The sequence below is a fragment of the Leptospira barantonii genome, from assembly GCF_002811925.1.
Taxonomy (GTDB): Bacteria; Spirochaetota; Leptospiria; order Leptospirales; family Leptospiraceae; genus Leptospira; species Leptospira barantonii.
The window spans coordinates 50,001-107,671 of record NZ_NPDS01000005.1; the positions used below are offsets into that span (position 1 = coordinate 50,001).

The 57,671-nt window shown below is 43.3% G+C and carries 57 protein-coding genes and 2 tRNA genes (2 of these 59 cut by a window edge); 29 read left to right on the forward strand and 30 right to left on the reverse strand.

The window, feature by feature from the left end:
- From CH367_RS12000 to prmC, 6 genes are all read left to right on the forward strand, one after another.
- Positions 1-300, forward strand: partial view of an LIC_10271 family cell wall hydrolase gene (locus tag CH367_RS12000; RefSeq protein WP_100762758.1) — the 3' end only. It extends 399 nt beyond the left edge of the window; the window shows 300 of its 699 coding nt (coding positions 400-699); its start codon lies beyond the left edge, outside the window; its stop codon occupies positions 298-300.
- Between the two features lie 12 nt (positions 301-312).
- Positions 313-1,563, forward strand: coding sequence for an amidohydrolase family protein (locus tag CH367_RS12005; protein WP_100762759.1), 1,251 nt, complete (start codon positions 313-315; stop codon positions 1,561-1,563).
- A gap of 8 nt (positions 1,564-1,571) precedes the next feature.
- Entirely contained in the window at positions 1,572-2,624 is a 1,053-nt protein-coding gene (locus CH367_RS12010) for a tetratricopeptide repeat protein (RefSeq protein WP_100762760.1), read from the forward strand.
- On the forward strand, positions 2,624-3,289 hold the full coding sequence (locus CH367_RS12015) for a Crp/Fnr family transcriptional regulator (protein WP_010572764.1): 666 nt from the start codon (positions 2,624-2,626) through the stop codon (positions 3,287-3,289). Before CH367_RS12010 ends, CH367_RS12015 begins: the two co-directional genes overlap by 1 nt.
- Before the next feature lie 2 nt (positions 3,290-3,291).
- Positions 3,292-3,365, forward strand: a tRNA-Arg gene (locus tag CH367_RS12020).
- A gap of 59 nt (positions 3,366-3,424) precedes the next feature.
- Entirely contained in the window at positions 3,425-4,288 is an 864-nt protein-coding gene (prmC, locus tag CH367_RS12025) for a peptide chain release factor N(5)-glutamine methyltransferase (RefSeq protein WP_100762761.1), read from the forward strand.
- Positions 4,289-4,391: 103 nt separating this feature from the next.
- On the opposite strand, the gene CH367_RS12030 is transcribed toward prmC, so the two are convergent.
- The 9 genes from CH367_RS12030 to rpsT all read right to left on the reverse strand — a co-directional run bounded on the left by CH367_RS12030 (position 4,392) and on the right by rpsT (position 13,627).
- On the reverse strand, positions 4,392-4,736 hold the full coding sequence (locus CH367_RS12030; RefSeq protein ID WP_002619748.1) for a P-II family nitrogen regulator: 345 nt from the start codon (positions 4,734-4,736) through the stop codon (positions 4,392-4,394).
- Positions 4,737-4,771: 35 nt separating this feature from the next.
- Positions 4,772-6,064: an ammonium transporter gene (locus CH367_RS12035; protein ID WP_100762762.1), complete on the reverse strand. Its 1,293-nt coding sequence runs from the start codon at positions 6,062-6,064 to the stop codon at positions 4,772-4,774.
- Between the two features lie 281 nt (positions 6,065-6,345).
- The gene (locus CH367_RS20825) at positions 6,346-7,278 is read right to left on the reverse strand and encodes an LA_0442/LA_0875 N-terminal domain-containing protein (RefSeq protein WP_165783281.1); all 933 of its coding nucleotides are present in this window, start codon (positions 7,276-7,278) and stop codon (positions 6,346-6,348) included.
- Positions 7,279-7,338: 60 nt separating this feature from the next.
- Positions 7,339-8,949, reverse strand: coding sequence for a carboxyl transferase domain-containing protein (locus CH367_RS12045; RefSeq protein WP_100762764.1), 1,611 nt, complete (start codon positions 8,947-8,949; stop codon positions 7,339-7,341).
- A gap of 16 nt (positions 8,950-8,965) precedes the next feature.
- Complete coding sequence (locus CH367_RS12050; RefSeq protein WP_100762765.1) at positions 8,966-10,012, reverse strand: GlmU family protein; 1,047 nt, start codon at positions 10,010-10,012, stop codon at positions 8,966-8,968.
- 3 nt (positions 10,013-10,015) lie between these two features.
- Positions 10,016-11,848 (reverse strand): glutamine--fructose-6-phosphate transaminase (isomerizing), encoded by a 1,833-nt coding sequence (gene glmS, locus CH367_RS12055; protein ID WP_100762766.1) that lies wholly within the window; start codon positions 11,846-11,848, stop codon positions 10,016-10,018.
- Between the two features lie 2 nt (positions 11,849-11,850).
- The gene (glmM, locus tag CH367_RS12060) at positions 11,851-13,233 is read right to left on the reverse strand and encodes a phosphoglucosamine mutase (protein WP_100762767.1); all 1,383 of its coding nucleotides are present in this window, start codon (positions 13,231-13,233) and stop codon (positions 11,851-11,853) included.
- Between the two features lie 33 nt (positions 13,234-13,266).
- Positions 13,267-13,339: transfer RNA gene (locus CH367_RS12065), tRNA-Val, on the reverse strand.
- 18 nt (positions 13,340-13,357) lie between these two features.
- Entirely contained in the window at positions 13,358-13,627 is a 270-nt protein-coding gene (rpsT, locus tag CH367_RS12070) for a 30S ribosomal protein S20 (protein WP_100762768.1), read from the reverse strand.
- Positions 13,628-13,804: 177 nt separating this feature from the next.
- On the opposite strand from rpsT, the gene CH367_RS12075 reads away from it, so the two are divergent.
- Genes CH367_RS12075 through CH367_RS12090 form a run of 4 tightly spaced genes read left to right on the forward strand, consistent with a single transcriptional unit; the run spans position 13,805 to position 16,743 of the window.
- A complete protein-coding gene (locus CH367_RS12075) occupies positions 13,805-14,149 on the forward strand; it encodes a hypothetical protein (protein ID WP_100762769.1) in 345 nt (114 codons plus the stop codon).
- Complete coding sequence (locus CH367_RS12080; protein WP_100762770.1) at positions 14,143-15,240, forward strand: LIC_10450 family protein; 1,098 nt, start codon at positions 14,143-14,145, stop codon at positions 15,238-15,240. Before CH367_RS12075 ends, CH367_RS12080 begins: the two co-directional genes overlap by 7 nt.
- 12 nt (positions 15,241-15,252) lie before the next feature.
- Complete coding sequence (locus CH367_RS12085) at positions 15,253-16,044, forward strand: hypothetical protein (RefSeq protein WP_100762771.1); 792 nt, start codon at positions 15,253-15,255, stop codon at positions 16,042-16,044.
- Between the two features lie 3 nt (positions 16,045-16,047).
- Positions 16,048-16,743, forward strand: coding sequence for a glycosyltransferase family 2 protein (locus CH367_RS12090; RefSeq protein WP_100762772.1), 696 nt, complete (start codon positions 16,048-16,050; stop codon positions 16,741-16,743).
- 106 nt (positions 16,744-16,849) lie between these two features.
- Here the strand turns inward: CH367_RS12090 and CH367_RS12095 are convergent, their stop codons facing one another.
- The 13 genes from CH367_RS12095 to CH367_RS12160 form a co-directional block, all read right to left on the reverse strand.
- Positions 16,850-17,941: a hypothetical protein gene (locus tag CH367_RS12095; protein WP_100762773.1), complete on the reverse strand. Its 1,092-nt coding sequence runs from the start codon at positions 17,939-17,941 to the stop codon at positions 16,850-16,852.
- 94 nt (positions 17,942-18,035) lie between these two features.
- The gene (locus tag CH367_RS12100; RefSeq protein WP_100762774.1) at positions 18,036-18,812 is read right to left on the reverse strand and encodes a GNAT family N-acetyltransferase; all 777 of its coding nucleotides are present in this window, start codon (positions 18,810-18,812) and stop codon (positions 18,036-18,038) included.
- A 305-nt stretch (positions 18,813-19,117) separates the two neighbouring features.
- Positions 19,118-19,480, reverse strand: coding sequence for a PilZ domain-containing protein (locus tag CH367_RS12105; protein WP_100762775.1), 363 nt, complete (start codon positions 19,478-19,480; stop codon positions 19,118-19,120).
- A gap of 348 nt (positions 19,481-19,828) precedes the next feature.
- Positions 19,829-20,626 carry a histone deacetylase gene (locus tag CH367_RS12110; RefSeq protein ID WP_100762776.1) on the reverse strand — a complete coding sequence of 266 codons (798 nt, stop codon included), beginning with the start codon at positions 20,624-20,626 and terminating at the stop codon, positions 19,829-19,831.
- 138 nt (positions 20,627-20,764) lie between these two features.
- Positions 20,765-21,616 (reverse strand): alpha/beta fold hydrolase, encoded by an 852-nt coding sequence (locus CH367_RS12115; RefSeq protein ID WP_100762777.1) that lies wholly within the window; start codon positions 21,614-21,616, stop codon positions 20,765-20,767.
- Between the two features lie 20 nt (positions 21,617-21,636).
- Entirely contained in the window at positions 21,637-22,800 is a 1,164-nt protein-coding gene (locus CH367_RS12120; RefSeq protein ID WP_100762778.1) for a LamG-like jellyroll fold domain-containing protein, read from the reverse strand.
- 127 nt (positions 22,801-22,927) lie between these two features.
- A complete protein-coding gene (locus CH367_RS12125; protein ID WP_100762779.1) occupies positions 22,928-24,922 on the reverse strand; it encodes a methyl-accepting chemotaxis protein in 1,995 nt (664 codons plus the stop codon).
- 273 nt (positions 24,923-25,195) lie between these two features.
- The gene (locus tag CH367_RS12135; protein WP_100762781.1) at positions 25,196-26,140 is read right to left on the reverse strand and encodes an aldo/keto reductase; all 945 of its coding nucleotides are present in this window, start codon (positions 26,138-26,140) and stop codon (positions 25,196-25,198) included.
- 72 nt (positions 26,141-26,212) lie between these two features.
- Positions 26,213-27,121 (reverse strand): OmpA family protein, encoded by a 909-nt coding sequence (locus tag CH367_RS12140; protein ID WP_100762782.1) that lies wholly within the window; start codon positions 27,119-27,121, stop codon positions 26,213-26,215.
- Complete coding sequence (locus tag CH367_RS12145; protein WP_125226126.1) at positions 27,112-27,432, reverse strand: Bor/Iss family lipoprotein; 321 nt, start codon at positions 27,430-27,432, stop codon at positions 27,112-27,114. The genes CH367_RS12140 and CH367_RS12145 overlap by 10 nt, the downstream gene beginning before the upstream one ends.
- Positions 27,433-27,440: 8 nt before the next feature.
- Positions 27,441-28,229, reverse strand: a complete 789-nt coding sequence (locus CH367_RS12150; protein WP_100762784.1) for a DUF1554 domain-containing protein — start codon at positions 28,227-28,229, stop codon at positions 27,441-27,443.
- Positions 28,230-28,377: 148 nt separating this feature from the next.
- The gene (polA, locus tag CH367_RS12155) at positions 28,378-31,140 is read right to left on the reverse strand and encodes a DNA polymerase I (RefSeq protein ID WP_100762785.1); all 2,763 of its coding nucleotides are present in this window, start codon (positions 31,138-31,140) and stop codon (positions 28,378-28,380) included.
- Positions 31,137-32,243, reverse strand: coding sequence for a glycosyltransferase (locus CH367_RS12160; protein WP_100762786.1), 1,107 nt, complete (start codon positions 32,241-32,243; stop codon positions 31,137-31,139). Before CH367_RS12160 ends, polA begins: the two co-directional genes overlap by 4 nt.
- Before the next feature lie 122 nt (positions 32,244-32,365).
- Here CH367_RS12160 and CH367_RS12165 point away from each other — a divergent pair, with 122 nt between their 5' ends.
- From CH367_RS12165 to CH367_RS12210, 10 genes are all read left to right on the forward strand, one after another.
- On the forward strand, positions 32,366-33,142 hold the full coding sequence (locus tag CH367_RS12165) for a class II glutamine amidotransferase (RefSeq protein ID WP_100762787.1): 777 nt from the start codon (positions 32,366-32,368) through the stop codon (positions 33,140-33,142).
- A gap of 78 nt (positions 33,143-33,220) precedes the next feature.
- Positions 33,221-34,642, forward strand: a complete 1,422-nt coding sequence (locus CH367_RS12170; protein WP_100762788.1) for an MDR/zinc-dependent alcohol dehydrogenase-like family protein — start codon at positions 33,221-33,223, stop codon at positions 34,640-34,642.
- Entirely contained in the window at positions 34,635-37,094 is a 2,460-nt protein-coding gene (locus CH367_RS12175; RefSeq protein WP_100762789.1) for a hypothetical protein, read from the forward strand. The genes CH367_RS12170 and CH367_RS12175 overlap by 8 nt, the downstream gene beginning before the upstream one ends.
- A complete protein-coding gene (locus tag CH367_RS12180) occupies positions 37,095-37,703 on the forward strand; it encodes a hypothetical protein (RefSeq protein ID WP_100762790.1) in 609 nt (202 codons plus the stop codon).
- Positions 37,703-38,215, forward strand: coding sequence for a hypothetical protein (locus CH367_RS12185; RefSeq protein ID WP_100762791.1), 513 nt, complete (start codon positions 37,703-37,705; stop codon positions 38,213-38,215). The genes CH367_RS12180 and CH367_RS12185 overlap by 1 nt, the downstream gene beginning before the upstream one ends.
- Positions 38,212-39,168, forward strand: a complete 957-nt coding sequence (locus tag CH367_RS12190) for a CE1 family esterase (RefSeq protein ID WP_100762792.1) — start codon at positions 38,212-38,214, stop codon at positions 39,166-39,168. The genes CH367_RS12185 and CH367_RS12190 overlap by 4 nt, the downstream gene beginning before the upstream one ends.
- Before the next feature lie 59 nt (positions 39,169-39,227).
- The gene (locus CH367_RS12195) at positions 39,228-39,821 is read left to right on the forward strand and encodes a 2-hydroxychromene-2-carboxylate isomerase (RefSeq protein WP_100762793.1); all 594 of its coding nucleotides are present in this window, start codon (positions 39,228-39,230) and stop codon (positions 39,819-39,821) included.
- Between the two features lie 103 nt (positions 39,822-39,924).
- Positions 39,925-41,094 (forward strand): hypothetical protein, encoded by a 1,170-nt coding sequence (locus tag CH367_RS12200; protein WP_100762794.1) that lies wholly within the window; start codon positions 39,925-39,927, stop codon positions 41,092-41,094.
- 73 nt (positions 41,095-41,167) lie between these two features.
- Positions 41,168-41,584: a YfeK family protein gene (locus CH367_RS12205; protein ID WP_100762795.1), complete on the forward strand. Its 417-nt coding sequence runs from the start codon at positions 41,168-41,170 to the stop codon at positions 41,582-41,584.
- A 90-nt stretch (positions 41,585-41,674) separates the two neighbouring features.
- Positions 41,675-42,949 (forward strand): glycosyltransferase family 4 protein, encoded by a 1,275-nt coding sequence (locus CH367_RS12210; RefSeq protein ID WP_100762796.1) that lies wholly within the window; start codon positions 41,675-41,677, stop codon positions 42,947-42,949.
- Here CH367_RS12210 and CH367_RS12215 read toward each other — a convergent pair.
- Positions 42,920-43,357 carry a CBS domain-containing protein gene (locus tag CH367_RS12215; RefSeq protein WP_100762797.1) on the reverse strand — a complete coding sequence of 146 codons (438 nt, stop codon included), beginning with the start codon at positions 43,355-43,357 and terminating at the stop codon, positions 42,920-42,922. The two genes, CH367_RS12210 and CH367_RS12215, sit on opposite strands and share 30 nt — an antisense overlap.
- A gap of 392 nt (positions 43,358-43,749) precedes the next feature.
- Between CH367_RS12215 and CH367_RS12220 the strand changes: the two genes are divergently transcribed.
- Positions 43,750-44,106: a DoxX family protein gene (locus CH367_RS12220; protein WP_100762798.1), complete on the forward strand. Its 357-nt coding sequence runs from the start codon at positions 43,750-43,752 to the stop codon at positions 44,104-44,106.
- A 32-nt stretch (positions 44,107-44,138) separates the two neighbouring features.
- Here CH367_RS12220 and CH367_RS12225 read toward each other — a convergent pair whose 3' ends face one another.
- Positions 44,139-44,813: an OmpA/MotB family protein gene (locus tag CH367_RS12225; RefSeq protein WP_100762799.1), complete on the reverse strand. Its 675-nt coding sequence runs from the start codon at positions 44,811-44,813 to the stop codon at positions 44,139-44,141.
- 130 nt (positions 44,814-44,943) lie between these two features.
- On the opposite strand from CH367_RS12225, the gene CH367_RS12230 reads away from it, so the two are divergent.
- The 4 genes from CH367_RS12230 (at position 44,944) to CH367_RS12245 (ending at position 48,005) form a co-directional block, all read left to right on the forward strand.
- Positions 44,944-45,621, forward strand: a complete 678-nt coding sequence (locus tag CH367_RS12230) for a hypothetical protein (protein ID WP_100762800.1) — start codon at positions 44,944-44,946, stop codon at positions 45,619-45,621.
- A 91-nt stretch (positions 45,622-45,712) separates the two neighbouring features.
- Positions 45,713-46,306: a TetR/AcrR family transcriptional regulator gene (locus CH367_RS12235; protein ID WP_100762801.1), complete on the forward strand. Its 594-nt coding sequence runs from the start codon at positions 45,713-45,715 to the stop codon at positions 46,304-46,306.
- A gap of 93 nt (positions 46,307-46,399) precedes the next feature.
- Positions 46,400-46,900: a DUF1564 family protein gene (locus CH367_RS21165; RefSeq protein WP_100762802.1), complete on the forward strand. Its 501-nt coding sequence runs from the start codon at positions 46,400-46,402 to the stop codon at positions 46,898-46,900.
- Positions 46,901-47,021: 121 nt separating this feature from the next.
- Positions 47,022-48,005 (forward strand): sensor domain-containing diguanylate cyclase, encoded by a 984-nt coding sequence (locus CH367_RS12245; RefSeq protein ID WP_100762803.1) that lies wholly within the window; start codon positions 47,022-47,024, stop codon positions 48,003-48,005.
- Positions 48,006-48,048: 43 nt separating this feature from the next.
- On the opposite strand, the gene murB is transcribed toward CH367_RS12245, so the two are convergent.
- Positions 48,049-49,005 carry a UDP-N-acetylmuramate dehydrogenase gene (murB, locus tag CH367_RS12250; RefSeq protein ID WP_100762804.1) on the reverse strand — a complete coding sequence of 319 codons (957 nt, stop codon included), beginning with the start codon at positions 49,003-49,005 and terminating at the stop codon, positions 48,049-48,051.
- A gap of 98 nt (positions 49,006-49,103) precedes the next feature.
- Between murB and CH367_RS21065 the strand changes: the two genes are divergently transcribed.
- The gene (locus tag CH367_RS21065; RefSeq protein ID WP_000465702.1) at positions 49,104-49,229 is read left to right on the forward strand and encodes a hypothetical protein; all 126 of its coding nucleotides are present in this window, start codon (positions 49,104-49,106) and stop codon (positions 49,227-49,229) included.
- 63 nt (positions 49,230-49,292) lie between these two features.
- On the opposite strand, the gene CH367_RS12255 is transcribed toward CH367_RS21065, so the two are convergent.
- The 5 genes from CH367_RS12255 to CH367_RS12275 all read right to left on the reverse strand — a co-directional run bounded on the left by CH367_RS12255 (position 49,293) and on the right by CH367_RS12275 (position 55,723).
- Positions 49,293-49,979, reverse strand: coding sequence for a phosphopantothenoylcysteine decarboxylase domain-containing protein (locus CH367_RS12255; protein WP_100762805.1), 687 nt, complete (start codon positions 49,977-49,979; stop codon positions 49,293-49,295).
- 16 nt (positions 49,980-49,995) lie between these two features.
- Positions 49,996-50,538, reverse strand: coding sequence for a phosphopantothenoylcysteine decarboxylase (locus tag CH367_RS12260; protein ID WP_100762806.1), 543 nt, complete (start codon positions 50,536-50,538; stop codon positions 49,996-49,998).
- A gap of 15 nt (positions 50,539-50,553) precedes the next feature.
- Complete coding sequence (locus tag CH367_RS12265; protein ID WP_100762807.1) at positions 50,554-51,888, reverse strand: hemolysin family protein; 1,335 nt, start codon at positions 51,886-51,888, stop codon at positions 50,554-50,556.
- Between the two features lie 235 nt (positions 51,889-52,123).
- Positions 52,124-54,709 carry a tetratricopeptide repeat protein gene (locus CH367_RS12270; protein WP_100762808.1) on the reverse strand — a complete coding sequence of 862 codons (2,586 nt, stop codon included), beginning with the start codon at positions 54,707-54,709 and terminating at the stop codon, positions 52,124-52,126.
- 6 nt (positions 54,710-54,715) lie between these two features.
- Positions 54,716-55,723 (reverse strand): NAD(P)H-dependent glycerol-3-phosphate dehydrogenase, encoded by a 1,008-nt coding sequence (locus tag CH367_RS12275; RefSeq protein ID WP_100762809.1) that lies wholly within the window; start codon positions 55,721-55,723, stop codon positions 54,716-54,718.
- Positions 55,724-55,851: 128 nt separating this feature from the next.
- Here CH367_RS12275 and CH367_RS12280 point away from each other — a divergent pair, with 128 nt between their 5' ends.
- The 3 genes from CH367_RS12280 to CH367_RS12290 form a co-directional block, all read left to right on the forward strand.
- Positions 55,852-56,541 carry a hypothetical protein gene (locus tag CH367_RS12280; protein ID WP_100762810.1) on the forward strand — a complete coding sequence of 230 codons (690 nt, stop codon included), beginning with the start codon at positions 55,852-55,854 and terminating at the stop codon, positions 56,539-56,541.
- Positions 56,542-56,654: 113 nt separating this feature from the next.
- Positions 56,655-57,656, forward strand: a complete 1,002-nt coding sequence (locus tag CH367_RS12285) for a metallophosphoesterase family protein (RefSeq protein ID WP_100762811.1) — start codon at positions 56,655-56,657, stop codon at positions 57,654-57,656.
- Positions 57,657-57,658: 2 nt separating this feature from the next.
- On the forward strand, positions 57,659-57,671 hold the start of the coding sequence (locus CH367_RS12290) for a hypothetical protein (RefSeq protein ID WP_100762812.1). Its footprint extends 665 nt past the window's final position; 13 of the gene's 678 nt are visible here — the first part of the coding sequence; the start codon lies at positions 57,659-57,661; the stop codon falls past the right edge of the window.

The following is a 57,671-nucleotide window of genomic DNA, read 5'->3' on the forward strand; positions in this document are numbered from 1 at the left end:
TTCGCTCCTCATAAGGGAGTTTTATTCAAAGCCTCCAGACACGACGAAGTTCGTCCGGCTTCTCCCGGAAAGGTTCTCATCGTGGACGAGATGGAAGGATATAAGAAATACGTAATATTAGAACATAAGAATGGATATTCGACCGTATACGCCAACCTGAAAAACGTAAACGTAAACGAAGGCGACACTGTGGATTCTTCCAAGGTTTTGGGTTCGTTGGAATCCGGAAAAGGACTCTACTTCCAGCTAAATCGCGGGAGCACGGCGATCGACCCGGGTTTACAAACGCGATCGGAATAGAACATAAGAAATATGGAATACGAACTCGTCAACGCCTGCATTGTAACCAAGGATCAATGGATCCCGAACGGAAGTATCGTGGTCAAAGACGGCGTCATCGCGTCCGTAAACGCGGGTGGACCTCCTTCCGGAAAAAGAATCCGATTGAATCTCAACGGGCTTTACGTTTATCCCGGTTTGATCAACGCGCACGATCATCTTTTGAGTACGTATCTTCCCAGAGTCGCTCCGAGCAAACCTTACTTAAACTGGCTTCCTTGGGACAACGATCTGAAATCCTCAATCGTATTTTCGGAAAGACAACAACTCGATCCGGAACAACTTTATCTTTTAGGTTCTTATAAAAATCTGATATCGGGCGTTACATCGGTTCAGGATCATATTCCTCATTTCGTTCAAGATCCGTTCGTCGAAACGATGCCCGTGAGAATTCTCAACAAATACTCGTTATCACACAGCATCTGCACGTATTCCTTGAATTGGGGAGAAGGACCCAAAGAAGAATATGCAAAAGCTCTAAAGAACGATTCTCCTTACATCACTCGAATCGCGGAAGGATTCGATTCCGAATCGAGGGATTCTTTGAGAACCCTTCATAAGTTAGGATGTCTCGGTGAACATACGGTTCTCGTACACGGAGTCGTTTTATCCGAATCGGACATCGCTTTGATCGCGGAAAAAAAGGCTCATTTGATTTGGTGCCCCGAGGCGAATCAATTTTTATACGAAAGAACCGCCGATATACGAGACGTATTGAAACACGGAATCAACGTCAGCCTCGGAACGGATTCGAGCATCTGCGGATCTCTCAATCTTTTGGAGGAAATTCGCGGAGCCAGAAAATTTTACCAAACCGAATACGGAGAGGATCTTTCTCCCAAAACACTTTTCGAAATGGTTACGTCTAATCCTGCAAAAGCGCTTAGAATCGAAAAACAACTCGGAAGCATCGAAGCCGGAAAAATCGCGGATTTAGTGATCCTTACCCGAAATTCCGAAGATCCGCATATCAACCTCTGCGAATCCGATTTGAATAGCGTTCGTCTCGTGATCCGGGACGGAGTTCCCGTCTACGGAGATGTAAGCTTAGAATCTTTTTTTGAAGAATCCGGAGCCGCTGTGGAAAAAATTCGCATCGACAATGCCGATAAATATTTAGTTGCATCTCCCGGAAAACTCCTGGAGTCGCTTGTCATCTCCCTTGGCTACAAAAAGGATTTGGCATTTTTCCCCGCACAGAAAGAATTTGATAACTTTGAGTAGGTAATCCATTGGCCGGTCCGATCATCAGAAATTATAAAGGCGGATCCATCATATATTTTGAGAAGGATAAAGCCGAGGATATTTACGTCCTAAGGAACGGTCGCGTCATCCTTACATTTCCTGCGGTGGATACCGGACAAGAGGTAAAGGAAGACGTTCGTATCGGAGAATTCTTCGGCGTCAAATCCGCTCTCGGAAAATACCCTAGAGAAGAGACCGCCCAAGTTATAGGTAGCGCGACGGTTCTCGTTTTTAAACCGAACGAGTTTGAACAATTCGTCGCGGAAAAAACCCACCTCATTCTCAAGATGATGAAGGTGTTTTCGAGCCAACTCAGACAGGTTCACAAGAAACTCAAAGAAATTTTAGGCCAATCCGATACGCGGAATCCCTCGTTCGAGTTGATGAACGTCGCGGAAGTTTTTTACAAAAACAACAACCTTCCCCACGCAGTGTACGCGTTTGAAAAATATTTACAAAATTACCCGGGAACCACGTACACAGGACGTGCGACCGAACTTCTCGAACTCGCGAGAAGAGGAAGTCCGTTTCCTTTGAACATGCCTCCGTTGGTTTACGAAGGCGGAAGCAGGGTTACTCAAGAAACTCTTCAGAACATCATGAAACCTGCGGTAGAAAAATCCACGATTACTGCGGGTGTTGATAACTCCATCACTTCGCTTTACAATCGCGCTCACACTCTTGTGAACGTCGGAAAACACGGGGAAGCGATGGTGATCTACAAGGATCTACTCAACCGGACCGATTTCAAATTCGATTCCGAAAAGAAGCTGGTGGAGAATTCCCTCTTTCAACTCGGCGTATGTCTTTTGAAACAAAACGATCTCGACAACGCGAATTCTTCCTTTTCGACTTATATCAAAAAATATCCGTCGGGAGAATCGATCAAAGAATCTCTCTTTCATCTCGCGGAAATCTCCGAACTCCAAGGGGATCGTCAAAGAGCGAGAATGTTGTACGGTAAGGTCGCGCTTCTGCCGCCGGAAAAGGACAGCATCTCTCAAAAGTCCAGACTGAAGGCTAAGGAGATGAGCACCTGATGGATCTGATGCTTGAATCCATGTTTTCCAAATTCGGTAAAACGTATGAACCGAACCAAATCATCTTCTGTGAAAACGAACCCGGAAACGACTTTTACCTGATTCAATCCGGGAAAGTAAAGATCGTAAAAACCGTTCCGAATCCGACCAAAAAGGAAGACTATCTCATCAAGACCCTGGATATTCTCGAGCAAGGGGATATTTTCGGAGAGATGGCGATCTTGGAAGAACAACCCAGATCCGCGACGGCTATCGCAATTTCGGAAGTGAAGGTGTTGAATTTCAACCGCGCGAACTTCGAACTTTTGATGACGAAGAACCCGATGTTGGCTTTGAAAATTCTCACCATCTTTTCGGTTCGGATCAACGACGCCAAAAGAAGACTTTTGATTCTTCTTATGGACGATATCCAAGGAAAGGTCGCGGACGTTTTCTTGATGCTCTACGAAAAGATGCACGCACACAGCGATTTCAAAGAGATCGTCTTGAACGTTTCCCAACACGACGTCGCAGAATGGTGCGCGCAACCCGTGGGAGAAGTTCAGAAGGTTCTCAACACTCTTTCCAAGAGCGGAAAAATCGAACTTTACGAAGACAAAATTGTTATACACAATATCGCCGACTTCCAGAGAATAGTCTCACAAAAACGGAAACCGAATTCTTAAAAGCTCCCGTAGCTCAGGTGGACAGAGCAGAAGTTTCCTAAACTTTTGGTCGGAGGTTCGAATCCTCTCGGGGGCAATGCCCGCCGAAGGATAACCTTGTCGCTTGCATGAAAAGAATCGTAACCGATCCAAGCCATGCAACAACATCCAGATTCCATTCTCTCCTTACTGAAAAAATCAGAAGAATTCTTAAAGAAAAAAGAAATTTCAAGCGCGAGACTCGACGCTGAAATTCTATTAGCCGACCTACTCGAACTACAAAGGGTAAAACTCTACGTAAACTTCGAACGGCTTTTGACCGAAACGGAAAAGAACGCATACAGAGAAAGAATCGTGGATCGTTCCAAAAACAAACCCACGGCCTATATCATCGGACAAAAGGCCTTCTACAATTCCGTGTTTTTCGTAAATGAAAACGTTCTGATCCCGAGACCCGAAACCGAGGAACTCGTGGAAAAAATCCTTTCGGATTTTAAGGAGAATGGAAACGAACAAAACGTTTTGGATCTTTGTACCGGAAGCGGTTGTATCGGAATCAGCCTCAAACTCGCCCGCAAAGATTGGATTTTAACGTTAAGCGACATTTCAAAAGACGCCCTTGGAATCGCGGAGAAAAACGCAGATAAAATTTTAGGCGAAGAAAACAATATTCAACTTTTGGAAAGTGATTTATTCAAATCCATTCCCGACGATCTCAAATTCGACGTGATCGCGACCAACCCGCCGTATATTCCCATGACGGATAAGGAATCGATGATGAAGGACGTAATCGACTACGAACCGCATCTCGCGTTATTTTTGGAAAACCCGAAAGAATTCTTAACTACGCTGATCGAGGGCGCACGCGCTCGTCTCAACGAAGGCGGAAAATTCTACATGGAAACCCTTCCTTCTTTGGCGGAAGAACTCGTTTCCGATTCGATTGTAAAAGGTTGGAAGGAAGGAAAGGTGGAAAAGGACCTTTCCGGGAAAAACAGATTCGTCGTTTTAACGAAGTAAAAGAAAAAGCCGGGTTTTGATTCCCGGCTTTTTTCGTTTCAAGTTCAGAAAGAATCGATTCGAAACGAATTCGGTTTAACGCGAATCCGTTTTCGAAGAAAAATCAAATCGCCGAACTTCCTCTTTCGCCCGTTCTGATACGGATCACGTCTTCGAGAGGCGTGATGAAAATTTTTCCGTCTCCGATTTTTCCGTCTCCGGTTTTTGCGGCTTTGAGAATCGCATCAACGGTAGGTTTAACGAACTCGTCGTTAACCGCGATTTCAAGACGAACCTTTCTCAGAAGATTCACTTGATATTCGTGTCCGCGGAAAACCTCAGTCTTTCCTTTTTGTTGACCGTAACCTTGAACGTCGCTCACAGTTAGTCTGTAAATTTCGTTCTTAGTCAATTCTGCCTTAACCTCTTCCAATTTATGCGGTTGGATGATAGCAACGATTAATTTCATATAATCTCCTTATTAAAATTCTTCAGTAACGTAAATTAAAGGATATAACCTTTTTCACCGTGGATCTCGGAATCCAAACCGGTGATTTCTTTCTCTTCGGAGATACGGAATCCGATCGTTTTATCGATTAAGAACACGAGGATTACGGACACGATGAAAGAATAAGCTCCGGTAGCGACAACGCTGATTACCTGAACCAGGATTTGATCTCCTTTGGTCGCGACGCCTGCGCCGAGAGAAAGAGTGAAAACACCGGTAAGAATCGCGCCTAACGCACCACCAACACCGTGAATACCAAACGCGTCTAAGCTATCGTCGTATCCGAGTTTTCCTTTCAGAAGAATCGCACCGTAACATACCGGGCTCACTATAAGTCCCATGATGATCGCGCCTTGAACTCCAACGAAACCGGAAGCGGGAGTGATCACAACCAGACCTGCTACGATTCCAGAAGCGGCACCGAGTGCGGTCGCTTTTTTAGTATGGATATACTCGATCACAAGCCAAGCAACACCGGCCGCGGCTGGAGCGATCAAAGTTACGAGGAATGCTCTTGCGGCGATTCCGTTTACTGCAAGACCGGAGCCTGCGTTAAATCCGAACCAACCGAACCAGAGTAAACCGGCGCCGATCAAAGTATAAGTAAGATTGTTTGGAGCGATCAAAGCAGGACCTTCTCCCTTTCTTTTTCCGAGAACAATCGCCGCCGCAAGACCAGCGATACCGGAAAGTAAGTGAACCACGGTTCCGCCTGCAAAGTCGAGTGCGCTCATTTTAAAGAGCCAGCCGTCAGCCGCCCATACCCAGTGCGCGACCGGATCGTAAACAAGTGTGGACCAAAGAAGAATGAACACGACATATCCGCCGAGTTTCACTCTTTCAGCGATCGCTCCGGAAATCAGAGCCGGAGTAATCAATGCGAACATTCCTTGAAAAAGGAAGTGAACGTATTTAGGAATCGTAAGTTCCAAAGTATTCTCGTCGATTCCGTTGAGGAAAGCGAGATCAAAATTTCCGAAATAAGGATTGGTTCCGGAAAAAGCGAAGCTGTATCCGAAAATGGTCCACTGAAGCGTTAATACCAGAATCGCCACAAAGCTGTGCATCATTGTGGAAAGAACGTTTTTAGATCGTACGAGACCGCCGTAAAACAAAGCCAGTCCGGGAATCATAAAAAACACGAGAGCCGATGCAACGATCATCCATGCGGTATCTCCTTTATCGGCAACCGGAGTCGGCGCCGCCGCAGGAGCGGTTGCTTCTTGTCCAAATAAAACAAATGGAAGAAGCAGAGTGAGCAATAAGAGTAGTCTCTTGGTCCAATTCATAATCATTCTCATCCCAAATCAATTTGCCTATATGAATGCAAGATTGGTACCAATTGGAGAATTATTTAAGAATTCTTAAGAATGGAAAGAATGCCCTGAAAACGTGTGAGATCCTACACTTTTTGGACTATAAACCGAAATCCAGAGGAAAACAAGGTCGGAACTACGAAACACACAAAATGTATAGTTTATAAAGTACTCCAATTTGCTCAAGAAACAGGCAAATTTTCAGATTTTGCTCTTTCTCTGTGGAAGATGCTAACAAAATCCAAAAACTGCTACTATTCTAAGGGGAAACGCAAACCGAACTTTAAATAGCTTTCTATAGATGCGGAAGAATTTGAATTCGAGGAAGAATCCAAACGAACCATCGGGTTGTAATCTAAGATCAAATGGGCAGCCGCCGATTTAGCGAATTTAGGATGAAAGAAGTAAGCGTCAAAGACGTTCATCGCGTATAAAATTACGGTAAAAGCAAGGGACATCTGAAAGTTATGGTAGTTGTCGTTCACATTCTTTCGTTGTTCTTCGAAAGGTTTATTGTATAAGTAAAGCGCTACCGGATCGGAAAAGGAAGGAATCGGAATCAAGGTTTCATACGGATTGTTCATATGATTCAAATCCTTCACCGAATTCTTATAGATCTGATTCTCGCGATAAGTAAGATAAAGCGACCCGACCAATAGGGAAGAATAGATAATGGCAGGTAATTTTCTTTCGTCGGTCCATTGTCCCCAACCCGGAAGAACCGCGGACCTCCAAGCGACACCCCAAGGACTCAAACCCTTTTGCTGAAGTCGGGTCAATCGTTCCTGTTCTTTCTTTTGCGCGTCCGCGTCCTTAGCCTGTTTTTCCAAAAGCTCTTGTTTTTGTTTTTCTTCCTTCGCTTTTTTGGAAAGTTCCTCTTCCTCTTTTTTCTTATCTTCCTGTTCTTTCTTTTTTTGTTCCTTCTCTAATTGTTTCGCTTCCTCTTCTTTTTTAATGCGAAGAGCTTCCTCGTTCGAAACATCCTTATAAACGATTTTTAAAATTCGAGTTTTTGAAATTTCCTGATTCTTTCCATCCTCGGTTTTAACGGTAATGTTGTACGCGTTCTGAGAGGACACCTTCCCCTTAAGAACGCTTCCGTCTTTTAGAATGATGGATTCTCCCGAAATAAACGTCGGGAAAAAACAGAGTAGAATTAAGAAAAGGAAATAAGTTCTTGCAGACATGTTCATCGCGGAATGCTTTCATAAGGAAACCGTTGAACTATAATTTGAAAGCAATTTTTTCTACATTCTAAAAATTCCATACTTCGGATATTCCGGTTTTTTGGAATGATCCGCGTAAAGAGCGATTCCTAATATATCCCTCGTTCTCGCGGGATCGATCACGCCGTCGTCCCAAAGTCTTGCGGAAGAATAAATACAAGAGGATCGACTTTCGTAATCATCCAAGATCGGTTTGCGAAACGCGAACTGTTCCGCATCGGAAAGTTTTTTCCCTTCCTTTTCGAGTTGTTCCATCTTTACCGTAAGAAGAACGTTAGCGGCTTGTTCTCCCCCCATCACGGAAATTCTCGAATTCGGCCACATCCATAAGAATCTAGGATTGAAGGCTCTTCCGCACATTCCGTAATTTCCGGCTCCGTAAGAACCGCCGATCACGACGGAATATTTCGGAACCACCGAAGTGGAAACGGCGTTCACCATCTTGGCCCCGTCCTTTGCAATTCCGGAATTCTCGTATTTCTTTCCTACCATAAACCCGGTGATGTTCTGAAGAAACAACAAGGGGATTTCTCTTTGATTACAAAGTTCTATGAAGTGAGACGCTTTGAGCGCGCTTTCCGAAAACAAAACTCCGTTGTTTGCGATGATTCCAACCATCTTACCGTAAATTTTTGCGAAGCCGGTTACAAGGGTCGTTCCATAATACTTTTTGAATTCTTGAAATCGGGAACCGTCCACTACTCTCGCGATGATTTCGCGCACGTCATACGACTTTCGAATGTCTTTCTGAATGACTCCGTAAATTTCTTCGGAAGGATATAGAGGTTCTTCCCAACTGAGTCCGCCTCTTTGTGCGACATTGCCCGCATGATGCAAAGTGGAAACGATGTTTCTTGTGATCTCGATCGCGTGTGCGTCGTCTTCCGCATAATGATCCGTTACGCCCGAAATCGTACTGTGAACCAAAGCGCCTCCCAATTCTTCGGGAGTTACGATTTCTCCGGTTGCCGCCTTTACGAGAGGAGGTCCGCCTAAAAAGATTGTTCCGTTTCCTTTAACGATCACCGACTCGTCGGACATCGCGGGAATATACGCCCCACCCGCGGTACAACTTCCCATCACGACGGAGATCTGAGGAATTTTCTGAGCGGAAAGATTTGCCTGATTGTAAAAGATTCTTCCGAAGTGATCCTTATCCGGAAAAACTTCGTCCTGCATCGGAAGAAAGGCCCCGCCCGAATCGACTAGATAAATACAAGGTAGAAAATTCTGAAGCGCGATTTCCTGAGCGCGAATGTGTTTTTTTACCGTGAGAGGATAATACGTTCCACCTTTGACGGTTGCGTCGTTGGCGACGATCACACAATCGATCCCGCAAATTCTTCCGATGCCCGTTAAAATTCCGGCGGATGGAACCGAGTCCGCGTAAACACCTTCGGCCGCTAAAGGAGAAAATTCCAAAAAGGAAGTTCCCGGATCGATGAGAGAAGAAATTCTTTCTCTTGCGGTTAACTTCCCTCTTCCTTTGTGACGTTCGATCGCCTTTTCACCGCCGCCCAATTCGATCTTTCGAATCAGTCCGCGTAAAGAATCCACCTTCAGTTTCAAATCTTCAAAATTCTCTTTATACTCCGATGAGGACGTACGTATTTTGGATTCTATGATTTCCACAAAACCCTCCGGATTTTTATTTTTTTACTTTTGATTCGTATAGAATGCGGATCAGTTCGGTTTCGGATAACGTGAGTTCTCTGTTTCTTCTCGCCATAATTTTGCGAGCGTCCCTTAAAAACAGATCGAGAATATAAGGTTGTCCCGATTCAGCCCAAGTAAACGGAGAAACGTATCCGCCGATTCTGGAAGCAACGACGTTCGATCCGAAGTCTACTACGGTTCCGGTGTTCAACATAACCCCGATCGCGATCTTACAATAATCAGCGATCACGGAGCCGAACTTGATGGAACCGGTGATACATTCGTCTTGTTCTTCCCTAATTTTTACGACACCGTAGTTGTTCTTTAAGTCGGACGTGGTCGCAAGCGCTCCTACGTTCACCCAACTCCCGAGAATGGAATGTCCTAAAAATCCTTCGTGATGTTTGTTCGTAAAGTCTCCGATCAAACAAGTCCCGACCTCTCCTCCGATTCTACAAGTGGATCCGATGCTTGTTGCGCCGGTAATTCTTGCGTTGTCGATATGAGAATTCGGTCCTATATAAACCGGACCTTCTATAAAAGTGAATGAAGTGATTTTCACGTCCTTATCCACGACGATCGGACCGGAAGTAGTGTCGAACACAACTCCGGGATAAACCGTTGCGGATGGATGAACGTGTAGATGTTTCGATTTTCCGACTACGTGAAAGTGATTCGATTTCACTTTCAGTTTTCGAATCCATTTCTGAACGTCCCTGCTGAGTTCAAGATCGGCTTCGATATTCTTTGCGGTTCCGTCGATTAGGTTCCATGGAAGACAGGATTCGGAAGAGATTACGAGATCCACGTCCCTTTCGTCGTATGCGGAAAGTTTCGGATTTCTTTCCAAAAACGCCTGTTGAAACGCCGGATTCGAATGTGCGTAGAATATCTTTGCGTCCGGATAGAGTTCCTTCGTTCTTTGGATCGAATTGAGAATTCCGCTTCGAATCTCGGAAAAAGATCGGATTCTCGTAAGGGATCTTAAACCTGCCGGAACCTCTCTTTCGTCGATGAGAATTCTCTGGATCTTCGACATGGCCTACTCTACGGTAACGGACTTGGCGAGGTTTCTCGGTTGATCCGGAGGACAACCTCTTGAAATCGCGGAGTAATATGCGAGAAGTTGCAAAGGAATCACGTTCAAGATCGGGCTTAAAATCTCGGAACATTCCGGGATTTCGAAAGAATAATCGGAAAGCGACTTCGCTTCGTGATCTCCTTCCGTCACTAGTGAAATGATAATTCCTTTTCTCGCTTTGATTTCCTGAATGTTGGAAACCATCTTCGTATAAATTTCGGATTTAGGAGCGATACAAACGACCGGAACTTCGTTCGTGATCAGAGCGATCGGTCCGTGTTTGAATTCTCCGCCGGCATAACCGGAAGCGTGGATGTAGGAAATTTCCTTCAGCTTCAATGCGCCTTCCATCGCGATCGGATGATTGTAAGTTCTTCCTAAGAAGATGAAGTCCTTCGCTTTGGTAAAGTGAGAAGACATCTCTTCGATCTTACTTGCCTGCGCGAGAATTCGATCGATCTTCGCGGGAAGAAGACGGATCTCTTCGATGAGAGTTTTTTTCTCTTCGTCGCTGATGAGCCATTTGAGATTCGCCATATAAATGGAGAATAAAAGAAGATTCAAAACCTGAGCTGTAAACGCTTTCGTACTAGCAACTCCGATCTCGGGACCGGCATCCGTTCTGATATAAGAATCGGATTCTCTCGCGATCGTGGAGTTTACGTTGTTCACAAGAGAAACAACTTTGATGAACTTCGCTTTCGCTTCGTGAATGGAAGCTAACGTGTCAGCCGTTTCACCCGATTGGGAAATCCCCATGATGAGAGTGTCGCCTTCTACGACCGGATTTCTATAACGGAATTCGGAAGAAGCCTCCGTATCCGTTTGAATCTTCGCGAAATTCTCAAGATAATGTTTACCGATCATTCCCGCGTAGTAACTGGTTCCCGCGGCTTGGATGATGATACGATTGACTCTGGAAAGAACGTCCTTGTTGAGTTTGATCTCGGGGAAAACGATATCACCGTTTTCTAATATTCTTTCTTGGATGATTTTACGGAAAATCCCCGCTTGTTCGTGGATTTCCTTGATCATGTAATGCGGATAACCGCCCTTGTCCAAGTCTTCCCAACGAAGTTCCTGTTTTTTGAATACGGGCGTAATTTCCTTTCCGGAAAAATCGAAAAGTTTGAATTCGTTTTGAGAGAAATAACCCCATTCTCCGGAGTTTACGTAATACACTTCTTCGCAGTTTCTGGTTAACGGAGAAATATCGGATGCGAGGAAGAATTCTCCCTTTCCTTTTCCGATCAAAAGAGGAGCGCCGTCTTGCGCGAAATAAACACGATCGGGTTCGGTTTCGAATACGGTGGAAACCGCCCACTTTCCGTGGATTCTTCCGAACAGTTCCATGAACGCGTCCTTGTTGGACTTTCCGCTCTTCTTACTTTCTTCGAGTAAATGCGGAAGAACTTCCGTGTCCGTTAAACTCTGAAATACGTGACCCTTTTTCTTGAGTTCGTTTTTGAGTTCGAGATAATTTTCGATGATTCCGTTATGCACAACCGCAACGGTAGAATTCGTATCGGTATGAGGGTGAGCGTTGATTTGATTCGGTTCACCGTGAGTCGCCCAACGTGTGTGGCCGATCCCTACGTTACCCGGCGCCGGGAATTCCCGGAGATGAGCTTCTAGATCCTTGATCTTTCCTTTCGCTTTTCGGACGAGAATATCGCCTTGATCGAGGACCGCAATCCCCGCAGAATCATAACCTCTGTATTCGAGGCAGATTAAACCTACTACAAGTACCGATTCAGCATTCTTACTACCGGCATAACCGACAATTCCACACATATTCAGGCATTCTCCATAAGCCTTCCCGCGCGGTCCAGCAGAGAATTGAGGTCTTTTTTGGTCCTCGCCTCACCTATGACTCGAATGATGGGTTCCGTGTTAGAAGGGCGAATGTGAATCCAAGAATCTTCGGAAGCCAGTCTAAGACCGTCCAAAGTCTCCTCGGAAAAGGAAGAAAATTCTCCGCTAAACTTCGAATAGATGTCCTGAAGATTTTTTCCCGCAACTTTGAAACTTGTTTTCTGCATGTGGATCGCGGGAAGTTCCTCGAGAATCGAATCGATCTTCTTTCCGGTCGCGGCCATCACGTTTAGGATATGCGCGATTCCCGAAAGAGAATCTCTTCCAAAAGATGCGATCGTAGGATCGATTACGCCACCGTTTCCTTCTCCGCCGAAAATGGATTTTTGTCGGAGCATTTCGGAAACCACATTTGCCTCTCCGACTTTAGAACGGGAAACGGGAACCCCGTATTTTCCTGCCACGAACTCGTTGATAAAGCTGGTGGAAAGATTGACGACCATGTTCGCCTTTTTAGGCGCTTTCTCGAGAGTTAAAGAAAGAAAACTTAAAGGAAGCGTATATTCTTCCGAAATCGCGCCCTTCTTCGGAGTAAGAACTACAAGTCGGTCCGCATCGGGATCCAAAGCGAATCCTATATCCGCGCCGGATGATTTCATCTTACGAGAAGTTTGTTTGAGCGCTTCGGGAGTCGGTTCTGGCGGTCTTGGAAACGTTCCGTCGGGACTACAATGAAGTAAAATCGGCTTACAGCCAAGTCTTTCGAGAAGCTCGGGAACTAACGTGCTTCCGGCCCCGTTGACCGCATCCACGAGAACCTTGTATTTTTTCTTTCGAATCGCGTTTACGTTCACTCGTTTGAGAACGGACTCAATGTGTTTTTCACACCATTCTTTCCCGGAAACGATCTTGGAAGCGGGTTTGTATTGAATAGGTCTATACGATTGATTGCGAACCGTATCCAAAATTTGTTCCAAGTCCGCGGCTCCGGTAAAGAATCCGCCGGGACCGACAAACTTGAATGCGTTCCAGATGATCGGGTTGTGAGAGGCGCTGATCATAATCCCGCCCCCCGCTTTGGAAAGATTGACGACGGCCTTGACCGTCGGAGTCGGAACGATTCCGAGTTGTAAAACGTCTTTTCCCATCGCCTGCATCAAACCGAGTGCGATGTTTTCTATATAAGGACCGGATGGACGAGAATCTCGACCGATTACGATTTTGGATCCTTCGATCCAAGTGCCGAATGCACGCAGAGCGTCAAAAATGACTTCAGGAGAAAGTCCTGTAGGAATAATTCCTCGAATCCCGGATACCGAAACCATCAGGTCAGGATGATTGAATACGGGGCTTTTTGTATTCATGGAGTTTTAGGGGTGTTTTCGGAAGAAAGGGTGTGGGCGATGACAGGATCGAACTGCCGACATCCTGCTTGTAAGGCAGGCGCTCTACCAGCTGAGCTAATCGCCCTCTATAATTCCGTTTTTTTTAGGCTGCGGATACCGCGTTGAGGCGTTTTGCCATTCTGCTTTTTTTTCTATCAGCGTTTTTAGAATGGATCAGGTTTGTTTTTGCCGCTTTGTCCAAAAGAGAGGTGTACTCTACAAAGAGAGCAGTCGCCACTTTTTGGTCTTTTTCTTTGATGGCTTTCAGAACTTTTTTAGCCTGAGTTCTGAGCCTGGATCTATTCTGAGAATTTGCCGCATTTCTGCGTTTTGTTCTTCGAATGTCCTTTTCTGAAGACTTGATATTAGCCAAGGCTTACACTTCCTATCGAATAAGTGTTTCCAGGTTTTCTGTACCCTACCCCCTGTCAAATGAATTCTTTGAAAATTCCAGATTCGGAACCTCATTTCTTTACAAATTAAAAGCCGAAAACGTTTCGTAAATTCCGCTCCATTTCTTCCCGGAACCGCTTCGAACGGAGGAATAAAAATGAGACTAAATCGTTTTGGAAATATTTTTCTAACCATCCCATTGGATCGGGACTTTTTTTCACGTCTTCAAGAAGAGGAAGTGAATCTTTCGGAACTTGCAGAACTGGGAATTCTTCTTTTGCAGGACTTCGAAAACTCCGGGAGGTGTTTTTTGTCGATGGAAAGGGAAAAAGTTTCCGCCTCGTTTATAATTCAGGAAACTTCTTATTTACAAATTTTTACATACTGCTTCCATAGTTCCCGTTCGCTTTATTCTCTGATGGAAGAAGTTCTACAAAACGTCTATTTGGATTTTTATCTGCGTCCTCTTCAAGAATCGAATCGCGAAGGTATTTCATGTTAAAACGTTCGGAATACATCGTAGTAGATTCCATATCCTCGGTCGATCCTAACGCGCTTTCCTTGGACCAACTCAATCAGAAATTCATCGATAAACAGGGAAACCGTTTCGCACTTCGATTCAATCGAACCACTCGCAGAGCCGAGCTCGTAAGAATCACATTAGAATCTCCGAATGAAGCTCAGAAACACAAACACGTTCCTCATCCGCCTCCGCGCAAAGTTAACGTACAGAACGTAAAACAAAATACCGCTCGTCCAGCAACTCCTCCTCCCGTGAAGAAGATTTCGCTTCAGGAAATCATCGCGAAAACGCAACAACAGACTTCGGTTAAAATTCCGAAGGCTAACGCGGATGCTCCCCAAAATGTAAACGAGGCCGCGGTTCAAAAAAATATCTTTCAAGAACCCGCTTGGGAACATCATAAAACCAAGGACAGTTCCAACTTGGATTTGGGGAGAATGGACCTGAATATCATGGAACATTCCGTTCCGGTCCGCAGAGATACGGGCGATTCTTTGAAGATGGAATACGGCTCGGTTTCGCCGGTAAGCGACGGCAACGTAATCGAAAAAAGAATCGCGGAACTCACAAAGATCAAAGAAAGAATTCATTCCGTTCTCAACAATCTTCAGAACTCCAAAATTTTCGAAATCACCGGCGATCCTTCGGAAAACAAAAATATCATCGGAAACTTGAACCGAGAGTTCGACATCGAATTCTTTCAAAAGCTGGATAAGATTCTCAACTATCACAAAGAACTTACGACTTATCCGAGATCCGTAAATTATTACACCGCAAAATACGAATCTTCGAGAAAGCAGATTCTCCAATCCAAAAGTTTGGACAGTGAAAAACTCAAATTGGTGACTCTTTGGGAAATGCAAGAGATGATGCTCGGATTGATTCAAAAACTGAAGAAGATGGTTTTGAATACATTGAACGTTCTCAACACGAAAAACGACAATCATATCAAACAACTTCCGTACAACCAACAGCAGATGTTCCGAGATTCCAGAACCGCGCTCCTGTATTGCTCCGAAGACGTATCTTCTTTGCTTATCTCCTTGGAAAGATGGGTCGATACTGAATAGGAGATATCTCCTATGGAACCTTTACAAAGCACAGAAATCACGGCCGTTCTTGAAAAACTCAGGGCGGAATATACGGAAAATTCCAAAAAGAATCCGAAGGTCTTCGACCTCAAGGCTTTCGAGTCCCGACTGATGATGGTCCTTCAACAAAAAGGAAGCCTCGCTCAGTTTCTCAAGGACGAAATTCAATTTATAGAAACCCTCAAGGCCAAACACAAAGAACTCGAAGATAAAAAACAAGCGGCCAAGGGTGATACGATCAATAAGATTCTGGAAGAACAAGAAGCGAGACTTAAAAAATACCAGAGAATCGATTTTCATCCCTTGGCAAAACCGGAGATCCGTTATTTTTACGGGGCAATTCTTTCCTTTGCGGATTGTGAACTTCCCGCTTTGATTTATATTTTCAAAGGAACTCCCGAATTCTCCATATTCAAAGATACGATTACCATCATAGAAAGAATGGGAATCAGCAGAAGGGGAATGCCTTCGATCCGAATCAACGAACACGTCAAAGCCCTTCTCGACGCGAACGGGAATCAAAGCGCGATGGAAAAAGACGGTCAGAATATTTTAAAGGAAGTCTGCATCGCTCTCAAAGGAATCATCACATCCGTCCGGGAATGTATGGACAAAAACAGGGTTTCTCAAACTCTTTCGATCAAAATCGACGAGAAAGAATTTCCGAGAGCCGTGGAATCCTATCAGAATTTGGTTTTCGGGATTGCTCTTGAAAAAATAATAGTACGAGCTGAAACGATCATCCGGGATTTCCGGATGGCTGAGATCACCGGTCTGGGGTAATTAATGAAAGTTTCCATCGTCATTCCTTGTTATAACGAAAAAAATACGATCCGCAATATTCTCGAGACGGTGAAGAAAGTTCCGATCAAAAATAAAGAGATCATTCTTGTGGATGATTGTTCCAAAGACGGAACCAGAGATCTTTTGAAAACTCCCGCTCTGAAAAAACTCACGGATCAAATCATCTTTCACGAAGTCAACCAAGGAAAGGGGGCGGCTCTTCGAACCGGTTTTAAGGCCGCAACCGGAGATATCGTAATCGTTCAAGACGCGGATCTTGAATACGATCCGTTCGAGATTCCGAGCGTGATCGATCCGATTTACAAGGGTCAGGCGGACGTGGTTTTCGGAAGCAGATTCTTAGGCGGCGGTCCGCACAGAGTTGTCTATTACTGGCATCGTCTCGGCAATATGGTTCTTACCACTCTCTCGAACATGTTCACCAATATCAACTTAACGGATATGGAAACTTGTTATAAGGCTTTCCGCAGAGAAATCATTCAATCCATTGATATCAAAGAAAATCGTTTCGGTTTCGAACCCGAGATCACTGCGAAGGTCGCAAAAATTCCGGACGTGAGAATTTTCGAAGTCGGCATTTCCTACTACGGAAGAACGTATGCGGAAGGAAAAAAGATCGGCTGGAAAGACGGTTTTCGCGCGATTTACTGCATTCTAAGATACAATCTTTTTAAGTGAAGAATTCAATTCGAAATTTAGAATATTCTGAATTTCGAAAATATCTTTTCTTTTCCCGAAAATCCGTAACATCCTGCATTTACGAGAACGTGCTACGGATTCTTGCCTACTTCAAAAAGCCCGTAGCGGTTTCCGGATAAATCTGGGAGGCGAGAATGAATATAAAAACGCTCACCGCGATTCCCATCGACGCGAGTAAGACGTCCTTTCCTACTTTGCGAAACGTTTCGAGATACGGTAGATCCCGGAAGGTCATGAAGTTCAAAATGATTTCTCTTCCGGCGAGCATTCCCAAAAACACCCAAGTTGTGGACATGGGCATCTTGCTCCATTCGTGAAACACGATCAAAATCGTCCCGTAAACCAAGTCGACGATCGTCGCGGCTTTGGACCATTGAATGTCCGATTTTTCGGTTACGATTTCCTGAATCGTTCCCCCGTTCGTATAAAGAATGATTCCAAGCGCGACAACGAGCATCGAAATCGCGAGAGCGAATTCTAAGATGGAAAGTTGTCTTGGAAGATAGATGACGATATTGGCCGCGTCCTGACGCAACCAAGCGATCCAAAGATAAATCGTGGACAACCACTGAAACAAGGCCCAACGTTTTTCGCTTCTCGGATCGGGAACGTGGTCTTCGGTGTATTCTTTCGGATCGATCTTAACCAGAATTCCCCAGATAAGAATCGCGACGCCGAACGCGATCCCGTAACCGAAGAAGGATTTCGTGAGCATTTTTTCGATATTACTTCCGCCGAAAAGACCCAGGATCAAAAACGTGGTGGAGATCGGAGATTTCAATCTTGTGATGATGACTAGAATCAGCGGCGCTAAAAGTTGTATGAGATTGAATTTTCGAACTTCGGGAAAACTTTCCAAACGTCCGAAATGAACCTGCGAATCGTTAAAGACCCAGGCTCCCAAAAAGATAAGAACTATGGTTCCGCCTAAAACGACGAGCTTCGGAATCCAATGAACGGTTCGTTTACTTTCGATAAACGTTCCCACCGTTTGAACGGCATCGTTTCCGGCGACTGAAAACGCGCTGATAAAGAACGCGAACCACCCGAGATAATACGAAGGAGATCCCAATTGATAAGCGACAACCATCAAAATTCCGGCAACCGCAACCAAGGAATAGAATCGGATCTGATCCCGAATACTCGGATGCTGGAAATCTATTTCATTTTGTTTCATCGGAAAAGATATCTCTAAGCGAACGCTTAAAAAGATAATAATAAAACGCCGGAACTCCCGTCAAGGGGGTTCCGGTGGGATGTAGAGGGGGTTTTTAATCCAGAAAACGTTTTTCGTATTTGGATTCTATATCACGGAGATCGAAGAGAATGAAAAAGTCGATGGTTTTAAAGACGCTATCCAAAGCCGGGATTCCGCAAATCTGAGAACCTGCGCGGATATAACCTTTAATTAAAGCCGGAATTCTTTTTTGAACCACTTTCATATCGTCGATCACGTAGTTCGGATCGAAACCGGGAACTTCGAAACCTGCAAGAGGAGTTACGTCGAATTCTTTTCCGGCGAGAACATTCTTCTCTTTTAAATAAGCATAAACTTCGTTTGCGGATTGTGCATCGGTATGATGAATCGAACCACAACCGAAAAGGTATCTAACGTTATGCTTCTGCATATACATTCCGAGTCCCGCCCAAAGCATGGAGATCACTGAACCGTCTCTGTATTCGGGATGAACACAACTTCTTCCGATCTCTGCGGTTTCCGCATCGAGTTCGTAAATTTTAGTGATGTTGAATTCGCCGTCAGAATAAAAACCTAGGTTTTGTTTTGCGACGGATCTGCGGAGAATTCTATAAGTCCCCACGATCTTGTCTTCACGGTTTTTATCGATTACGATGAGGTGATCGCAGAAGAGATCGTATTCGTCTCTGTCTTTGCGAGTCGCGGCGGATTGAGGAAGACCTTCTCCTAATTCGAGATTAAAAACCTCGTATCGAAGTGCGAGAGTGCGCTCTATTTCCAACTGGTTCTGTGCGATACGAACTTCCAGTTTTCTTTCTGTTTTAACCTTGTTATCTAAACCTGTGCCCATAGCGGTTATCCTTCGGTTTTAAATTGTCCCCCATCATATTCGTTCTCGTTACGTTCAGATTACACAGGAAATAAATTCCGGTGACTCGAACCTCGAAAAAGTTCGGGTCGGAATTTTGAGAAAAGGGGAAGAATTCTTTTAAAAACGTTTAAAAAACGATTCTTCTTAAAACGACAAGAACCGATTACAAACGATTCCGAAGAATGAATTTATTTCAGGTTCTCTGGAATCAAAGAAAAAAACGAAACGTTTTCCGGGCCGTTTTTCGATCTTGGAAAGAATGTGGAGAATTGGCTCGCTATAACTTAGGAAGCCATCTGCATACGAGTCTGAATGTAAGCTTCGATGAGATACTTGGCTTTCGGATCTAAAGCGCCGAATTCCACCCCGAATAAAGAAGCCTCCGGAGCCGCGACCTTACGTTTGATTTTACCGGAAAGTTTGATGGGGTTCCGACCCGGTAGAGTGAGAATCATTTGAATCGGAGAATTGAGATCGCAACCTTCAAAGAGATGAGGAACTTCCACGGCGACCCCGCCGATGCTGATGTCCTTTGCGTTTAGAATATCGATGAAGTTAAGACCCATAAGTTGAATTTCGATGATTTCGTTAACTGCAGGAAGAACTCTCGGAAACTTTCTGTGATCCATTGTGACGCCCGTTTTCATGTAAAATTCGACGAAGTCAGATTTTGAAATCAACAGAAATGAAAGACAAGTTCTTTTTATAGCTTTTTATAAAAGTGAAATCTTGTATTAAAGAGAAGGGATTAGATCCGGATTCTAAAATCAAAAACGAGCCTTGAGCGATGCTTTTTGCGATTGATTCATAACGTTTCGTCAATAAAGAACAAAAAACTAGATGGAAAGGATTATTTTTTTGCCGTAGTTCCGACCAATCGAGCGATCCATAGAGAGCGAGATTGCCAAAAGCTGCGAAGCGAAAGCGTTGGCTCTCAACGAAGTTGAGAAATCGCAATCATAGAAAGCTATCCAAACTTGCAAAGAAAAACTGAATCAAGACTCAATGATGTTTAACTTCATAGAATCTAAAATTTTGCCGACCTTCTTATCAAACTTCTTATTGAATACGAAAGCGTTCAGAGTTTTTTCCAAAAACAAAATCATTTCCACTGCCTTCCATTCAAGAACGTTTTTGTGATCCCGGATCTTACCGGAGTGAACTAAGGTGGAGATTCCCCGAATCGATTCGTTTTTAAAATCCCTTCTCAAAGCGATGAACAACGCTTGAGCCTCGGGCGTTAAGAAATGAAATTTTTTAGAAAACAAAACCGCATCGTGAAAATATTCGGGACGAATCACGGCGCCATTCAATCGAAGCGACAGAATTAAAAAACCGATAAAGTCGGAAATCTGATGAAAGATTCCCAAACCGGGAACATCCTGACCGGGATACAATCTACTCTTATCCATCGATGGCGATTTCGGATGACGTGTCTGAAGCCAATTGATGATGAGATATTTTTCCTTAAAGAAGTAATCGTTGATTTCGAGTCTGTATTCCTGAACGCTCAAACGAAGATGTAAAAGAATTTCCTTATCGGAAATCAAAACGAGTCTTTGAAAATCCTGACCCATTCCCGAAATTTCAAGCTGAACGTTTTTATATTCTTTCTTTTCGATTTCGGGAAGAATTCCCGTGATCTCGAGAAGTTCTAAAATATTCTCGCTCGTTAAGGAATTAAAAAGAACACCTTCTTGAAACGTGGTGCTTGAATCGTCTACGGCCGCGGCTAAAAATTCATCGTAAACGAAATCGAAAAATCTGGGATTGTTGTAACTCGATTTAGCCATGAAAAGAATCGAAGTTTTTCAAAACGAAAAACTTCTTTTTTCCCGATTCCATCACGATCTTTTATTACTCCTTTTTTTCAAGGAGAATCCCTGAAACCGAAGAACGATTCTAAATCGAATTCGATGAAACTCTCCGTTCTATAAGATGGATTTGAAAACGGAATCCGACGCTTCCACTTGAGGATAATGCCCGATCCCTTTCAATTCCACGATATCCGCGGAAGGAGAAAGTTCCCGAAAACGTGCGACAAGATGCGCTCCGCTCACGGGATCGTCGATGCCGTTGATCATTCGAATCGGTACGGGAGAATGGAGAACCGCACCCGCCCAACGTTCTCGATGGATCTTTCTTTCTTGAATGTATCGAATCAATCGATGCGCGATTTTGGTTCCGCTGTCCGAGGCGACTAAGTCCCAAAAAAGATCCAGTTCTTCTTGGCTCGGTTTCGTGTTCGATCCGAAAACCGCGGAAAAACTTTTTTGAAAAGATTTGCGATTCATCAAACGAGAAAGAATCCAACCGATCGGACTGTGTAAAAGTTTTTGAATGAACCTGGGTCTGTGCGATTCCGGAAAAATTCCTCCGTTGAGAAGAGTGACCGCCTTGATGTTCAAACCCTTTTGTCCGGATTTTTTTCGATCGATAAAACGTGCGAGAAGTTCCTGCGCGACCGTGTCGCCCAGATCGTGCGCGAGAATTTTCACCTCTTCGATTCCCTTGTCGCTTAACAATTTTTCGATGATGTCCGCCTGTAAAAAGATCGAATAGTCGATGGAAGGTTTGGAGGAAAATCCGAATCCGATCAGATCGGTTGCGATCAATCTTCTTTTTTGCGCGAGGGGCTTCCAAATTTTTTCCCAGTCAATGGACGCGGTGGGAAATCCGTGGATCAATAGAAGATTCTCCCCTTTCCCCTCTTCCTTATAAAAAATTTTCCAATTCCCGTACGATACAAAGGAACCGGAACGTTTCCATTCTTCTAATGTCATACATTCTCCGTTTAAACCGTTTAACGACTGTTATAGATGATTTGAATTTGGGAAGCGGATAAAGCAACCGGATAATAAACACGAAGTTCGTCGATCGAACCGACATACAATTGATTGGCGTCGCGTCTGAATCTTCCGATGTTTGCGGTTTGAGAATTTGGGGGCGCGAATGTGGATGAAAAAATATATCCAGTTTGAACCGCTACTCCGTCGTAATACAAGGTCGTATTCGGATTTCCTAAAGTAGGATCGTATACACAGGCAACGTGATGCCATCCTACGATCGAACCGACCCAACTAAAACCTTCGCTAAACGCGCCTTCTTGCCAGGATTGTACACCTAACAACGAATTGCTTACGATAACGTCAAAGATCAAATTCGAAAACGGTCCGTTGTTCTCCGATTTATCGAATATGGTTCCGATCGAAGCCGTATCGGGACTTACCCAAGCAGTTACACTGATCGGCTGAGTCCCCGCAAAATGAAAGTTCTGCGCGGCCGAATCCGGAATGTCTATATAATCAAAGGACGGTGTTGCGCCGTATCCGAGACGAACCGCGTTTCCAACAACTCCGGGTACGATCGTTCCTCCGAAATTTCCGGTTACGAATCCGTTATTCCCGTTTCCGGAAGAATCATTAAAGGCAATACTCTCGAACCGAGAAAACAAAGAAAGCGTTCCGACATTGGAAACGCCGGTTCCTTGTAACGTTATGTTTACCGCAGTGATATTTCCGCCGGGCTGAACGTTTAAGGTCGCGGTTCTTAAACCTGCGGAAGCGCTGTTGAAATAAATCGAAGCGGTGGCCGAAGCTCCATTCGTTATGGTTCCGTTAGGCGAACTGGCTATGATAAAATCGGATGCGTTAGCCCCGGTTAGATTCAAAAAATTAGATGCAGGAATCGTAATATCCGCGCCTGAGGAATTCGTGATCGAAATCGTCGCGGTGGGCGATTGAAACCCGTTCAACACGGATTGAAAATCGTATGTGGAACCGCTCGAAAAAGAAACCTGATTGATGGAAACTCCGATCGGTCCGGAAGGTCCGCTCGAATTGCCGGTTGTAGACTGTCTTGCCAATGCGATCGAAAGTTCCGGAATGGAGGAAGATTCCGGATTGTATTGACAGAATGTCGATGATGAGAATGTGATCGAGGTTAAGATTAGAAGAATCGATTTCATTTTCAAACCCGGTTCCTCTTTTCCATTCTTAGGTGAGAATGGAAATCCCGAGGAACTCAGATCTTATAAAGAAATTTCAAAAAAACAACCACTTCCCGATCCAAGATTCAGTTTTTTGAAAGCGATTTTATAGGATGAATCGATCCGCGATCCTTCTTAAGTTTTCGGCCGAATGTTCGAGACTTTTTGCGGACGCGGAAATCTCTTCGGCGCCGGAAGCGGTTCCCAAAGTATGATCGTTGATTTGGACGATCACCTGGGTGATTTCGTGAAAAGCCTGTTTCTGCTCATCCATCGCCTGTTTGACGAACTCCGCGTCTTCTCCGACTTTGTCCGCGCGTTCCGCGACTTGTTGATTGATTCCTTCTTGAGCGCTCGTAATTCCGAATAATTTTTCCATCGCCTTGGAAACCATATCCGTACTTTTGATGATTCCGTGAATGACCTCGGAAGAGGATTCGATTCCGCTCGCACCGGAGTCCAGCTCGTGATTGTTTCTTAAAATCATTTCGCTGATCGACTTGATGGAAGAAGCCGTCTTTTCGGATAACTTGGAAATTTCTTCCGCAACGACCGCAAACCCGCGACCGGCTTCCCCCGCTCTTGCGGCTTCGATCGCCGCGTTCAACGCGAGAAGTGAAGTTTGATCCGAGATGTCGTTGATGATTCCGATGATCGCGGACATTTCCCCCGATGATTTGATTATGTTTTGAACCATCGTCTTCATCTGTCCGAGAGATTCTTCCCCTTTGACTGCCTGAGTGGAAATTCCCTGAGTTAAGTCGAGCGCTTGTTTGATTTCCAATCCGATCTCTCTTACGCTGGAAGAAAGTGTTTTTATATTATTATGAAATTCTACTATGTTTTTATACTGACGATCCGTTCCCGCCGAGATGCTATCCATACCGGAAGAAAGTTCCTCGACGGTTGCAGACATTTCTTCGGTGGAGGCCGCAGTCGCCTGGGCGCCGGACGCAAAAGAATCCGAAGAGGCTGTCAATTCTTCCGAAGAAGTGGCAAGTTCCGTGGAAACCCTTTGGATGTCCTTTAAAGAATTACGAATGCTGAATATAAAAGAATTCATATCTCGGCTCATCGAACCGATCTCGTCCTCGTAAACGACTTTGATGTCCGATGTAAGATCCCCTTCGGCCATGGTTTTGAAAAGTTTACTCGCGTTCTCCAAAGGACTGAGTCGTTTTTTCAAAAGAAGATACAAAAGATACGCGGAGATCGAGGCGGTTGCAAGACCCGATAAGACGATCAAAATCAAAAGACCGATCAAGGATTCTCGGATTTCCGTTTTCGGTTGAATCGCTACGATGGAGATTTTCCAAGCGTCAAGTCTATAGATCATCGCGTATCGATCCGCGCCTTTGAAACTGAATTCCATCACTTCACCGGTTTTAAGACTCAACATCGTTTTACCGTAGGATTCTTTCGCAATATCCAAGTTCAGGATCATTTCTTTTTTTGGATGTGCGATGATTACGCCGTTATGATCCATCGCGGAAACATAACCTTGTTCACCGATTTTAATTTCCTTGATGATCTTTTCGGAAACGGTATCGAATGAAAGAGCGACCCCCACAAGTCCCACCGGACGATTTCCATCCAGAATCGGAACCGAAAGAAGCGCGACCGGCAATCCGGTTACGGGAGATTTTCTCGCTTCGGCTAAATAAACTTTTCCTTCCTTGGCCGCGTTTAAACTTTTTTCGATTCCCGCGTCCGAAAGTTTAAATCCGATCGTGACTCCTCCGCGTCCGTCTGCGATAATCTTAGAATCTCCGTCCAAACGACATATAAAGACATTCTCATAAACCCCGTATCTTTGCATGAGCTCTTGATAAAAATTTCCGGCGATCGGTGCGCCCGTTCTTAAGGATTCCATCGTACGCGGATCCTGAGAAATCGTCCAAGCGACGTTCAGATGAGAATTCAAAAAAGAATCAAACTCGAGCCCCACCACTGAAACCACACTCTTCATCTGGCTCATGTAGTTTTCTGTGATCTTTTTTCTTCCGAAAAAATACGCGGCACCGGATACGATACAAGTCAGAGCGAACAAAATCGAAATCCCGGAAATCAATAAGATAAACTTAAGACTGCTACGACGCATGAAATACTCCCGATCGGTTATGAAACCAATCTTTTCAGAGGACGCATTTTGGATACACGGAACGATAATTATTGATTTCTTAAGTTATAATTCTAAGAAAATCAGAGCAATAAAATACCCCATTTTATATAGCCTGTCTATAAAAATAATCCCAAAGAACTATCTATTTAAACCGAAAAGAATACAAGGTTATACATTCAATAATTTGAATATACAAGAGTAATCGCGGCAGATTTCAACGAGAGATTCGAAAAAGTTTTGATACGACGCAGATCAAAGAACTTGTAAAAGTCGTTTTCTAAATTCTTCCCTATCTTTTCCGGAAGGTAATTTTCCGAACCCGGCCTTGAGATTGTCTCGGAGATGAGAAATTTTGGAAGTAGCGGGAATCACACAGGTGACCGCAGGGTGAGAAAGAATGTATTTTAAAAACGTCTGGCCGAAAGAATCACAATCCCATTCCTTAAAATAATCGGGCAAAGTTTTCCCTTTGACTCTTCTGAAAAGTTCTCCTTCTTCGAAGGGCCGATTGATCAAAACCCCGATTCCGTTTTCCTGCGCGAAAGGTAGAATTCTTTCCTCCGCGGCGCGCGTCACGATCGAATACGGAATTTGTATAAAATCCATATTCTCGGTCTTAGCGATTTTTTCCATTTCGGGAAAAGCGGAAGAAACGTAATGAGTCAAACCCAAGTATCGGATCTTTTGACCTTCCTGAAGAAAGCGCAAAGTTTTCAAATGTGTATTCGTATCTACTAAATTATGGATTTGGAATAGATCGATTCGATTCGTTTTGAATTTTTCAAAGGAGGATTGGATCTGCGCTTTTCCAGCGGATTCCCCGCGAATCCAAACCTTGGTCGCGTAAAAAACTTTTTTCTTTTTTTCTTCCGCAAGCGAAGAAGCGAGAATCCCCACGATCTCCTCCGATCTTCCGTACATCGGCGAGGAATCCACGACCGTTCCGCCTTGATCGATAAATTCTTTCCAAACCTCGCGCAAGGATTCGAGTTCGGTAGAATCCTTGGAAATATCCATGGTTTGCCAGGTGCCGAGTCCGATCGCCGGAATTTTTTCCCCGCTTCTTTGAATCGTTCTTTCCAACATCTTGGCACCCTCCTTGGCGAATAAACTTTCAAACGGAGATCGGACCAAACCTGCCGCAAGGCCGATCGCCGCAGTTCGTTTTAAAAAATCGGAACGGGTCAAGAGGTCCATACTTTTGATTCTTCCTTTCCTTCGAAAATCTACTTCGAAAACGCGGAATAAAAAAGTAAAAAACCGATTCTATCAATGATTGTATTTGATTTTTCGGATTTTTCGTTTTGATAAAATCTGAACTCCGTCTTTGTTTTCCACGTAAACGTCCTTTTCGGTTTGTTTCGTGATATTTCCGTATAACTTCCTTCCGTTTCTAAGAATGATCGTGGTCGTATATTCTTCCGGCGGAGATTCTTCGGGTTCGATCCGTTTTTTAACGGAGTCGTTTTCATCGTTTCGTGTGGCGCTAATTTCGATTCTTCTATTTTGAAACGAAGCGCTTTCGTCCAAACTTCTTAAGATCGGTCGGCTCGATCCGAGTCCGCGGATTTCAATTCGGGAAGAATCGATTTCTTGTGCGAGTAAATATTCCTTTGTCGATTTGGCTCTTTTGAGGGAAAGAACTCGGTTCTGTTTTTCTCCGCCGTTCAAATCGGTATGACCGGTGATTAGAATTTTCAAGTTCGGATTGGTTCGGAGTATTTCGGAAAGTTCGTCCAGGATTTCGAAAGATTCTTCGTTGATTCGATCCGAGTTCGAATTAAAATAAACTCCTCTTAATACGAAACCTTTGGAACGAACGATGGAATCGAAATCCAATTTAATGCGAACACATTCTATTTCGATGCTTCTCGTATTATATACGCCGCCGACGAAGATATGTACGAAAAAATCCGTGATACTTCTGAAGATTTTAAAACTTCGAATTCCCTCGGGACATTCCGCACGATCGTGTCCTCCTTCGAAATATCCGAGCATATAACTTTTGGAAGTGAAGCTGACTCCTTTGAACGATTCTCCGTCTCTCGGAAATTGGGAAGGAATGATGTTCGTCTGATGACAATCGAAAAACATCGAACAAAGTAAGAATAAAATTCCGTATGATAAAAACTGAATTCTATTCTTTGTGAAAAAACTTTTTAAGCCGGTCAGTGACATACGATCTCCAAAGAACGGGGAGAATAAATCCCGATCGTCATTTGTTCCATCAGAATATTCGTGATCGAAGAATACTGATGGACTTCCTTGATTCCCCGATGCGGGCAATACTCGGATTCGGAATATTCCAATTTTCTCGGCAACAAGCCCATCAGATAATAATTCTGTTTGAGAAGAATGGTTTCACGACTGGTTTCCGCCTTTCGTTTTTGTTTGAACGTGGGAGCGACCTCCACCCTCGCGTGTTGACACAAAACGAAGTTCGTCGCCAGAAACATTAAAATCATGTAATTTATAATTTTGGAATACATTTTATTTTCTACCTTTGCACACAGTAAATTAAGAGAAAATTATCGCAGGTAAAACCGGTGCCTCCGCCGACGTCCACAAAAGTCTTATCGGTCCCGCTGGTAACCCCTACCCAACCGGAAACCGTGTTGGAAACGGAAGACCAAGAAACACCTGCATTCGTACAAGTGACCCCCGATTTTGGAACCCAAGTCGCACCGCTCGCATCAATGCCCGTATACATCGCGTTTCCGCCCGAAGAAACGAACAGATTCGATAAGGGAAACGTAAACATCGCGCTCGCGTTGGTGGTCGAGATCGTAAGATTCGAATTGCTCATGGTTTTATAAATCGTATTGGGCCAAAGAACCCAATTCGTAGTAAGCGTTCTGCTTCCGTCGTCCGCCATGATGAGCGCCTTATAATCGCTCGGATTTCCCGGGGCGCTTGCCGCGGTTGCGTCCGTCGCACACTTTGCATCTGCGCCCGAAACTCCTCCGAAATTTCCGGTGCTGGCGCTGGACAAAAAAATAGAACATCCACCGTTGTTCGCGCAAGAAGACGCGGGAGGACCGGATGAACCTGTGGAACCCGTTGAAGAACCGGAACCGCCAAAGCCGTTTCCGTTTTGCAATAGAAGAAGAATCGCCATCGAGTCGTTTCCATTTCCGTTCGAAGAATTGGAAGGAAGCGCGGCCCCGGTGAGAACCGGCCAGATGGTGCAGGAAATTGTGAGGAAATGCAAAATGATAAGCGAAGGAACCCAAACGGGAAATTTCGCTTTATCGGCGTTAAATGAGAAATAAGAACCCATATTCATTCTACAATTCTAGGTCAGAATAGTAGACAGATTCTCAATACTGATTCGATTTTAGGGAATGAACGACCAATAAAATGGCTTTTTGTAATTCGGTTTGATTCTTTATAAATCCGAACCGAATTACGTTAGTGTCAACGGCCGTTCCGATTTAGTGCGCCTCGTCCCAGTTGACTCCGAATTTTCCTTCCACGAGAATCGGAAGATCGAGAGGCATCGCGGATTCCATAAACTTCTTCATGGACGCCTTGAATTCTTCCTTTTCCTTTTTGTGAACCTCGAAGACCAATTCGTCGTGAACCTGTAAAAGCATCTTGGACTTATAACCTTTCTTTTCGATGTCCTCGTGGATTTTGATCATCGCGATCTTGATCATATCCGCGCTGGTTCCTTGAATCGGACTGTTGATCGCGATTCTTTTGGCGGCTTCCTTTGCGGATTTGTGCGTACTGTTGATGTCCATTACGGGACGGCGACGTCCTGTTAAGGTTTGAACGTAACCGTTCTTCTCCGCAAACTCAACCATAGAATCCATATACGATTTTACACCCGGATACTGTGTCATATAACGTTCGATGAAGGACTTCGCTTCGTCCCTTGAAATTCTGAGGTTGCGGCTGAGTCCGTACGGAGTGACCCCGTATATTACGGAAAAGTTAACTACTTTCGCCTTGTCCCTCATCTCGTGAGTGACTTCCTTTTCGGGAACCCCATACAAAGCCGCCGCGGTTCGTTTGTGAATATCGATCCCGTGATTGTATGCGTCGAGCATCGCGGGGTCTTTAGAAACGTGCGCCATAATTCTAAGTTCGATCTGAGAATAATCCAAACTCAAAATTTCATAGTCGCTCGAGCCCACGATAAAACCTTTTCTCAAAAGACGACCTTCCCGATCGCGGATCGGAATGTTTTGCAGGTTCGGATCGGTGGAAGACAATCTTCCCGTCGCGGCGATCGTTTGATTGTAACTCGTATGAATTCTTCCCGTCTTCGGATTAACCATCTTCGGAAGGGCGTCGACGTAAGTGGACTTGAGCTTCGTATATTTTCTATAATCCAGAAGTTTTTCGATGATGGGATGTTCTCCTGCGAGTTCTTCGAGAACCTCGTGATCGGTGGAATAACCGGTCTGCGTTTTTTTAACGACTCTCAACTTGAGATCGTCGAAAAGAATTTTTTGAAGTTCCTTCGTTGAAGCGATGTTAAACGGTCCACCGGCTTGTTTGTGGATTTCCCCTTCCAGATGACGGATCTCTCGATCGAAGTCCCGAGCCAATTCTTCGAAGTAAGGAACGTCCAACGCAATCCCGGTCTTTTCCATCTTTGCAAGAACCGGAATCAAAGGCATTTCCATATCCTTGAGAACGTTTTCAATTCCGGATTCCTTGATCGACTTTCGCAGAATTTGATACAGTCTGAAGGTTACGTCCGCGTCTTCGGCCGCATATTCCGCGACTTGTTCCGGGTCTATATCGGCGAGTTCCTTCTTTTTCTTTCCGGTTCCCACAAGATCGTCGTACGTGATCGTATCGTAGTTCAAAAGATCCTTTGCAAGATCGTCCATGTTATGACGTCTTCCTTCCGGTCTAAGAACGTAGGAAGCGAGCATCGTATCAAACTGGATATTGTTTAACACAAAACCATGATTTTCTAATACGATTAGATCGTATTTTATGTTCTGACCGACTTTAGGAACCTCGCTCGAAAGAACGGGACCCAGATGTTCCTTTACTTCCTCCAAACTCAAGGACTTATCCTGAAACAAGGAAGCGCTGTTTTTGATCGAAACGTAAAAACCGGTCTTCTCCTGATTGGAAAACGAAATCCCCAAAATCTCCGCCATAGCGGGGTTAGGCGAAGTTGTTTCCGTATCCACGGAAAGAATCCTCGATTTCAAAAGACCTCTACAGATTTTGGAAAGATCCTCAACCGATGTGATCAAACGATACGTTCCTTTTTCTCCCGCCGGAACGGGTTTGTTCTCGGAGGTTTCGCCTGACGCGGCGGCAACGTCGGAATCCTTAGGAACTTCTTTTCCCGCGGACTTGGCGAGATCCTTAGAAAGAACGTTATAACCTTGGGATTTAAAATAAAGAATGGCCTGATCGGATTTGTAATCCGGCGTTTCGATATCCTTTTCGGTGATCGCTAAATCCAGATCCCTTCGAATCGTCGCGAGTTGTTTGGAAAGATACGCGTTTTCTTTTTGTTCGGTGAGTTTTGTTTTCATCGAAGGATTTTTGATCTTCTCGATGTTCTTATAAACCCCGTCCAAGGATTTATATTCCTGAAGAAGTTTGGAAGCGCCCTTGTCTCCGATTCCTTTAACGCCGGGAATGTTATCCGAAGTGTCTCCGACGATCCCCATATAATCGGGAATCTGTTTAACGTCCACACCCAATTCTTCTTTGACCCAATTGGAATCGATTTCGACGAACTCGGTGACTCCCTTTTTGCCTCGGAGCATTTTTATATTCTTTTTTTCTAATAATTGATAAAGGTCCTTATCTCCCGAAAAGATAAGAATCTCCTTTGCGGTCGCCTTATAGTTTTCACAAAGAGTTCCGATGATATCGTCGGCTTCGTGACCGGCCATTTTCAAAACTCGAAAACCGATGTTTTCAAGGGTATCCATCACTTCCTTGATCTGAGGACGAAGATCCTCGGGCATAGGTTTACGGTTCGCCTTATAGTCTTCGAAAGTTTTTCCGCGTTCCAAAGGTCCGCCCGGATCGAATGTCATCGCGACGTGCGTCGGCGTATAATCCTGAAGAAGTTTAAAAAGCATTTTAAAAAAACCGAATGTAGCCCCGCTCGGCTTTCCGGTTTTGGAATTGGTAAGATTGGAAGCTCCGAACGCGTAATACGCTCGGAATACGAAGGCGTGTCCGTCGATGATCAGAAGACGTTTCATTCTTTTTCTCCGAAAAGTTCTTCACCCAGGAAAGAATAGTATGCGAGTTCCGTTTTACGGATCGTGTTTTTTATGGAGAATCGTTTGACGGATTCTTTGTTGAAACTTCCGAACGTCTTGCGAAGTTTCAAATCATCCATAAGAATTTCATAATATTTAGCGAGTGATTCCGCGTCGCCGACCTCGGAAAGAAAAGCGCCCTTTTCGTGACTGAGCATTTCTCCTATTCCTCCGCCCTTGGTCGCTACGATCGGAAGACCGACGGCCATCGCGTCGAGAATGGAAGTTCCCAGACCTTCTTCCTTGGAAGTAAGAGTAAAAATATCGAACAAGGAAAGAATATCGGGAACGTCGGTTCTATAACCCGTAAAAACAACTCTATCAGAAATTCCTAATGTGTTTGCAAGGTCTTCCAACTCTTTTCTGAGTTCACCTTCACCGACAAGAAACACCTTGAAGTTTCGGGAAGAATCGATCTTTGCGATCGCGTTCAAAAGCGTTTTTTGATCCTTGTGATCCACGAGCGCGGCGACGTTTCCGATCACGATCGTATCTTTTTTGATAGAGAATTCTTTTTTATAACGCGCGGGATCGGGAAGTTTTTTCGCAAAAGAAAAATCGATTCCACTGTGAACGGTTACGGTTTTTGCGGGATCGACTCCGTCTCTGAGAAGAATTTCTCGGATCTTATTGGAAACCGTTAAGAAAAGATCGTTCCGTTTGGATTTGTATTTCCAAATGGAAAATAAGTTTTTTCTAATACTGAAATCCACTCGTCGGGAAACTACAAGTTTTGTATCGGGAAGTTTTGATTTTGCGAACAAAGCGAGAGTATGCGCCTTGGCCGTATGTGTATGAATGAGTTTGATCTTTTTTTCCTGAACCAAAGCGCGGATCGCTTTGACCGACGAAAGATCCCATTCTCCCCTCATATCCACTGCTTGGAAGGGAAGTCCATGGTCGGAACACCGTCCTTCCAATGCGGAACCCGGTTTGCCCACGATGAGTTGAGGAATCTTTCTCTTTTTCAGACCCTCTGCCAGGAGCAGGAGTTGTCTTTCTCCCCCTCTCCATCCTGTTTCTGTATCTATATGCAAAATCACCCGCTCAGTTTCCAGTTGCCTGCCCATTTCTGCAAGGAATCCTTGAAAAATCACTGGACAGAAACATTCTGTTTTAGCGAAAATTATTCTACTATATTAACTTAATTTAAAGGAAGAATGGAATGTGTGAACTCCTCGGAATGAGCGCCAATGTCCCGACTGACATTTGTTTCAGCCTGACCGGCCTAGTCCAAAGAGGAGGAAAAACCGGCCCGCATAAGGACGGATGGGGAATCGCATTCTACGAAGGAAAAGGACTTCGGGTTTTTCACGACCCGGAACCCGGAGTCGAATCCAAAATCGCGGCCTTTGTCCAAAAACTTCCGATCAAAAGTGAAATCGTAATCAGTCATATCCGAAAAGCCAACCGCGGCAAAGTGGATCTGAAAAACACCCATCCATTCATTCGAGAATTTTGGGGTTCCTACTGGACATTCGCCCACAACGGCCAGTTCAAGGGAATTAAGGAAGAATCCCTCGGTGATTTTCAACCGGTCGGAAGTACGGACTCCGAGTTCGCATTTTGCTGGCTTCTCGGAAAACTAAAAAAGAAGTTCAAATCTCCCCCGAAAAAAGAAACGGAACTCTTCCAAGCCATCGAAGGTTATATGTTGGAACTCCATCAAAAAGGAGTTTCCAATCTCCTTCTCAGCGATTCTAAAAACCTCTACACGTTTTGTTCCACAAAACTTTCCTGGATCACTCGCAAATCTCCGTTCGGAAAGGCCCGACTTGTGGACGCCGATCTCAGCGTGGACTTTCGAAAGGTCACGACAGCGGGAGACATAGTCACCGTGATCGCAACACAACCGCTCACATCCAACGAAGAATGGACCGTTTGCAAACCGGGAGAATTTTCCGTATGGAGAAAGGGCAAAATCGTATTCTCCAATCGATGAGAATGGATTTGTCGGAATCCAACCGAATTCTACACTGACCGTAATTCTTAGATTCTTTGTCTAAACCAAGGGTGATGTATGAAAATCCAATTTGAAGCCATGGACTATCGTTCGGATGATACTTTCGAAAAAGCGGATTATCAATTCGAAGGAAGTTTGGAAAAAGGTTGGGACATTTCCAGAAACGGAAAAGAATACTTACATCTCGGACCCGGTTATAAACTTTTAAAATCCAAACTCTGCGGAGTTTGTTCCACGGATTTATCCCGTCGTTTTTTGCCCTTCCCTCTTCCGCAGGTGATCGGACACGAGGTCATCGCCGAAGACATAGAACCTCAAAACGGAACCAAACAAAAATACGTAGTCGAGATCAACGATACGTTTGAAGCAAGAGGCGATCATCCCTCCGATGAATTTTGCGAGGAAGGAATTCCATCGCACAGCCCGGAAAGAAAAGTTCTCGGGATCGACAGACTTCCCGGCGGATTCGGTCCTTATATCTTAGCTCCTCAGAACGCGGCGATTCCGTTTCAGAATCTTCCCGATAAAACCGCGGTGTTGATCGAACCGTTCGCGGCGTCTTTACAAGCGGTGATCGCTTCCCCACCGAAGAAGGGAGATAACGTGGCAGTTCTCGGTCCGAGACGATTGGGAAGTCTCGTCATAGCCGCGTTAGCCGCCTTTAGGGCATCTTCTAAAATCGATTTTAAAATCACCGCGCTTGCAAGACACGATCATCTTTTAAAACTTTCTCTCAACCTCGGAGCCGACGAAGCAATCGATCTTAGAAAAGAAAACATAGAATCGCTGAAGAATCGTTTTGCGATCGTATACGACACGACGAGCACAACCGCAGGTTTTGAAAGTGCGATCCGACTTTCAAATCGGGAACTTCATCTCAAAACGACGAACGGACAAGAAGTATTCGGAATCAAAAAACTCACCGAACTCGTCGTGGACGAACTTTCACTTTTAAAGTTCAGCGAAGAAAATCTGAACTTTCATTGGGAAAAGGAGAATCGTTCCAACCAAACCGTTTACGTTGCTCCGAGTGTCGGTAAAGTTTCATTACCTTCTCATTTCAAAGTATATTACGGAAGCATTGAGGAAGCCGAAAAGATTTTGGAATCTCCCGATTTCAAAGGGCACGTTCCCCGTTTCGATCTGGGAATCGCAGGCACCGCGGAAGAAATCGATCTTCTCATTCGTCCAAACAAAAACCACGAGAACTCTTTGATCCGTCCGAGGAGCGCGATCCTTTTTAAGGGAGAATTCGGAAAAAATTCTTTATTAGAATTTTTGAATGCGAATAAATCGATCCATTCTTCCCGATGCGGGGACTTTCATCTTGCGATCAAACTCCTTCAGGAAAACAAAAACGTTTCGGAAGCGCTTGAAAAGAATATGGTGACTCATTCGTATTCTCCGGAGAATCTTCCGCAAGCCTTTACGGTCGCTCATACTCCGGAAGCAATCAAAGTAGTGATCGAACATGCCTAATTCTTCCATTCTTAGGGAATTAGAAACTTCTCTCGGGCCGACCCTGAAAGAAGGTAAGGAAGGAATATGGGATCTCGATCTTAGAAGTCTCAGAATCTTCACCGGACTTTCCATTCTTTCCAGAACCCTCGGCGAAGAAGTTTTCGAACAGGTCCAAAACGGAATCGGAGACGTTACGATCTTTTACAAGATCAATCCGAACATCAATAGCGAACTTTTGAATATGCACATCGGGTATATTCAAATTTATGCAAGAGCCGGAGTGTTAAAGGACATTCTTCTTTTTAAGGAAGAATTTCAGGATCACTTAAGAACCGTCTTCGGAACGTTTCAAAGACAGGTTTGGGCGAAAAGAATTCATCCCGAGTTTTACGGAGAAGATCCGAAAAACTGTTCGATCTACGCGCTCGTGTTTCCGTTTCATCACGCGAGCCCGAATGAAAACATAGACTATCAATTCATTCTCGAGCGGGTTCCCAATCAAAAAGAACCGGGAGAATTTTTCTTCCGGTTAACGGTGGAGAATTACGATCGCGCCAACATCGACTTGACCGCGGTTCCTCACGTAATCGTGGACGATATCGGCTCGAGAATTTTCATCGCCGGAAGTACAAAAATCGCGGAAGCGATCAACAACGGAATTTTAAGCGCGGCCCAACGCGGAGAAAAATCATACGTAGAGGAAAATCGTTCCTTTTCTCGAGTGTTCGAACAAATCGAAAAAACTCCTCTCGGCAAACTGGATCAGATCAGCGTTTTTTGGGACAAAACGTTTTCGGATGAAATCGTAAAGACCGATCCGATCGAAGCCCTTCCCTTGTTTAAAAAGATTTTTCTTGTATTAGAAGATCATGAAATTGCAAAACATCTCAAAGAAGGCCATACCATTTTGGTTCAACTTACGGATCAAACGAAGGTTTACATCGATCTTTCCAGACTTGATCGTGTTTTGAATTTCAGCTTCAACTCAAAAAGAACGACCCTCGACTTAAATCATTATCTAAAACGGATGCCGATCCTTGAAAAGATCGCGAACCGCGAAAATCACGACTTCGAATTAACAGGATTTAACGTTTTTCTAATACACCATATCACATCCGAAATCGTGGCCTTGATCGAAACCTTTCGAAGACTCGGCGCAAAACAACTCACGGTTTCGTTCGTAAAATACGGTGGTGTGGTTCCTTCCGCGTATTTGGACGTTCTTTTGGACGTTCCCACGGATCATTTTTATATGTCCGGTCTTCAACTCAAGGTCGGCCCTAAGAACAAGATCTACTATTCCGTTTCACCGCTTTACAGCGATTCCTCGAAACTCAAAAATTTATACGATCGTTTGGAAGAGGAGAAACTCGGATTTTTCGACGCGATGAAACTTCTTACGGGACATCTTTTTTTGAACCTTTTGTTGGATTCTCATTCCAAAAAAGAAAAGACGATCCTCGTGGAAGACGGCGGTTACGTCGCTCCGTTCTTCAACGACTTCGCTCTTGCAGGAAAGGACGTAGACTTTCTTTGTAAGGAATATTCCGTAAAACGTGAAGCTCCCAAGATGAAAGTAAACGAGTTTCTTTCACAAACGTTAGTCGGAACCGTAGAACATACAAGAAACGGTTACGATCGACTGAAAAGCATTCGAGATAAAAACGAAAAATTATTCTTACCCGCATTCTCCATCGCGATCTCCAATCAAAAGGTAAGAGAAGAATCGAAAGAAGTCGCGTATTCCATTCTCAACGCGATCGAAGCGATCTTAAACGGACAAGGGATGATTCTTTCCTCGAGAAAGATTTTAGTCCTCGGAGCCAAAGGAAACATCGGTTCCTTTCTTTGCAAATATCTTGAATCGAGATTGCACGATACCAATCGGGATCTCGTTCAAGTCGACCTCAAGGTTTCCAAACCGAATAAACACGACTATACAACGATAGGCGAAATTTCTAGGGAAGAATTTCTTTCCAGAGATCTGATTCTCGGTGTGATTGGAAACTCGATCTTAAAACGAGAACATTTCGAAGACCTGATTCTCAACGGAAACAAATCGAAAATTCTAATCGTATCCGGTTCCACAAAAACCGCGGAATATACGGATCTCATAAATTGGATCGACGAGCTTTCTTTTTCGGATGATAAAAAGATCGGAGGTCATCCGGCTCGATTGGAATTCGATCGTATCCTCGATCCTCAATCCGGAATCGATCAGGGCGGAAAGGTTACGTTCTACGTTTCGAAAGAAGGAAAGGAAATCGAAAAAACCTTCTTTTTGTTAAGCGACTTGAGTCCGATCAATTTTTTATTCTACGGAGTTCCCACCGAAGGAATGGACGCGATTATCGGACAACTCGCTTCCGCGGCCTTAGGTATGGCGGACCAATCTCAAAAAGGAAAAATTCTTCCTCCGGGTCTTTATGCGGTGGATCACGAAATCGATCCTTGGGGAAATCGAATTTAGATGTTCATTCGTTCGATTCTCTTGTTTTGTTTTCTTTTGTCGCAAGGTTGTTCCACCTTTATGACGGGCGATGATCCACCGAGTATTCCGAAAGATTCTTTCATGATCGATAAGGAAGTTTCGTACGAGTTGATCGGTTGGCAGGAAGATTCTAGTAAAAAACTCGCGTCCGAAATTTTGAGAACGATCCATCTTTCGAACCGATTCAAAAAAATCTCCTTTCATTCTAAATCGGATACGGAAATCAAAATTCAAATCGTCTTGGAAAAAGCTCCGAGGCTCGGTCTTTTATTCGGAGAACAACCCCAACCCGTTTCGTGGATGGTGGAGAAAAAACCCATTCAATTTTCGTTATACATTATCAACCGACTTCTTGCGATACGAACCTATTTCATAATTCCCATTCTTCAGAAGTCGGAGGACAAGGTGGTCTTTCGAGTTTGGAAATGGAATCGGAAAATCGGAGAATATTCCTATTCGATCGACAGCGTCCAAGCTTTCGGCTGGGTTTCTCTGGGTCTTTTGTTTATCGACGACCGGGAAAAAATCCGTTCCGCATATTCCGTCTACGCGGAAAAATTCCTTTTCGATTCGAGGACGATCTATTAATGAATCATAAAATCATAATATTCTTTTGTATTCTTTGTTTTAATTTCTGCGCGGGTTTTACGAATCCTCCCGAAGTGATTCAAAACGCTCATTCGTTTTCCAAGGGCAAAAAATTCCGCCTTGAGTTCACCGGTTTCACCCTTTACAACGCGGAGATGCTCCATATCAAAAAGAATCTTTTGGAAAAAGGAATCTCCGAAGACGAACAATCCGAGGAACTTTTGGAAGTCATCCTCGAAGAACAGGAACCTTTTTATTCTTATAACAAACTGCACGTTCTCAACTTTTTTGCGAGCCTTCTGACTTTCGGAGTGATTCCGTATTACAACAAGACGGAACATACGATCGTATATCGACTTTCCGAAAAGGGAAAACGTCCCAAAGAGACGGTACATCATCTCGTTCTCGATCAGTGGAGAGGTTTTTTGATTCTCCCACTGTCCCCCTTTTATTGGCCCTCTTCGAGTTTTGAAAAAACACTTCTCGATTCGATTCAGGAATTCGAAAAATGAAGACGAGCAAAACAATACATTCAATAATTAGAATATTCTTAATTTTAATTTTACTTGTTTCCGCGAACTGCAGATTGTTGCGCGGAGATCGACAAAAGTTCGCCGAGGGTGCGAGCCATGAAAATCTGAATGTAAACGGAACTTCTCGAACCTATTGGTTTCACGCTCCCAAAAATCCGATCGGAGAAAATCAAAAACTACCGTTGGTTTTGGTTCTTCACGGAAGATTGGGCAACGGAAAAATCATCATGGAAGATTCCAAGTTCAACGATGTCTCGGACAAGGAAGGATTTTTTGTGGCTTATCCGGACGGTTACAACAGAAGCTGGGCCGACGGTCGAGGTGCGACACCCGCGGATCGAGATAAGATCAACGACGTTGAATTTATAGAAAAACTAATCGCACATCTTTCGGAGTTGTTCCCGATCGCCCAAGACAAGATCTTTATCGTAGGTCATTCCAACGGCGGCTTTATGACTCAAAGAATGCTCGTTGAAAAATCGAAACGATTCCGTGCGGGAGTCAGCGTTTCTTCCCAAATTTCAGAATACGTTCTGAAAAATTTCGAACCGAGCGCGAACGTTTCCGTCGCATTCATCAACGGAACCGACGATCCAACAGTTCCGTATTACGGCGGTTATGTGAGAGACGGAGGACAAATTCTCAGCGTAGAAGATTCCGTCGATCGTTGGCTCGGTTGGAATTCCTGTTCCAAAACTTCCAAACTCGAAACGAGGGACGCGAAGGACGACAAAACAAAACTGGAAATTTATTCTTACAATCAGTGTAATGGGAAAACTTCGGTTCGACTTTACAAGGTTGTAGGCGGCGGTCACAATTGGCCGGGAATCGAAAGAAAAATTCCACTCGTTGGTTCGCTCGGAAACTCCACATTCGAATTGAATCCGGCCGAAGACATTTGGTCTTTTTTTCAATCGACTTTGGAACCTTGATCCGATTCGATTCGAAAATTGGTTTTTACGATTTCGAATGAAAAAGGGAGAATAATCGTATGCAAAAAATTGAATTCTTTTTCGAGTTTGCAAGCACCTATTCCTATCTTTCAGTGATGAGAATCGAAAAACGTCTCCAAAATTTAAACGTGGAAATCGTATGGAGACCCTTTCTTCTCGGACCGATCTTTAAGGAACAAGGCTGGAACGATTCTCCCTTTAACATCTACCCTTCAAAGGGAAAGTATATGTGGAAGGACATGACCCGAAGAAGCCGTAAATACGGAATCGATTTCGTAGTTCCGACCCTGTTTCCGAGAAACGGCCTTCTCGCTTCCAGAATCACGGTCGCCAACACGGATCAACCTTGGATCTCCTCCTTCATTCGAGAAACGTTCCACGCGAACTTTGCGAAAGATTTAGACATTTCCGATCCGGAAGTTTTGATCTCGATTTTAAACGGACTTGGATTAAACGGAAATGAGATTTTGGAAAATTCCAAAAAAGAGGAAGTGAAACATCTTCTTCGTAAACAAACCGAAAGAGCGATGGATCTCGGAATTTTCGGAGCTCCGAGTTTTATCGTAGGAAACGAACTTTTCTGGGGCGACGACCACCTGGACGACGCTTTAGAAGAACTGAAACTTTCTTAATTTTTTTATCCGGTCTCTTCCAAGAATCATTTTCGAATCGGAAACGTTTTGATTTTTTGTCCTAACCAGATTCTTAAAAGTATAAAAACTAAAAACGATCCGTATGAAAATAAAAGCAAACAGTCTCGTATTCGCTCTTGCATTCTTTGTCGCGTTGGATTCCTCCTTCGCTCAATCCAAGTCTTTCGGAATTCCGTCCGAGCCTCTTTTTGGTCCTCGCATCTTCGCACAAACTCCCGTAACTCCGACTCCGGAAGAACCCCGTTATGACGGCGATCAGTATCTAAATCCGACTCCAACGCCGATCCCGAATCAAGACGTTCCTAAAACGGATCCGAAAAAGAAAGGACCGAAGTGGTTTTCAATCAACCCCGGTGTGACCCTGGAAAGTGTTACGGTGGACATTCGAGGAAAGGGAAACGACGCGACGATGACACAAGAAGGTCCGGGTAAGACGACTTGGATGTTGGACGTTAAGTCCAGAGACTTTCAAATTTCTGAATATGTTGGAGTACATCTTCTTCTGCACAACTCGAGTTTCTTTTTGGACAACCAGTTTATGCCGAAACCGATCGACGCTCCTTCCGGTTCTTCATCCTCTTCTTCGTCTTCCTCAAAATCATCGGGAAGCTCGACCTCTTCGGATGATCGAACCAAACAGGACGTGAACACCAGAGTCGAAGGTGTTTATTCGATGGCGATGCCCATTCTTTACTTAGGAAAAGAAGGATCGGATTCGTTTCGTCTCGGTGTGGGAGCCGGTCCCGCAAACGTAAAGATGACCGGTTCGGTGGACTTTCAAGATCCGGCTTTGAGTTTGGGTTATCTTTTGCTTGATAGCACCAATCGTACTCAATTCTTAAATACGATCTCAACGCTTCAATTCATCACGGGAAACATCAACCCTGCCAGCGGAGATCCTCTCGTGAGTTATCTTTTGGCCGGTTTATCTCAGGGTAAAAATTTGGAAACGCTCGGTTATTATTACGCGTCTAAAGGTTTACTCAGACCCGATCCTTTGGCTCTTTACGCTTACTTTGCGCACCCAGGAACGTATACGCCGTTGGAAGCGTTGGCCTTGGGAAGTTTGGCGAGATCCCAGGTGAATTTTAGCAAACAACAGGTTTTTTCGTTTATGTTTTATTTCGAAACTCCCAAGATAGGGTTCTTTAAGTTTCGACTTGCGTTCGGAGGTCCGCTCTTTAAGGACAACGGATATACGTATGAATTCAGAACCTTTCACTTCGCATTGTTCACACCGATCGAATTTTAGAAATCGAATTTTATATATGAGTTTTTTATAAAGAACTAATGCGGATTGATTCAAAAAAATCAAAGGACATTCCATGATAAAAAAACAGATTTTTACGCTTTCCATTCTTCTTTGTTCGTTTTTCACTTCGGCATTCGTGTTCTCGCAAGAAACACCTTCGAACTCGGATTTTCGAAACGATTTGAATCTGTTGATGGGAACCCTCGAATCTTGTCAGTGCAAATTCATTCGCAACGGATCGGAACACGATCCCAAAGAAGCGAGAGAACACATGGAGAGAAAGTTAAACGCGGCCGACGGCAAAATACAAACGATTCCCGATTTCATAGAACATATAGGATCGAAATCGAGCATGTCCGGAAAACCCTATCACGTAAAATTCGCGGACGGCAAAACGAAAGAATCCGGGGTTTGGTTGAAGGAAAGATGGGAAGAAATATTAAAAAAGAAGAATTCTCCCGTTAAACCGACTAAAATTAAGAAGAATTAAACGCCCAGCGTTGTATTGAAAACGAGGTCTGTAACGAAAATTTAATATTTCTTTAATGGGATTCTTACCTCCGCCCGGTAGTATCCGGGCATGCGATCCAATCCAAAACCGAATCCAATCTCACCCGCTCGGATTCCGGGAAGAAGAATCTTTAAAGTCGCCGTAGTTACGGAAACTTATTTCCCGGAAATCAACGGAGTTGCAAAAACTCTTCATAGAATGGTAAACGATCTCGTGGATCGTGGACACGATATTCTATTGTTTCGTCCTAGACAAGGACTGAAGGATTCCGTAAACGATCGAAGAGGTTATCGGGAAGTTCTGATGGCGGGTTGCAGAATTCCTATGTATTCAGATATGCGTTTCGGATTTCCCGCAAAGCGGATATTAAAGCGACATTTTAAAAAAGAAAGACCGGACATCGTTCACGTAGTCACCGAAGGTCCGTTAGGTTGGTCCGCGGTGCGCGCCGCAAGAGACTTGGGAATCCCGGTAGTCAGCGATTTTAGAACGAACTTTCATTCTTACACGGAATACTACAAGGTCGGTTTCGCCGGAAAAGTTGTAGGAAATTATTTAAAACGACTTCACAATCGGACCGCGATCACTCTTACGCCGTCTCAAGACTTGGTGGAAAATCTTTTCAAACAAGGATACGATAACGTAAGAGTTGTATCTCGAGGAATCGATACGGATTTATTTCATCCTTCCAAAAGAGATCTTTCTTTAAGAAAAGAATGGGGAGTGAACAAGGATCAACTCGTTGTTTTGTATGTGGGAAGAATCGCCGCTGAAAAAAACATCGAACTGAGCATCCAAGCGTTTCGTAAAATTCAGGAATCGAATCCGAGCGCAAAGATGGTTCTCGTCGGCGAGGGTCCTCTAAAAGATACTTTGGAAAATAAGAATCCAGATCTTATCTTTTGCGGTTTAAAAAGGGGAGAAGAATTAGCCAGACACTACGCTTCCGGAGATTTGTTTTTGTTTCCGAGCATGACGGAAACTTTCGGAAACGTCGTTCTTGAAGCGATGGCGAGCGGACTCGGTTTGATCGCTTACAAATATGCGGCGGCCAATTCATATCTGGAACACGGAGTTTCCGCGTTTCTTCCCGGGTTCGGAAAAAAACAGGAATTCATAGACATGACTTGTTTTCTTTCCAACAACGCGGTTCTTAGAAAAAAAATCGCCGCAAAAGCGAGAAAAAAAGCGATGGATTGCACTTGGGAAAAAGTCGCACAATCCTTGGAAAATATATATTCTGAATATTCAATTTCTATGGATTACTTGGAAGAACAGGCGAACGAGAAGATCAATTTCCTGAGAATCGTGGAATCAAGAAGTCAAATCGAGAGGGCTTTTTAGAATTTCATTCAGAATATCCCTGGACGTTACGATTCCGGCGATTTCGTTTCTCCGGTTCATAACGGGAAGACAGGAAATTTTATAACGAAGCATAAGCTCGGTCGCATAACGTAAACTTTGATCTTCGTGTGCGGTAATCAAAAAGGAACTCATGATTTGAGAAGCCGTTTTATTCATAATCTGAGAATCCTGAATTCTTTCCATTCTCGTTCCCGTAAAAGGACTGATCGTCTTTAAATAATCCCGATCCGATATGACTCCTATAAGTTTTTTTTGATCGTCGACCACCAAAAGATGATGGAATTCGAATTTTTGAAAAATCATTCCAATCCGTGAAACCGAATCCTTTACGTTGGTCGTAAAGATCCGAGTCGTCATGACTTCCTTGAGAAGTTTGTCTAAGTCCATTCTTCCGAGACTCGAACGAGAAAAAAGGTCGGAAAGAATATTTCAAAAACCCGTTCTATCCTGAGTAATAAAAGGTAAAAAAATTTCAGGGAAATTCTTTTTTTTCTTGTACTTTATCGAATTTTCCTATGATGACCGAGTAATTCCAGGGCAAGGAGAAGGTTGCCTATGAATTTAATTTCGAATTGTTTCTTAAACAAGAAAGACGTTTTTAGAAAGGAAGAATCTCGTCAGAAACATATCAGCTCCTTAAGAATCTCGAGCTTTCAAGTCAAAGTTCGAAAACAAAGGAACAGCCGGTTTCGTGGACGAGAAAAGAAAACGGTTTAATTTTTTTAATCCGATTTCGTTCCGATCTGGTATAATCTTTTACTCTTAAAAAGGAAACTATTATGCCGGAATTGACCGTTATCAGTCTTTACGTTATGGCGATTCTTTATATAATCGCCGGAATACTTCACTTCGTTATTCCTAGATTCTATCTAAGAATCATGCCTCCTTACATTCCCTACCCTAAGTTCGTCGTTTCTATCAGCGGCTTGATCGAAATAGCCTTGGGCGCTTTATTGCTTCTTCCCGATACGAGACAACTCGGCGCTTGGGGAGTGATTCTTCTTTTGATCGCGGTGTTCCCGGCAAATCTTTATCACTATCAATCCAGAAGAAAGACCGACCCACCGAAGTGGGCCCTACTTCTGCGACTTCCAACACAACTGTTGTTGATCTACTGGGCCTATACCTTTACCTAATATTCGATTTATAGAATATTCTCGGAAATGAATCAGTTGGCGTATTTTTTCAATTCTTCCATTCCGGGAAGATTGCTCAGATCGGGTACGATCACGATTTCGATTCTTCTGTTGGCCGCTCGGTTTTCAGGCGATGTATTAGGAACTGCGGGTCTGGAAGCTCCCATGCTCGCGGCGCTAATTCTTACCTCGGGCATTCCCGCTTTTACCATCGTATGTAGGACGTTGAGGGCTCTTGAGGAAGCCAATTCCCAGTTCGTATAACCTTTGATGCCGGTCGGGGTGTCGTCGGTATGCCCCTCGATTTGGAAACGTTTTCCCTCGAGAGACGCGAGTAAGGTTGTGACCTCCCGGATGGCCGTAGTTCCGACCGGGGATAAGAATGCGGAGCCTACTGGAAAGAGGATGTCGGATGAAAGCACGACCACCATTCTCCCGTCTATGATTTTGATTTTAAGCTTACCTGCGTCGATCAAAGAACGAAAAGTCGCCATCAAACCCTTGTATTCCTGAATTCTTTGCTCGGATTCTTCCTGAATTCGTTTTAATTCGTCCAAAGATCTGGAAAGACCTTCTTTTTCCCCGAGAATTCTCTGATTGTCCTGTTTCGATTCTTCATAGGCTTTTAATAATGAATCGTATTTCGAATTGGAAACGCAGTTAATTAGGGTCAAAAGGATAAAAACGAATATAGTTTTTAATTTCATGAAATTCCGCCGAATTGGTATCTTCTTTATTTGTCGGCGATCCGGAAAAAAACAAAAGGGGTAGATGAATGAATAAAAAAATCTTTTCATCTAGTTCACACTCGACTACACTACGTAGGAAGAGAATCCAATGAACGGAAAGATTTCCAAATTAGACAGAATTTTTAGTTTAGCGTTGTTTTTAGGGGTGTTTTGCTTTTTGAATCCCGTTGCTCCGCAGGATAGAACACCTGCTGGTACGTCGGTGGTCGGAAGACCGGCAGATGAAAGGAGAGAACTCAGAGCCTACCTAGAGGAAGTAAGAAGAAATCTTCGTGATTCCGGATACAACGTTGAGAAAAAGCATCAATTCAATGGCGCTGTTTTTAAAGGGAACTCAGTTATTTATAAAATTCATCTCCCTTCTATCCAAGAAGAAGGAACTCAAAAATACAAATTGGGAATCGGCTTGGCTCACGATGACAATGCCCATTCTTTCCTTGTCCAGATTTATAGAAGTGATAAGAAAGATAAGAAGATTGCTCCGATTTTTTCCGCGTATGCAGATCCAGTCTTCTTTTACGAGTTCGATTATACGAGTTCGGGCAATCATTTCTTAGTGGAAATCACTTTAGAAGATTCTACATTAAATGTTGCGAATTTTGAACTTTTATTCAGCACTTTAGTAAGTTATCAAGCAAACGAAAATAAAAAAGACAATAAGGGTCAATATAATCCAAATCAGAATAATCCGGGATTTGGACCTTATCCTTCTATCATTCCTAACGAGACTAGAAATTATTTTGAGGTTTTTAAAAAAGAATTTTGACGTTTGAATGATAGAATATTAAGATATTTGAAAAAAAAGTTTTAGGGCCACTAAACAAATATAGGTCCATAAAACCGGAGTTACCAAGCAAGTGTTAAGAAAAGACGGAAGTCCTCTATATCCCTTAAATAGAGAATACAAAAACTCCCGTGAAAGAATTTTAGAAGGTGCGGCTATTGCGTTTTCTAGAAAAGGCTTTCACGGAACATCACTAAGAGAAATCAGCAAAGAGTGCGGTTTAGAACAACCAAGTATTTATCACCACTTTCATTCTAAAGAAAATCTTTTTAGAAAAGCTCTGATTGCAACCCACCTACTCATTCTTAACGAGATAAGAAGAAGAGTTGTTCGAGATCAAGGTCTTCACATTGAAGTGATTTCCATCTTTAAGGCAGTAGCCGAAACTGCAAAAGAGTATCCCGACAAAGCAAGATTGCCTTTCAGTTTGATTTACTCGGCTCCAGTGAATCTTCAAAACGAATATACTGAAAGATACGGTAGTCAATACAGAAAACTTCTCGAGGTCGCTTTCGATAGAACCGAAAGAATTGAACGAAAAAACGAAAAACTTTCTCTATGTGTGGACCTTTTACATAGTTTGGTTCTCGCTTGTTCCGTTGACGCTTTGTATTTGGATCGGGTTCACGGTTTGGAAGAGAGAGTCAGACTGATCTTGGATCTTTAGTGGTCGGAACTACGTGTCGAACAACCACTAAAATTTTTCTAAAAAATATCAAAACACCCTTCTCCCTTGACGACTTCAAGAACCGTTTAGGGCATGGGTGAAATAAAGAAAAATTCAAAAAAAATCGTACACAATCGAAACTTAAAGTCAGGAAAAGATAAGATTCGATTTACTGCCGATTTTTATGTACCAATAGAGCTCTATTCTTACGTAATCAAAAGAATCAAAAAGGAAAAGAATTTAACATTTTATCTAAAGAGACTCCTAAAAGATCAAAAGCTGAAAATTCTTAGAAATCAAGCACCTCATAACAAAGAACGAACCTCTTATCAACTGAAGTTTCAAGGACTGATTCGACTTTCGTTTAGACCGAACGAGAACGATTGGGCCGAATTGAGATCGCTCGCTCGTTATTTAGGAACATCGATGTGTAAGGCTTTTGTCCTATTAATGGATTTAGAAAAACAGCAACTCCCAAACAAAGAATCATCAAAGAATGGCCTTTTTAAAACGAAATTCAGGATAACAAGCCTCTTGCAAAAATTTTCTCGAGAAAAGAGTTATATTATGTTTGAGTTGATATTGGATTCTTAATGAAATAAAATGAGAATAAATCGGAAATATCTTGATAAATAACGGTTTTGTCTTTTAAAATAAAAGTTCTCACTAAATTAGCAAACAATTCATAGATACGTCTAAAGAAATAGAAATCGCCATGACTTTAAAAGATGCAAAACCGGAACTGATAAAACTATATTCTTCTATTGGAAAAATTATCACATCTTCTCTTGAACAACAAGAGGTTCTCGATGCGGTTATGGAAGAAGTGCGTTTATTTTTCAGTCCGGAAAATTGGAGTTTGATGCGATATGACGAGAGTTCGGGAGAATTATTCTTTCTAATCGCAGAAGGTCTTGAACTGGATCGAATTAAAAATATCCGCTTAAAGTCCGGCGAAGGAATTGCAGGTTCTGTCGTTCAAACTAAATCTGCTGTCTTCGTTGAAAATGCAAGGAACGATCCGAGATTCTCCAGAAAGGTCGATGATAGAACTGGGTTCGAAACCAAAACGATCATTGCAGTTCCAATGATGTTTAGAAGTCAAGTCCACGGAGTGATCGAGTTAGTGAACCGATTCGACGGTTCGTCTTTTTCTCCGGAAGACTTGGTGATTCTTCAAACGATTGCAGACTTTACTGCGATTTCTTTGGTTAATTCGAATCAATATGAAGAAACTAAGGTTCTCGCTTTTCGAGACGCATTGACCGGTGTTTTTAATCGTAACAAACTGAATCATTTAAAGGAAGAATGGTCCGGTAGAAGAATGGAAGATCATCTTGCGCTAGTTGCTCTTTTGGATCTAAACGATTTTAAGGTAATCAACGATACTTATGGTCACAAAACCGGAGATCAGGTTCTTTGCCATTTTGCTAATATTCTTCGTTACGTTATCCGCGGTACTGATAAAATTTTTAGAATCGGTGGTGATGAATTTTTGGTTCTTGTCCAACATGAGAATAAAGATAAGATCATTCAGACGCAAAATCGGTTTCATGAAGCAATGACGATTCTTTTGAAAAAGTGTAAAGAGAATAACCCGCCATTTCATTTCACTTGGGGAATGTCGGTCGGTTCTATTCAGAAATTAGATGAATTGATTCACGAAGCGGATCTTTCTATGTATGCTTCGAAGGAATGAGGTTTTTTATTGTAGCGTTTTGGGTCGGAACTCCGAACAAAAATCAGGGTATATCTCCGAAATATTCGATTTCTCGATTTAAACGAACACCGCTTTTCTGAAAAACCTTATCCAAAACCATTTCGACTAAATAATTTACGTCAGAGGCAGTCGCAGTTCCGACATTTACTATAAAGTTACAATGTTCAGGAGAAATCTGCGCCCCACCTTTTACAAATCCCCTTAAACCTACTTGATCAATCAGTTCCCACGCTTTGATTTCTTTGCCGTCTTCACTGAAAATTTTAGGATTTTTAAAAACGGAACCGGCACTCTTCTTGTTTTCAGGTTGTGAAGAATTTCTTCGATCGCGTTTATCTTTTAAGGAAACTTCAATGTCTTCCAAATTTCCTTCTTTGAGAAGAATCTCAACGCCCAAAATAATGGAATCTTTTTCACTTAAAAATTCCGTAAACCGATACCCATGTTTAATCTCAGCAGGCTTACGAGTTAAAACTTCCCCATCTCGCAAGAATTCTACGGTTTGAATTAAATCGAATAATTCTCCTCCATAACAACCTGCATTTTGAATTACGGCCCCACCCGTCCAACCTGGAATCGTACTCAAAAATTCAGCGCCTGTATATCCCAATTGAGAGATTTGGCGGAAGGTAGGAGTTGTATTCGTTGCAGAACCGATTCGAAATTTTCCTCCGCCCAAAGATTCGAATTCCTTAAAACCTCCTGACAAACGAAGGGTTACAAAATTATCTGGGTGATCCGAAATGAGTAAATTCGAGCCACCTCCAAGAATTTTCCAAGGAATTTCGGATTTAGAAAAGAGGGAAAGAACTTCCAACACCTGTTCAGAGTTTTCAGGTTCTATTACAACGGGACAAACGCCGCCGATTTTAAAGGATGAGAGAATTCCTAGCCGTACTTCCGACCTAAAAGGTATTCGAGAAGATTCTAAACTTTGTTTTAAGCCCGAAATCTGCGAATTTGAAAGCGCCAGAGACATATTTTAATACTTAAAAGAACCTCCCCTATTCTCTTCCACAAGAAAAAGAACTCAAGGAAATTCCAAGAATGGTTCGATGCTAAAAGAAGAGGTGATTTATGTTTTTTCTTTTATTAGAATCCATTTATCTCGACTTTGCTTCCGGGAGAACCGACTGGGAAACCTACTGCGAATCGGTTATTCTTCTTGCCCAGGATCAAGAAAAGTTAGCCGGATTCGTATAAATTCGAGAGGTAATGGACCTCTTCGATTTCAATAGGTCTTTTCAGCCGTACTTCCGACCAAAACTAAAACTTCGCAACCGACTTCGAAGTCTCCGTTTTCAAAAACTCTACGATCTTCGTGGAAATCAATTCTTTAGAAAAGGGACCGATTTCTGTCGCTTTACCGGAAGAGGAAAAAATAGAAACGGTCGTATTCACTTCGCCGAATCCTTTTTCATTTTTGCCGACGTAATTACCGACGATATAATCTAGATTCTTGCTCTTCAGTTTTCCACGAGCATATTCTTCCAAAGAATCGGTCTCAGCCGCAAAACCAACCAAACAACAACCGACAATATTCTCCTGAGCGATTTTAGAACTTACTGTTTTCAGTATATCCGGGTTTTTGATCAGCTCCAAAAGAATGGTTTCGCTACCGTCTTCTTTCTTAATTTTGGACTCTTTACTTTTCGCTGGTCGGAAGTCCGCCGGAGCCGCGGCCATAATCAAAATCGTTTCCGGCCCGATCTCACCGATCACGGCATCGCATAAATCGGAAGTGGTTTCAACGGAAATTCTCCGTGAGCCCTTCGGCTTTTTATAATCTTCTAATACTTGACCGTGAATATAAACGACATCGGAAATCCATTTCGCGATTTCTTCCGCGATATGAAAACCCATCTTACCGGAAGAGGCATTTGATATATATCGAACCGGATCGATCCATTCTCTCGTAGGACCCGATGTGATGATTGCTTTGGAAAATCCCACTCTCGTTTCTCTTTAATTAAGAATTTCTTTTATACACATCCAAGATCAACTTTTGGATGACGGAGATTTCGGCTAACTTCCCGTAACCTTCGTCGCCGCAAACAACCACACCTTCCGAAGGATCGGCGAGAATCACACCGTCTTCCGCCAAACGTTTTAGGTTTCTTTGAACCGCGGGATGAGCATACATAAAAGGATTCATCGCAGGAGCGACGATCACAGGACAATTCGCCGCAAGATACGTGGAGGTTACAAGATCGTCCGCAATTCCGTTGGCCATCTTACCGATGATATTTGCGGTTGCCGGAACTACGGCGATCACGGACGCGGAATTCTTCGCATCGATATGCGCCATTCCTTGTTCATATTCATCGATGCGAACTTTTTTACCGGTCATCGCTTCGAAAGTAATCGAACCGACAAACTCGGTCGCGTGTGCGGTCATGATCACGCTGACCGGATAACCTTCTTTCGTGAGATTTCTTACAAGTTCGCAGGCTTTATAAGCCGCTATACTTCCCGAAACCGCGATGAGTATTTCTTTTCCAGTGTTGGACATGGACGTTTCCGGTTTTTATTTCTTAGACTGAGCTTTATTGCTTAAGTTGACTCGCGTAAAACGTACGGAAAGAATTTTATTCCCTTCCATCTTTTCAACGGTAAGAGTTCCGGTTTGCAAAGAAATCGTAGAACCTTCTTCCGGCATATCCTCCAAACGACCGAGAATAAAACCCGCGATCGTACGAATGTCCTTGATCTCTTCGTCTTGAACACCCACAAGAATTTCCTTCAGCTCGTCGAGTTCCGCTTCTCCGTCGATCGTAAAACTATCCGAATGCTGAGCCGGAAACGGATCGGTTTCATGATCGTCGGTTTCGTCGCGGATCTGTCCGAAAATTTCCTCGATGATATCTTCCAAGGTCAAAAGACCCGAAACACCGCCGTATTCGTCGATGACGATCGCCATGTGTTGTTTATTCTCGCGAAGTTTCTGCATCACCTTCTCGATCGAAAGACCTTCGGGAACAAAAATCGGAGGTTGCATGATCGCGGTGACTTTTTCCTTACGACCCTTTTTGGAATTGGACAACCAAGTCAAATACGTCTGAACGTGAATGATTCCTATGATCTTATCGGTGTTTCCTTCGTAGATCGGATATCTTGAAAAATGATGTTCCGCAATGATCGAAATCAAAGAATCCATCGTCGTGTCGTGCGGAATTCCGATGATACTCAGACGATGAGTCATCACGTCTTTTGCTTGGTGTTCGGAGAACTGAAACGTATTTTGGATGATCTGAAATTCTTCCTGATCGATCTTACCTTGTTTATTCTGTTCTTCGATGATGATCATCAATTCTTCGGGAGAATGCATCATTCTACTTTTGTTCGCCTGAATTCCCATAAGTTTCAACAGAAAGGAAGTCAGTTCGTTTAAGAAGAACGTGATCGGATAAAACATATAATAAAAAAAGAATAAAGGAATGCTGATAAAAAGAGCGATCGTTTCCGTATTCTGAATCGCAATCGTCTTAGGAAGAAGTTCTCCCAAAAGAATATGCAAAAACGTAATGATCGTAAACGAAACGGTGATCGCCAAACCGTGAATTGTCGCTTCGCTCGTGGAATATCCGAGCATTTCCAAAAGAAACGTAAGCCACCTGGAGACGTAACCTTCTCCGACCCAACCTAATAAAAGACTGGCGACCGTAATTCCGACCTGACAAACGGACAACATGTCGTTCAGTTTTTGAGCGGCCCGTTTTGTGACGAGGGCGAGAGGTTTATTCTCCTTAATCAATTCTTCCAAACGAGACGGACGAATCGAAACCAAAGCGAATTCCGCAGACACGAAAAATCCGTTGGCAAATATAAGTAGGACTATGATGAAAAAGCCGATTAGTTCCATTTTGGGAGGATAGAGATCAGATTGAATCTAAGATTGCGTAAGTTTAGAAAGTACCCGTTTTCTGGGTTTAAAGAGCGGAATTCGGTTATCGTTGGAATGTAGAACTGACTACCTTCGGGGTCCATGTGACTTTACTGGATAGAGTCTTTGAATTAGCGAAAAATGTCGATCGTTTAAAAGAAAAAAACCCTAGATTTTATAGAACCGATGTTTTGAAAAAACGATCCTTCTTCGTTCATTCTATATGTTTTCGAATTCGAATCCCTCGAAAAGAGGATTCAGGTTCGTTCGTTTCTTGGGAAAGTCTTTCCAAAAGGTTTATGTCCGATTCTGAATTTAAGTCCAAAGACTTGATGTAGTACATTCTATGAACGCCCGAATTGATCCAAAAAGAAACCCAATCCAAAAAGTCTTCGGACCTTCCCTTCCAACCGTTTCCGCTTAAGGAATCTCTCGTAAAAATCAATCGTTGTGGAGTGTTTCTAAAATCGTAACGTCTATGTAATCTTGAAAAACGAATCTGATCCTCGCCGCAGGTCCAAGAATATTCGTTTAAACTTCCGGGAGAATTGTCCTCCACCTTCAAATTCCAAACCATCATCGAATGAGTTCCGGTAAGTAATTTATTTCCTTCGAAATACGCGGAACCTACTTTTTCGAAATTGGATCGGTTTAGGTTGTCCGTACTTTTACAGTCGCCCACGTAGATTCTTTCGGATTTAACATTGTCTTCTTTTCTGCTGAACTTAGTGAATAAACGAAAGTCGATATCCGGAAATTCCTTCTTCAGATAATCGAAGGATTCCATTCCGGAAACGTTGAGATAAATCTGAACGCTGTCGCGCTTATACAAAGATTCTATCAAAGATTTTAATACGACTTGAACCGTAAAAGACGAAGCCGACTCGGAAGGAATTTCCTTCAGTTCTATTTCCTGAGAATCTCCGGCCTTCCAAAAGATATACGTTCTTTTATCGCGCACAAAAACGCTCAACACGGGTATATGCGATTTTTTGATTTCTTGATTTCGGAACGGATCGAGTTCCTCCAGAAGTCGTGTAACTTCCGTTTTGCGAATCTCCGAACGACTCGAACTCAGATGTTCTTTCGGTCCCGGATAAAAACCGCGAAAGGAAGAGATTCTTCTGCTCGTATCGATCATGGAAACGAGAGTGTTCGGATACGCGGTATTCCCCATCACTTCCTTTTGTTCCAAACGCGATAAGAATCCTAACAGTTCGGTATTGTGTCCGTGAAGAATGTAGTAGTTGATCGCCGCATCCGTAAACTCGCGGATTCCGTATACGACCGGAAGATAATTCTTCAATTGAAGAAGCATATCGTCCGGTCTTCTGTGGATCGTAATCGCGACCGCTTGATCCAACGCGCCTTTCACCGTTTTTAAATTTCTGGATTCTTTATGAGAATAAAATAATCCAGTCAAACGAATCCATTCTTCCGTATAAACCGGATCCGCAGACTTTAAAATTCCGTAAGCTTTCGTAAATTCTATGATCGCTTTTCTTAAATCGTTTTTCTTATAATGAATGAATCCGTTGAGCAAAGTGGACGCATATTCAACCCGTTTCCAACCCTTGCTTTGCGCTAAGAATGTGATTTCGGTCGCCATCTTTCCGGCGACTTCCGGTTCGTCGTTCATGAGAATTTGTATAATACGAAGTCGAGTAAACAAATCGTCTTCGGTTAAATTCTTCGGAGTGGAAACGGACTTCAGAGCGTCCACCGCTTTGAAGGAATTTTTAGATCTCCAGATCGCCATCGAAATCAAATCTCTCGCGCTGTTGATGGAGATCGGTTCTCCTAAAAACGGATTTAAGATCGTGGACGACCATTCTAAAAAATCCAAATTTAAATAATAATCCAGGGATTTCTTATATTCCTGATTGAGATAGGCAATGGTGCCTAACTTTAGATAAAGATGATTCTTATAGGAGGTTCTTAGATCGGGATGATACTTGAGAATATAATCCAAAACTTTTTCGGCGGATGTAAGATCTCCTCCGATCAGATAATAGTAAGCGAGTTTCTCGTATGAATAACCGATGATTCTTCCGCTTAAATTTTCGGATATGATGAGAATTTTCTGAAAGTGAACCGCTTCTCTGGAAAGTCCGAGTTCCGCGAGTTGATCCGCGATATTAAAGATAAAATTACTTAAGAAAGGAATGTATTTGAGTTCCGGATCTTCTAAAAAAGGCGCGAGGGTTCGGTTTAAATTCAGATATTCTCTTTCGTGCGACTTCGCCTCAACGGAAAAGTCGGAAAGATATTTTTTAAGACGCAGAGTTTTACAAAGAGAATAATAAATGGTCTTTCTAGAACACTTCAGATTTTCCGGGGATTTTTTTTCGAACACCGCCTGATCGAAACCTTCGGCGAGTTCTTTGAGATACGGAGATTTTTCGTTTTTGTAAAACTGAATCAGAGATGCACGCGAGGAATCCTTGGAATTAAAATTCAATTCTTTTAATATTCTTAAGAAGATTCCTCCCAAAACGAGTTCGGGATCGCCTTCCGAAGCCAACTTGAGCAAAACTTCGTAACGACGTAAGTCTTTGTTGAGAATGAAATATTCCCCCGCGAAAAAAAGATAATCAGTTTTTTCTAATAGAGTTAGGTTGGAAGGAAATGAATTGATTTCGTCCTTGGATTGAAAAACGGTTCTTCCGTTTAAATTAAAGGAAAAACCCTCCGAACTTTTAGCCCATCCGAACTCTTGTTTCGCCTGAGCCGTAATCGAATGAAAAGATACGAGACTCAGTATAAGGCAAAGACGGAATTTAAAGGAAAGAAGCTTCAAGGTCGATCAGACTGAAACGCCTTCTCTCTTTAGATCGCGTTTCATAAGGTCTTTCACAACTTCTTTCGGATTCTTACCTTCGTAAAGCATTTTATAAACTTCGTTTGTGATCGCCATTTCGATTCCTAACTTTTGAGAAAGTTCGTACGCGCTTTGTGTGGTCTTCACTCCTTCCGCGACTTCGTTCATGCTGGAAAGAATTTGTTCCAGAGTTTCTCCCTTGCCTAAACGAAAACCTACGGTACGATTTCTGGATTGTTCTCCGCAACAAGTGAGAATCAAATCTCCCATACCGGATGGTCCGAGAAACGTCATCGGATCCGCGCCCAACTTCAAACCGATCTTCGTGATTTCGTTGAGTCCTCTTGTGATCAAAGCCGCTCTTGTATTTTGTCCGAAACCCAATCCGTCGCTGACTCCTGCCGCAAGCGCGATCACGTTCTTCAACGAACCTCCTACTTCCACTCCGACCACGTCCGGGGTCCAATAGGTTCTAAAATATAAGAAACTGAATATTTCCTGAACCTTACGCGCGGTCGCTTCGTTCTTCGATGCGATGCTTACGATCGTGGGTACTTTTTGTATGATTTCTTTTGCGAAGGAAGGTCCCGATAAATACGAAAGATACGCGTGATACTTTCCGGGAAGCTCCGATTCGAAAATTTCGGAAACAAGTCGAAGGGTTCCGTTTTCGATCCCCTTACTCGCCGAAACGATGGGAACTTTTTCGGGAAGATAACCTTTGATCTCCCTTAAAATATCGGTAAGCGCGTGAGAAGGCGGAGAAGATACGATCATATCCTTTCCCTCGACGACTGTTCTTAGATCCTTGCTCGCCGTTAACTTTTCGGGAAGGGTGAAATTGGGAAGATGTTTGTTATTGATGTGATCGCGGTTGATACTTTCAACCTGAGAATCGTTTCTACACCAGAGAGTAACGTCGTATCCCTTGTCCGCAAGAAGACTTCCTAAAGCGGTTCCAAAACTTCCCGATCCGATCACTCCGATTTTCATGAAAGCTCCTCAATGACAGGTTAAGTCGAAAAAAATTCTTTCGTAAATCGAATCCGAAAGATCATTCCCGACTTGGAATCAATAATTTAGTTTACTCTTCTTTACCCGCAAACTATTTTTGATCTCCCATGCTCAATTTGAGGAAACTCATAGGCTTCAATCCTTTGGATATTTTACTCGGACACTCGTCCGAAAAGGAAAGCCAGAAGAGCAATTATAAAATCACTCTCAAACTCCATTCTCTGAATAAAATTCTGAAGAAAAAAATCTCCGAGTCGGACGACGCTCTCGAATCCCTTGAGTTCGATTCCGGCAACGGGGTTTTGATTTTAACCGGACATTTCTCTATTCAAGGTTTGTTTTGGTCCCGTCTTTTAAAAACGGATTTCGTCGATTACAACGTTAGCCTCACTCCGGTTCGAGTGATTCAAAATCAGGTTCGTCTTCAAATTCAATCCTTCCGTTTGTTCAGTCACACTCCGAGAAAGTTGGATCCGATCCGTATTTTTTCGAAAATATTCCAGTTTCACAGAAGATATATTTTGGAAACCATCGTTGAGGAAATTCCGGAAATTCTTCGTCTAACAGGAATTCGAAACGTAATCACGGTGAACATGGATTATTTTCTTTCGGAGATCCCCGATCTCGCCGGAAAAATTATGATTCAAAAGGTGATTCCCGAAAAAGGAAACGTGTTCTTGTTCGTAAAATCCGGAACGATTCTCAAACCGCTTCTCGATTTTTTCGGTCCGGAATACATTCGAATCGAACCGATTTCGGAAAATCAGGATTCCCTTCTTCTTCTCTGGAGAGACTAATCTTTAGAAAGGTTGGACATTCCGTAACGCGTTTCTAAATTGAGTGTAGAGCTTCCCTTTTTTATAATAAGGGTGTATCACAAAAGAGACGGTAACGTTCCGGGTCGATTGAAATGAAGATCATCTATCTGACTGATATCCATGACGGTCTGAGAGGCTTGAAGGAAATTCTTCAGCAAACCACGGCGGACCTATATCTCTTTTCCGGCGACATCATCTACAAAGCTTTTTTCAGCACCGATCGTATTATAGAATTCTGTACTATCCAAGAAGAGATGTATCGCATCTCCAAGGATCAGAAAGAAGAAATCAACGCGTATGATTATGCGACAAGGGCAATTCGTTTTCCCGAAAAATACGGCGCCGATATAGTAGAAAAATCTAAAGAATACAGAACACTCTTTCATCAAGCCGCAAAGACGATGAAAGAAAAATACGAACTCATAGAAATCATCATTCAAAAATATTCTCGCGCGCCCGTGAGAGTTCTTCCGGGTAACTACGACATCGATCTTCAATACAGCGCCTTATACGAAAGGGACATTCATAGAAAAACATTCGAACAAGACGGTTATAAGTTCGCGGGTTACGGAGGAGCTCCGATCGTAACTTCGGGAATTCCCGAAAAGTTGGCCGTTAAGTTTCACGAATACAATCGAAACGGAAAAAGTTACAGCGAACCCGAAGACTTTTTCAAGGAAGAACAACCGGACGTCGTAGTGATTCACAATCCTCCTTACGGTTTTTTGGATAAGATTCCGAACTACGGAAACGTGGGTTCTCAGGGAATCAGAAGATATTTGGACGATTATCATCCGGCTCTCGTCGTTTCGGGACATGTTCACGAAGACCAGGGAATCGTCAAAAAAGGAAAAACCGTTTTCCTCAATCCTTCCAACTTCGGAGCCGTGGATTCGGTGTTCGGGTTTCAACCCGGAGGGTTCTTCTCGGAAATATTTTTAGAAAATGGGCTTGTAGAAACCGTAAAATTGAATAGACTGGTGGACCACAAAATTCGCCTCTTAATGAACGTGGATTGCAGAGGAAACGTTCCTTGTGTGACGTTCGTAAGTCAAGATTCGGAGGTGTCAGCGGAAGATTTTGTGAGAATCTAACCATGACAATCTCAG

Bases quoted from the DNA above. Each gene is read 5' to 3' on its own strand.
- CH367_RS12190 (WP_100762792.1), top strand. From the start codon at position 38,212: ATGAAGACGAGCAAAACAATACATTCAATAATTAGAATATTCTTAATT.
- CH367_RS12090 (WP_100762772.1), top strand. From the start codon at position 16,048: ATGAAAGTTTCCATCGTCATTCCTTGTTATAACGAAAAAAATACGATC.
- CH367_RS12245 (WP_100762803.1), top strand. From the start codon at position 47,022: ATGACTTTAAAAGATGCAAAACCGGAACTGATAAAACTATATTCTTCT.
- CH367_RS12260 (WP_100762806.1), bottom strand. From the start codon at position 50,538: ATGTCCAACACTGGAAAAGAAATACTCATCGCGGTTTCGGGAAGTATA.
- CH367_RS12265 (WP_100762807.1), bottom strand. From the start codon at position 51,888: ATGGAACTAATCGGCTTTTTCATCATAGTCCTACTTATATTTGCCAAC.
- CH367_RS12100 (WP_100762774.1), bottom strand. From the start codon at position 18,812: ATGGGCACAGGTTTAGATAACAAGGTTAAAACAGAAAGAAAACTGGAA.
- CH367_RS12085 (WP_100762771.1), top strand. From the start codon at position 15,253: ATGGAACCTTTACAAAGCACAGAAATCACGGCCGTTCTTGAAAAACTC.
- CH367_RS12170 (WP_100762788.1), top strand. From the start codon at position 33,221: ATGAAAATCCAATTTGAAGCCATGGACTATCGTTCGGATGATACTTTC.
- CH367_RS12120 (WP_100762778.1), bottom strand. From the start codon at position 22,800: ATGAAATCGATTCTTCTAATCTTAACCTCGATCACATTCTCATCATCG.
- CH367_RS12135 (WP_100762781.1), bottom strand. From the start codon at position 26,140: ATGGACCTCTTGACCCGTTCCGATTTTTTAAAACGAACTGCGGCGATC.
- CH367_RS12230 (WP_100762800.1), top strand. From the start codon at position 44,944: ATGAACGGAAAGATTTCCAAATTAGACAGAATTTTTAGTTTAGCGTTG.
- CH367_RS12180 (WP_100762790.1), top strand. From the start codon at position 37,095: ATGTTCATTCGTTCGATTCTCTTGTTTTGTTTTCTTTTGTCGCAAGGT.
- CH367_RS12110 (WP_100762776.1), bottom strand. From the start codon at position 20,626: ATGGCTAAATCGAGTTACAACAATCCCAGATTTTTCGATTTCGTTTAC.
- murB (WP_100762804.1), bottom strand. From the start codon at position 49,005: ATGTCTCTGGCGCTTTCAAATTCGCAGATTTCGGGCTTAAAACAAAGT.
- CH367_RS12125 (WP_100762779.1), bottom strand. From the start codon at position 24,922: ATGCGTCGTAGCAGTCTTAAGTTTATCTTATTGATTTCCGGGATTTCG.
- CH367_RS12030 (WP_002619748.1), bottom strand. From the start codon at position 4,736: ATGAAATTAATCGTTGCTATCATCCAACCGCATAAATTGGAAGAGGTT.
- CH367_RS12275 (WP_100762809.1), bottom strand. From the start codon at position 55,723: ATGAAAATCGGAGTGATCGGATCGGGAAGTTTTGGAACCGCTTTAGGA.
- CH367_RS20825 (WP_165783281.1), bottom strand. From the start codon at position 7,278: ATGTCTGCAAGAACTTATTTCCTTTTCTTAATTCTACTCTGTTTTTTC.
- CH367_RS12015 (WP_010572764.1), top strand. From the start codon at position 2,624: ATGGATCTGATGCTTGAATCCATGTTTTCCAAATTCGGTAAAACGTAT.
- CH367_RS12175 (WP_100762789.1), top strand. From the start codon at position 34,635: ATGCCTAATTCTTCCATTCTTAGGGAATTAGAAACTTCTCTCGGGCCG.
- CH367_RS12095 (WP_100762773.1), bottom strand. From the start codon at position 17,941: ATGAAACAAAATGAAATAGATTTCCAGCATCCGAGTATTCGGGATCAG.
- CH367_RS12145 (WP_125226126.1), bottom strand. From the start codon at position 27,432: ATGTATTCCAAAATTATAAATTACATGATTTTAATGTTTCTGGCGACG.
- glmS (WP_100762766.1), bottom strand. From the start codon at position 11,848: ATGTGTGGAATTGTCGGTTATGCCGGTAGTAAGAATGCTGAATCGGTA.
- CH367_RS12035 (WP_100762762.1), bottom strand. From the start codon at position 6,064: ATGAATTGGACCAAGAGACTACTCTTATTGCTCACTCTGCTTCTTCCA.
- CH367_RS21065 (WP_000465702.1), top strand. From the start codon at position 49,104: ATGTTTTTTCTTTTATTAGAATCCATTTATCTCGACTTTGCTTCCGGG.
- CH367_RS12105 (WP_100762775.1), bottom strand. From the start codon at position 19,480: ATGAAAACGGGCGTCACAATGGATCACAGAAAGTTTCCGAGAGTTCTT.
- CH367_RS12165 (WP_100762787.1), top strand. From the start codon at position 32,366: ATGTGTGAACTCCTCGGAATGAGCGCCAATGTCCCGACTGACATTTGT.
- CH367_RS12200 (WP_100762794.1), top strand. From the start codon at position 39,925: ATGAAAATAAAAGCAAACAGTCTCGTATTCGCTCTTGCATTCTTTGTC.
- CH367_RS12285 (WP_100762811.1), top strand. From the start codon at position 56,655: ATGAAGATCATCTATCTGACTGATATCCATGACGGTCTGAGAGGCTTG.
- CH367_RS12280 (WP_100762810.1), top strand. From the start codon at position 55,852: ATGCTCAATTTGAGGAAACTCATAGGCTTCAATCCTTTGGATATTTTA.
- CH367_RS12220 (WP_100762798.1), top strand. From the start codon at position 43,750: ATGCCGGAATTGACCGTTATCAGTCTTTACGTTATGGCGATTCTTTAT.
- CH367_RS21165 (WP_100762802.1), top strand. From the start codon at position 46,400: ATGGGTGAAATAAAGAAAAATTCAAAAAAAATCGTACACAATCGAAAC.
- CH367_RS12150 (WP_100762784.1), bottom strand. From the start codon at position 28,229: ATGAATATGGGTTCTTATTTCTCATTTAACGCCGATAAAGCGAAATTT.
- CH367_RS12215 (WP_100762797.1), bottom strand. From the start codon at position 43,357: ATGGACTTAGACAAACTTCTCAAGGAAGTCATGACGACTCGGATCTTT.
- CH367_RS12075 (WP_100762769.1), top strand. From the start codon at position 13,805: ATGAGACTAAATCGTTTTGGAAATATTTTTCTAACCATCCCATTGGAT.
- CH367_RS12210 (WP_100762796.1), top strand. From the start codon at position 41,675: ATGCGATCCAATCCAAAACCGAATCCAATCTCACCCGCTCGGATTCCG.
- CH367_RS12140 (WP_100762782.1), bottom strand. From the start codon at position 27,121: ATGTCACTGACCGGCTTAAAAAGTTTTTTCACAAAGAATAGAATTCAG.
- CH367_RS12185 (WP_100762791.1), top strand. From the start codon at position 37,703: ATGAATCATAAAATCATAATATTCTTTTGTATTCTTTGTTTTAATTTC.
- CH367_RS12080 (WP_100762770.1), top strand. From the start codon at position 14,143: ATGTTAAAACGTTCGGAATACATCGTAGTAGATTCCATATCCTCGGTC.
- glmM (WP_100762767.1), bottom strand. From the start codon at position 13,233: ATGAATACAAAAAGCCCCGTATTCAATCATCCTGACCTGATGGTTTCG.
- CH367_RS12115 (WP_100762777.1), bottom strand. From the start codon at position 21,616: ATGACATTAGAAGAATGGAAACGTTCCGGTTCCTTTGTATCGTACGGG.
- CH367_RS12225 (WP_100762799.1), bottom strand. From the start codon at position 44,813: ATGAAATTAAAAACTATATTCGTTTTTATCCTTTTGACCCTAATTAAC.
- CH367_RS12205 (WP_100762795.1), top strand. From the start codon at position 41,168: ATGATAAAAAAACAGATTTTTACGCTTTCCATTCTTCTTTGTTCGTTT.
- CH367_RS12005 (WP_100762759.1), top strand. From the start codon at position 313: ATGGAATACGAACTCGTCAACGCCTGCATTGTAACCAAGGATCAATGG.
- polA (WP_100762785.1), bottom strand. From the start codon at position 31,140: ATGAAACGTCTTCTGATCATCGACGGACACGCCTTCGTATTCCGAGCG.
- CH367_RS12050 (WP_100762765.1), bottom strand. From the start codon at position 10,012: ATGTCGAAGATCCAGAGAATTCTCATCGACGAAAGAGAGGTTCCGGCA.
- CH367_RS12195 (WP_100762793.1), top strand. From the start codon at position 39,228: ATGCAAAAAATTGAATTCTTTTTCGAGTTTGCAAGCACCTATTCCTAT.
- prmC (WP_100762761.1), top strand. From the start codon at position 3,425: ATGCAACAACATCCAGATTCCATTCTCTCCTTACTGAAAAAATCAGAA.